This is a genomic window from Streptomyces sp. NPDC006384, from assembly GCF_042870695.1.
In the GTDB taxonomy this organism is placed as follows: domain Bacteria; phylum Actinomycetota; class Actinomycetes; order Streptomycetales; family Streptomycetaceae; genus Streptomyces.
In genome coordinates this window covers 250006-305971 of record NZ_JBIAHR010000003.1, presented here as the reverse complement: position 1 = coordinate 305971, position 55966 = coordinate 250006, and the positions used below count along the sequence as shown (strand labels likewise).

At 74.1% G+C, this 55966-nt stretch carries 51 protein-coding genes and 1 pseudogene (1 of these 52 cut by a window edge); 30 read left to right on the top strand and 22 right to left on the bottom strand.

Annotated elements, in window-relative coordinates; genetic code table 11:
- Positions 1–326, top strand: partial view of a WD40 repeat domain-containing protein gene (locus ACFYOJ_RS05535; protein WP_356553409.1) — the end only. The gene continues 655 nt to the left of window position 1, outside the view; the window shows 326 of its 981 coding nt (coding positions 656–981); its start codon lies beyond the left edge, outside the window; the stop codon is at positions 324–326.
- Here the strand turns inward: ACFYOJ_RS05535 and ACFYOJ_RS05530 are convergent.
- Entirely contained in the window at positions 294–1160 is an 867-nt protein-coding gene (locus tag ACFYOJ_RS05530) for a TetR/AcrR family transcriptional regulator (protein ID WP_356553410.1), read from the bottom strand. The two genes, ACFYOJ_RS05535 and ACFYOJ_RS05530, sit on opposite strands and share 33 nt — an antisense overlap.
- Before the next feature lie 92 nt (positions 1161–1252).
- Here ACFYOJ_RS05530 and ACFYOJ_RS05525 point away from each other — a divergent pair, with 92 nt between their 5' ends.
- Together ACFYOJ_RS05525 and ACFYOJ_RS05520 are read left to right on the top strand one after the other, a co-directional pair.
- Positions 1253–2266 (top strand): ATP-binding cassette domain-containing protein, encoded by a 1014-nt coding sequence (locus ACFYOJ_RS05525; RefSeq protein ID WP_356553412.1) that lies wholly within the window; start codon positions 1253–1255, stop codon positions 2264–2266.
- Positions 2263–3087 (top strand): ABC transporter permease, encoded by an 825-nt coding sequence (locus tag ACFYOJ_RS05520; protein WP_356553414.1) that lies wholly within the window; start codon positions 2263–2265, stop codon positions 3085–3087. The genes ACFYOJ_RS05525 and ACFYOJ_RS05520 overlap by 4 nt, the downstream gene beginning before the upstream one ends.
- 69 nt (positions 3088–3156) lie before the next feature.
- On the opposite strand, the gene serC is transcribed toward ACFYOJ_RS05520, so the two are convergent.
- From serC to ACFYOJ_RS05505, 3 genes and pseudogenes are all read right to left on the bottom strand, one after another.
- Positions 3157–4275: a phosphoserine transaminase gene (gene serC / locus ACFYOJ_RS05515; protein ID WP_356553415.1), complete on the bottom strand. Its 1119-nt coding sequence runs from the start codon at positions 4273–4275 to the stop codon at positions 3157–3159.
- A 138-nt stretch (positions 4276–4413) separates the two neighbouring features.
- Entirely contained in the window at positions 4414–5700 is a 1287-nt protein-coding gene (locus ACFYOJ_RS05510) for a cytochrome P450 (RefSeq protein ID WP_356553417.1), read from the bottom strand.
- A pseudogene (locus ACFYOJ_RS05505) lies at positions 5697–6035 on the bottom strand (cytochrome P450); the annotation flags it as partial. The pseudogene ACFYOJ_RS05505 and the gene ACFYOJ_RS05510, both read right to left, overlap by 4 nt.
- A 368-nt stretch (positions 6036–6403) precedes the next feature.
- Here ACFYOJ_RS05505 and ACFYOJ_RS05500 point away from each other — a divergent pair.
- Complete coding sequence (locus ACFYOJ_RS05500) at positions 6404–9268, top strand: FAD-binding and (Fe-S)-binding domain-containing protein (RefSeq protein WP_356553419.1); 2865 nt, start codon at positions 6404–6406, stop codon at positions 9266–9268.
- Between the two features lie 39 nt (positions 9269–9307).
- Here the strand turns inward: ACFYOJ_RS05500 and ACFYOJ_RS05495 are convergent, their stop codons facing one another.
- The 4 genes from ACFYOJ_RS05495 to ACFYOJ_RS05480 all read right to left on the bottom strand — a co-directional run bounded on the left by ACFYOJ_RS05495 (position 9308) and on the right by ACFYOJ_RS05480 (position 11241).
- Complete coding sequence (locus ACFYOJ_RS05495) at positions 9308–9592, bottom strand: hypothetical protein (RefSeq protein ID WP_356553420.1); 285 nt, start codon at positions 9590–9592, stop codon at positions 9308–9310.
- Positions 9589–9840: a hypothetical protein gene (locus ACFYOJ_RS05490; protein WP_356553422.1), complete on the bottom strand. Its 252-nt coding sequence runs from the start codon at positions 9838–9840 to the stop codon at positions 9589–9591. Before ACFYOJ_RS05490 ends, ACFYOJ_RS05495 begins: the two co-directional genes overlap by 4 nt.
- 292 nt (positions 9841–10132) lie before the next feature.
- Entirely contained in the window at positions 10133–10423 is a 291-nt protein-coding gene (locus ACFYOJ_RS05485; RefSeq protein WP_356553423.1) for a hypothetical protein, read from the bottom strand.
- Between the two features lie 98 nt (positions 10424–10521).
- Positions 10522–11241, bottom strand: coding sequence for a GntR family transcriptional regulator (locus ACFYOJ_RS05480; protein WP_356553424.1), 720 nt, complete (start codon positions 11239–11241; stop codon positions 10522–10524).
- A 76-nt stretch (positions 11242–11317) separates the two neighbouring features.
- Here ACFYOJ_RS05480 and ACFYOJ_RS05475 point away from each other — a divergent pair, with 76 nt between their 5' ends.
- The 3 genes from ACFYOJ_RS05475 (at position 11318) to ACFYOJ_RS05465 (ending at position 13991) form a co-directional block, all read left to right on the top strand.
- Positions 11318–12133: a methyltransferase domain-containing protein gene (locus ACFYOJ_RS05475; RefSeq protein WP_356553425.1), complete on the top strand. Its 816-nt coding sequence runs from the start codon at positions 11318–11320 to the stop codon at positions 12131–12133.
- Positions 12134–12391: 258 nt separating this feature from the next.
- The gene (locus ACFYOJ_RS05470; RefSeq protein WP_356553427.1) at positions 12392–13225 is read left to right on the top strand and encodes an NAD(P)H-binding protein; all 834 of its coding nucleotides are present in this window, start codon (positions 12392–12394) and stop codon (positions 13223–13225) included.
- 193 nt (positions 13226–13418) lie between these two features.
- On the top strand, positions 13419–13991 hold the full coding sequence (locus ACFYOJ_RS05465) for a DinB family protein (RefSeq protein WP_356553429.1): 573 nt from the start codon (positions 13419–13421) through the stop codon (positions 13989–13991).
- A gap of 108 nt (positions 13992–14099) precedes the next feature.
- Here the strand turns inward: ACFYOJ_RS05465 and ACFYOJ_RS05460 are convergent, their stop codons facing one another.
- Positions 14100–14552, bottom strand: coding sequence for an NUDIX domain-containing protein (locus ACFYOJ_RS05460; RefSeq protein ID WP_356553431.1), 453 nt, complete (start codon positions 14550–14552; stop codon positions 14100–14102).
- Positions 14553–14882: 330 nt separating this feature from the next.
- Between ACFYOJ_RS05460 and ACFYOJ_RS05455 the strand changes: the two genes are divergently transcribed.
- Positions 14883–15815, top strand: coding sequence for an EamA family transporter (locus ACFYOJ_RS05455; protein WP_356553546.1), 933 nt, complete (start codon positions 14883–14885; stop codon positions 15813–15815).
- 73 nt (positions 15816–15888) lie between these two features.
- Here ACFYOJ_RS05455 and ACFYOJ_RS05450 read toward each other — a convergent pair whose 3' ends face one another.
- Positions 15889–16578, bottom strand: a complete 690-nt coding sequence (locus ACFYOJ_RS05450) for a DUF4097 family beta strand repeat-containing protein (RefSeq protein ID WP_356553433.1) — start codon at positions 16576–16578, stop codon at positions 15889–15891.
- Positions 16579–16809: 231 nt separating this feature from the next.
- Here ACFYOJ_RS05450 and ACFYOJ_RS05445 point away from each other — a divergent pair, with 231 nt between their 5' ends.
- The 8 genes from ACFYOJ_RS05445 (at position 16810) to ACFYOJ_RS05410 (ending at position 26453) form a co-directional block, all read left to right on the top strand.
- A complete protein-coding gene (locus tag ACFYOJ_RS05445) occupies positions 16810–17634 on the top strand; it encodes a helix-turn-helix domain-containing protein (RefSeq protein WP_356553435.1) in 825 nt (274 codons plus the stop codon).
- A gap of 168 nt (positions 17635–17802) precedes the next feature.
- Complete coding sequence (locus ACFYOJ_RS05440; RefSeq protein ID WP_356553436.1) at positions 17803–18693, top strand: TIGR03084 family metal-binding protein; 891 nt, start codon at positions 17803–17805, stop codon at positions 18691–18693.
- A complete protein-coding gene (locus ACFYOJ_RS05435; RefSeq protein WP_356553438.1) occupies positions 18690–20360 on the top strand; it encodes an acyclic terpene utilization AtuA family protein in 1671 nt (556 codons plus the stop codon). Before ACFYOJ_RS05440 ends, ACFYOJ_RS05435 begins: the two co-directional genes overlap by 4 nt.
- Positions 20357–21955, top strand: a complete 1599-nt coding sequence (locus tag ACFYOJ_RS05430) for a carboxyl transferase domain-containing protein (protein WP_356553440.1) — start codon at positions 20357–20359, stop codon at positions 21953–21955. The genes ACFYOJ_RS05435 and ACFYOJ_RS05430 overlap by 4 nt, the downstream gene beginning before the upstream one ends.
- A gap of 10 nt (positions 21956–21965) precedes the next feature.
- On the top strand, positions 21966–23810 hold the full coding sequence (locus ACFYOJ_RS05425; protein ID WP_356553441.1) for a biotin carboxylase N-terminal domain-containing protein: 1845 nt from the start codon (positions 21966–21968) through the stop codon (positions 23808–23810).
- Positions 23811–23893: 83 nt separating this feature from the next.
- Complete coding sequence (locus ACFYOJ_RS05420; RefSeq protein ID WP_356553443.1) at positions 23894–25030, top strand: acyl-CoA dehydrogenase family protein; 1137 nt, start codon at positions 23894–23896, stop codon at positions 25028–25030.
- Positions 25031–25110: 80 nt separating this feature from the next.
- Complete coding sequence (locus ACFYOJ_RS05415) at positions 25111–25845, top strand: enoyl-CoA hydratase family protein (RefSeq protein ID WP_356553445.1); 735 nt, start codon at positions 25111–25113, stop codon at positions 25843–25845.
- The gene (locus ACFYOJ_RS05410) at positions 25833–26453 is read left to right on the top strand and encodes a TetR/AcrR family transcriptional regulator (protein WP_356553447.1); all 621 of its coding nucleotides are present in this window, start codon (positions 25833–25835) and stop codon (positions 26451–26453) included. Before ACFYOJ_RS05415 ends, ACFYOJ_RS05410 begins: the two co-directional genes overlap by 13 nt.
- A 28-nt stretch (positions 26454–26481) precedes the next feature.
- Here ACFYOJ_RS05410 and pdxH read toward each other — a convergent pair whose 3' ends face one another.
- Positions 26482–27159: a pyridoxamine 5'-phosphate oxidase gene (gene pdxH, locus ACFYOJ_RS05405; protein ID WP_356553448.1), complete on the bottom strand. Its 678-nt coding sequence runs from the start codon at positions 27157–27159 to the stop codon at positions 26482–26484.
- Between the two features lie 255 nt (positions 27160–27414).
- Here pdxH and ACFYOJ_RS05400 point away from each other — a divergent pair, with 255 nt between their 5' ends.
- Together ACFYOJ_RS05400 and ACFYOJ_RS05395 are read left to right on the top strand one after the other, a co-directional pair.
- Positions 27415–28524 (top strand): citrate synthase 2, encoded by a 1110-nt coding sequence (locus ACFYOJ_RS05400; protein WP_356553450.1) that lies wholly within the window; start codon positions 27415–27417, stop codon positions 28522–28524.
- A gap of 425 nt (positions 28525–28949) precedes the next feature.
- On the top strand, positions 28950–30368 hold the full coding sequence (locus ACFYOJ_RS05395; RefSeq protein ID WP_356553451.1) for a PAS domain-containing protein: 1419 nt from the start codon (positions 28950–28952) through the stop codon (positions 30366–30368).
- Positions 30369–30415: 47 nt separating this feature from the next.
- Here ACFYOJ_RS05395 and ACFYOJ_RS05390 read toward each other — a convergent pair whose 3' ends face one another.
- On the bottom strand, positions 30416–31171 hold the full coding sequence (locus ACFYOJ_RS05390; protein ID WP_356553452.1) for an SIS domain-containing protein: 756 nt from the start codon (positions 31169–31171) through the stop codon (positions 30416–30418).
- A gap of 300 nt (positions 31172–31471) precedes the next feature.
- On the opposite strand from ACFYOJ_RS05390, the gene ACFYOJ_RS05385 reads away from it, so the two are divergent.
- A complete protein-coding gene (locus ACFYOJ_RS05385) occupies positions 31472–32164 on the top strand; it encodes a metal-dependent transcriptional regulator (RefSeq protein WP_356553454.1) in 693 nt (230 codons plus the stop codon).
- Between the two features lie 399 nt (positions 32165–32563).
- Here ACFYOJ_RS05385 and ACFYOJ_RS05380 read toward each other — a convergent pair whose 3' ends face one another.
- Positions 32564–33217, bottom strand: a complete 654-nt coding sequence (locus tag ACFYOJ_RS05380; protein WP_356553456.1) for a bifunctional DNA primase/polymerase — start codon at positions 33215–33217, stop codon at positions 32564–32566.
- A gap of 297 nt (positions 33218–33514) precedes the next feature.
- Between ACFYOJ_RS05380 and ACFYOJ_RS05375 the strand changes: the two genes are divergently transcribed.
- Positions 33515–34900, top strand: a complete 1386-nt coding sequence (locus tag ACFYOJ_RS05375; RefSeq protein ID WP_356553457.1) for a transcriptional regulator — start codon at positions 33515–33517, stop codon at positions 34898–34900.
- A gap of 201 nt (positions 34901–35101) precedes the next feature.
- On the top strand, positions 35102–36694 hold the full coding sequence (locus ACFYOJ_RS05370; RefSeq protein WP_356553459.1) for a hypothetical protein: 1593 nt from the start codon (positions 35102–35104) through the stop codon (positions 36692–36694).
- A gap of 35 nt (positions 36695–36729) precedes the next feature.
- Here ACFYOJ_RS05370 and ACFYOJ_RS05365 read toward each other — a convergent pair whose 3' ends face one another.
- Entirely contained in the window at positions 36730–38061 is a 1332-nt protein-coding gene (locus tag ACFYOJ_RS05365; protein ID WP_356553460.1) for an ABC transporter substrate-binding protein, read from the bottom strand.
- A 117-nt stretch (positions 38062–38178) separates the two neighbouring features.
- Between ACFYOJ_RS05365 and ACFYOJ_RS05360 the strand changes: the two genes are divergently transcribed.
- Together ACFYOJ_RS05360 and purU are read left to right on the top strand one after the other, a co-directional pair.
- Positions 38179–38679 (top strand): hypothetical protein, encoded by a 501-nt coding sequence (locus ACFYOJ_RS05360; RefSeq protein ID WP_356553462.1) that lies wholly within the window; start codon positions 38179–38181, stop codon positions 38677–38679.
- A gap of 46 nt (positions 38680–38725) precedes the next feature.
- Entirely contained in the window at positions 38726–39607 is an 882-nt protein-coding gene (gene purU, locus ACFYOJ_RS05355; protein WP_356553464.1) for a formyltetrahydrofolate deformylase, read from the top strand.
- Between the two features lie 46 nt (positions 39608–39653).
- Here purU and ACFYOJ_RS05350 read toward each other — a convergent pair whose 3' ends face one another.
- Both ACFYOJ_RS05350 and ACFYOJ_RS05345 read right to left on the bottom strand, forming a co-directional pair.
- Positions 39654–40937 carry a zf-HC2 domain-containing protein gene (locus ACFYOJ_RS05350; protein ID WP_356553465.1) on the bottom strand — a complete coding sequence of 428 codons (1284 nt, stop codon included), beginning with the start codon at positions 40935–40937 and terminating at the stop codon, positions 39654–39656.
- Positions 40934–41512 (bottom strand): sigma-70 family RNA polymerase sigma factor, encoded by a 579-nt coding sequence (locus ACFYOJ_RS05345; protein ID WP_356553467.1) that lies wholly within the window; start codon positions 41510–41512, stop codon positions 40934–40936. Before ACFYOJ_RS05345 ends, ACFYOJ_RS05350 begins: the two co-directional genes overlap by 4 nt.
- 361 nt (positions 41513–41873) lie before the next feature.
- Between ACFYOJ_RS05345 and ACFYOJ_RS05340 the strand changes: the two genes are divergently transcribed.
- From ACFYOJ_RS05340 to ACFYOJ_RS05330, 3 genes are all read left to right on the top strand, one after another.
- Complete coding sequence (locus ACFYOJ_RS05340) at positions 41874–42263, top strand: STAS domain-containing protein (protein ID WP_356553468.1); 390 nt, start codon at positions 41874–41876, stop codon at positions 42261–42263.
- A 158-nt stretch (positions 42264–42421) separates the two neighbouring features.
- Positions 42422–42934, top strand: a complete 513-nt coding sequence (locus tag ACFYOJ_RS05335) for an EF-hand domain-containing protein (RefSeq protein ID WP_356553470.1) — start codon at positions 42422–42424, stop codon at positions 42932–42934.
- A 504-nt stretch (positions 42935–43438) separates the two neighbouring features.
- Positions 43439–43897, top strand: a complete 459-nt coding sequence (locus tag ACFYOJ_RS05330) for an ATP-binding protein (protein WP_356553548.1) — start codon at positions 43439–43441, stop codon at positions 43895–43897.
- A gap of 343 nt (positions 43898–44240) precedes the next feature.
- Here ACFYOJ_RS05330 and ACFYOJ_RS05325 read toward each other — a convergent pair whose 3' ends face one another.
- Positions 44241–45248 carry a helix-turn-helix domain-containing protein gene (locus ACFYOJ_RS05325; RefSeq protein ID WP_356553472.1) on the bottom strand — a complete coding sequence of 336 codons (1008 nt, stop codon included), beginning with the start codon at positions 45246–45248 and terminating at the stop codon, positions 44241–44243.
- A gap of 71 nt (positions 45249–45319) precedes the next feature.
- Between ACFYOJ_RS05325 and ACFYOJ_RS05320 the strand changes: the two genes are divergently transcribed.
- Positions 45320–46633, top strand: coding sequence for an MFS transporter (locus ACFYOJ_RS05320; protein WP_356553474.1), 1314 nt, complete (start codon positions 45320–45322; stop codon positions 46631–46633).
- Positions 46634–46690: 57 nt separating this feature from the next.
- On the opposite strand, the gene ACFYOJ_RS05315 is transcribed toward ACFYOJ_RS05320, so the two are convergent.
- Both ACFYOJ_RS05315 and ACFYOJ_RS05310 read right to left on the bottom strand, forming a co-directional pair.
- Positions 46691–47356: a pyridoxal 5'-phosphate synthase gene (locus tag ACFYOJ_RS05315; protein WP_356553476.1), complete on the bottom strand. Its 666-nt coding sequence runs from the start codon at positions 47354–47356 to the stop codon at positions 46691–46693.
- Between the two features lie 309 nt (positions 47357–47665).
- On the bottom strand, positions 47666–48301 hold the full coding sequence (locus ACFYOJ_RS05310) for a TetR family transcriptional regulator (RefSeq protein ID WP_356553549.1): 636 nt from the start codon (positions 48299–48301) through the stop codon (positions 47666–47668).
- A 134-nt stretch (positions 48302–48435) separates the two neighbouring features.
- Between ACFYOJ_RS05310 and ACFYOJ_RS05305 the strand changes: the two genes are divergently transcribed.
- From ACFYOJ_RS05305 to ACFYOJ_RS05295, 3 genes are all read left to right on the top strand, one after another.
- Complete coding sequence (locus ACFYOJ_RS05305) at positions 48436–49194, top strand: VOC family protein (protein WP_356553477.1); 759 nt, start codon at positions 48436–48438, stop codon at positions 49192–49194.
- Positions 49195–49393: 199 nt separating this feature from the next.
- Positions 49394–51793, top strand: a complete 2400-nt coding sequence (locus ACFYOJ_RS05300) for a serine/threonine-protein kinase (RefSeq protein ID WP_356553478.1) — start codon at positions 49394–49396, stop codon at positions 51791–51793.
- Positions 51794–51866: 73 nt separating this feature from the next.
- Entirely contained in the window at positions 51867–52478 is a 612-nt protein-coding gene (locus ACFYOJ_RS05295) for a hypothetical protein (RefSeq protein WP_356553479.1), read from the top strand.
- 18 nt (positions 52479–52496) lie between these two features.
- Here ACFYOJ_RS05295 and ACFYOJ_RS05290 read toward each other — a convergent pair whose 3' ends face one another.
- The 3 genes from ACFYOJ_RS05290 to ACFYOJ_RS05280 are packed head-to-tail and all read right to left on the bottom strand — an operon-like array spanning position 52497 to position 55751.
- Positions 52497–53897: an FAD-dependent monooxygenase gene (locus ACFYOJ_RS05290; protein ID WP_356553481.1), complete on the bottom strand. Its 1401-nt coding sequence runs from the start codon at positions 53895–53897 to the stop codon at positions 52497–52499.
- Entirely contained in the window at positions 53890–55137 is a 1248-nt protein-coding gene (locus ACFYOJ_RS05285; protein WP_356553483.1) for an MAB_1171c family putative transporter, read from the bottom strand. Before ACFYOJ_RS05285 ends, ACFYOJ_RS05290 begins: the two co-directional genes overlap by 8 nt.
- Positions 55137–55751, bottom strand: coding sequence for a toxin (locus ACFYOJ_RS05280; protein ID WP_356553484.1), 615 nt, complete (start codon positions 55749–55751; stop codon positions 55137–55139). Before ACFYOJ_RS05280 ends, ACFYOJ_RS05285 begins: the two co-directional genes overlap by 1 nt.
- Positions 55752–55966 lie beyond the last annotated feature (215 nt).

Here is a 55966-nt window from a genome sequence, read left to right as displayed (position 1 = left end):
TCTGGTACGCCTGGAACGGCGGGAAGCTCCGGCGCGAGGGGCGGATCAGCGTGCCCCTGGGGCAGGGGGAGTCCGCCACCTACACCACCGACGGCAAGAAGCTGCTGCTCGGGATGGAGGGGGCGAACAGCCCGGTCAGGGCCGTGGACGTGCCCGGGGCCGGCGGCGGGGGCGGGGAAGACGCGGACGCCCCGGGGGGCGGCGCGTCGTCCGCTTCCGGCGAGGGCGCCGGCCGGGACACGCTCACGGTCGGCGGGGGCGTCCTGGTCGCCGCCTGCGCCGCCCTGTTCGCGCTACGGCTGCGGCGGCGGGCCCGCGGCCGCTGAGCCGTCCGCCGCGCGCCGCGCGGCCACCAGCACCTCCAGCCCGTCCAGGATGCGCCGCAGCCCGAACTCGAAGTGGTCGAAGCCGGGGCCGAAGGCGTCGTCGGACAGGGAGGCCAGGACCGGGTAGCGGCCGCTGCCCATGGCCTTCTCCAGGACCGGCCGCTGTGCCTCCCAGAACTCCGCGTCCGTCAGCCCCGAGGTGCGCTCGGCCTCCTCCTGGTACACCCGCGTCCGGGCGGCCCCGACGACGTACCCGTCGATCAGGATGATGGCGGAGACCAGCTCGGGGTCGGGCAGTCCCATCGGTCTGATCAGGGCGAGCACCTTCTCCATGCCGTCCAGCGCGCTCGGGCCGAGGACCGGGCGGGACTGGTTGACCTGCAGCAGCCAGGGGTGGCGCCGGTAGAGGGCCAGCGCGCTGTGGGCCAGGCCCTCCAGCGCCGCGCGCCAGCCGACGTCACCGGAGTCACCGACGTCACCGGAGTCACCGGCGTCACCGGAGCCGGCGGTCCCAGAGGTCCCCGCGGGTCCCGAGGGGGCCACCGGCTCCGGTGAGAGGCGCTGGACGCGGTCCAGCATCAGGTCCAGCAGCTCGCCCTTGCCGGGGACGTAGCGGTACAGGGACATCGTGCCGGTGCCGAGTTCGGTGGCGATCCGGCGCATCGAGACGGCGCCGAGCCCGTCCCGGTCGGCGATGTCGACGGCCGCCTCCACGATCCGCTCCAGCGTCAGCCCCGGCTTGGGGCCTCGGCCGGGCCGCCGGCCGGTGTCCCACAACAGCTCGAGGGTCCGGGCGATGTCGCCGCTGCCGCTCGTCTCCGTACCGCTCGTCATGGGGGCAGTTTAGTTCCGCGGCCAAAAAACTGGGTACGCCGTACGCGCAATCGGGTACGGTGTACCCAGTTTGGGGATCGAGAGGGGAACCCATGAGCGACGGTTTCGCCGTGCTGGCCGAGGGCCTGGAGAAGCACTACGGCGGGAAACGGGCCCTGGACGGCTTCGACCTGGCCGTGCGCGAGGGCACCGTGCACGGCCTGCTCGGGCCGAACGGGGCGGGCAAGACCACCGCGGTGCGCATCCTGTCCACGCTGACCCGCCCGGCCGGCGGCCGGGCGCGGGTCGCCGGGACCGACGTCGCCCGCCGGCCGCGCGAGGTGCGGGCGAGGATCGGCCTGACCGGCCAGTACGCGGCGGTGGACGAGGTGCTCACCGGCCGGCAGAACCTGGAGATGTTCGGCCGCCTGTTCCACCTGGGCGGCCGGCGGGCCCGCGCCCGGGCCGCCGAGCTGCTGGAGCAGTTCGATCTGACGGAGGCCGCCGACCGGGGCGCCGGCACCTACAGCGGCGGCATGCGGCGCCGGCTCGACCTCGCCGCGTCGATGATCCTCCGCCCGTCCGTCCTGTTCCTGGACGAGCCGACGACGGGCCTGGACCCGCGCAGCCGCGGCGAGGTCTGGGACAGCGTCCGGGCGCTGGTGGCGGGCGGCACGACCGTGCTGCTGACCACGCAGTACCTGGAGGAGGCGGACAGGCTGGCCTCCCGCATCACCGTCATCGACCAGGGCCGGGCCATCGCCGACGACACCCCGGGCGGGCTGAAGGACCTGGTCGGCGGTGACCGGATCGAGGTCGTGCTCGCCGAACGGGCCGACCTGGCGCGGGCGGTGAAGGTCGTCGCCCGCGTCTGCGAGGGCGAACCGGAGACGGACGAGGAGACGCCGCGCGTGCACGCCCCGGTCACCGACCGGGTGGCCGCGCTGACCGAGGTGGCCCGCACCCTGCAGGACGAGGGCGTCCGGGTGGAGGACATCGGCCTGCGCAGGCCGAGCCTCGACGACGTGTTCCTGCGCCTGACCGGACACCGCACGAGCACGAGCACCAGTGCCCGTACGAGTACGAGTACGGGCGGGGCGACGGAGAAGGAGGCGGTGGCGGCATGAGCGCCCTCGACCTGACGGCCGGCGCGAGCGGCCACGGCCGCCTGTACTGGCTGCTCGCCGACTGCGGCAACATCGTCCGCCGCGGCCTGACCCACTACCGCCGCCAGCCCGTCAACATCGCCTGGCAGCTCGGCTTCCCGCTCGTCTCCGTCCTGCTGTACGGCTATGTCTTCGGCAGCGCGATGAAGGTGCCGGGCGGCGGGGACTACCGGGACTTCCTGATGCCGGGCATGTTCGTGATGACCATGGCGTTCGGCTTCGTCAACACCGCGACCCTCGTCGTCCACGACTCGACCAAGGGCGTCATCGACCGGTTCCGCTCGATGCCGATGGCCTCCTCGGCGGTGGTGGCCGGCCGGGGCGTGACCGATCTCGTCGTCGCCTGCGCGGAGTTGGCCATCATGATGCTCACCGCGCTGGCCATGGGCTGGCGCCCGGACGGCGGCTGGGGCTTTCTCGCCGCCTTCGGACTGCTGCTGTGGCTGCGTTTCGCGCTCATCTGGGCCGGGGTGTGGCTGGGGCTGCTGGTGCCCAACCCGGAGGCGGCGGGCGGCCTGTTCGCGGTGGCGATGCCGCTGACGATGATCTCCAGCATCATGGTCGCCCCGCAGCTCATGCCCGACTGGCTGGGGTGGCTGGCCGCCTGGAACCCCGTCTCCTCCACGGCGGCCGCGGCCCGCGAGCTGTTCGGCACGCCGGCGGGCGGCGGCGACTCGTGGGTGGAGCAGCACGCGCTGCTGATGGCGGGCGTGTGGCCGGCGGTGCTGACGGCGGTCTTCCTGCCGCTGGCGGTACGCCGCTACCAGCGGCTCGGCCGGTAGGAGCGGGGAACGGCGAGGGCGCCCGGCGGTGTGCCGGGCGCCCTCGCCGCCGCATGTGAGCGGTGCTCGTCAGAGCTTCTCGATCACGTAGTCGACGCACTTGGTCAGCGCCTCGACGTCCGCCGGGTCGATCGCCGGGAACATGGCGACGCGCAGCTGGTTGCGGCCCAGCTTGCGGTACGGCTCGGTGTCGACGATGCCGTTGGCGCGCAGCACCTTGGCGACGGCGGCGGCGTCGATGTCGTCGGAGAAGTCGATGGTGCCGATGACCTGCGAGCGCTTGGCCGGGTCGGAGACGAACGGGGTGGCGTACTTGGCGCCCTCCGCCCAGGCGTACAGGCGGGACGAGGAGTCCTTGGTCCGCGCGGTGGTGAAGTCCAGGCCGCCCTGGCCGTTCATCCACTCCAGCTGCTCGTTGAGGAGGAACAGGGTGGCGAGCGCCGGGGTGTTGTACGTCTGGTTCTTGCGGGAGTTGTCGATCGCGGTCGGCAGGGAGAAGAACTCCGGGATGTGCCGGCCGCTCGCGTGGATCCGCTCGGCGCGCTCGATGGCGGCCGGGGAGAAAATGCCGATCCACAGGCCGCCGTCGGAGGCGAAGGACTTCTGCGGGGCGAAGTAGTAGACGTCGGTCTCGGCGATGTCGACGGGCAGGCCGCCGGCGCCGGAGGTGGCGTCGACCAGCACGAGGGCGCCTTCGTCGGCACCGGCCACGCGCTTGATCGGCATGGCGACGCCGGTGGAGGTCTCGTTGTGGGTGAACGCGTACACGTCCACGCCGGCCTCGGCGTGCGCCTCGGGGTGGGTGCCCGGGTCGGCGGAGACGACGGCCGGCTCGGCCAGCCAGGGCGCCAGCTTGGCGGCCTTGGCGAACTTGGAGGAGAACTCGCCGAAGGTGAGGTGCTGCGACCTGTTCTCGATCAGGCCGTGCGTCGCGACGTCCCAGAACGCGGTGGAGCCGCCGTTGCCGAGGACCACCTCGTAGCCGTCGGGGAGCCGGAACAGCTCGGAGATGCCCTCGCGCACCTTGCCGACCAGGTTCTTGACCGGGGCCTGGCGGTGGGAGGTGCCCATGAGGGACGTACCGGTGGCGGCCAGGGCGTCCAGCGCCTCCACCCGCACCTTGGAGGGACCCGCGCCGAATCGACCGTCCGCGGGCTTGATGTCAGCAGGAATCTGGATCTCAGCCACGAGCGGGAGCCTATCGGCTGAGGGAAACCCGGGCGAAACCTCGTCCGTCCGCTGAGACACCCGGTGGGCGGGCTGTGGACGGACGGTGAGCGGTGGGCGGGCGGTGGGGGACGCGGGTCCGTCCACCGCCCGGGCGGTTCAGCCGCCGAGTCGCACCGGGAGTTCGTACAGGTCGTTCTGGGTGACCACCGGCTTGTTGCGCAGTTCGTCCGCCGGGACCGCCAGATCGAGCCGCGGGAAGCGGGCGTACAGGGCGGGGAGGGCCACGCCGGCCTCCAGGCGGGACAGGGCCGCGCCGGGGCAGACGTGCGGGCCGTGCCCGAAGGAGATGTGCCGGTCGGCGCTCTCGCGGGTGATGTCGAAGACGCCGGCCGTCGGGCCGTGCGCCCGCTCGTCCCGGCCGATCGCCGCGTACGACACGATCAGCGCGTCCCCCGCCGGGAGGACCTTGTCGCCGACCGGTACGTCCTCCGTCGCGAACCGGATCAGCACGTGCGAGGTGGGCGTGGAGTGGCGCAGGGTCTCCTCGATGACCGCCGACCACTCCGCCTCGCCGGACAGCACCAGTTCGCGCTGCTCGGGGTGGAGGGAGAGGTTGACCACCGCGTTGACGATGAGGGAGATCGTCGTCTCGTGGCCGGCCGCCACCATCAGCTGGAGGGTGGAGACGATCTCCTCGTCGGTGAGGCGGTCGCCGTCCTCCGAGGCCTGGACGAGCGCGGAGGTCAGGTCGTCGCCCGGGTTCTCGCGCTTGCTCGCGACCGTCCCGGCCATGATCGCGGCCAGTTCGGTCAGCGTCGCGATGACCTCCTCGGGCGGGGTCTGGGTGGAGAAGAACTTCTCGAAGAGCACCTTCAGGCGTGGCAGCCGTTCCTCCTCCAGCCCCATCAGGTCGGCGATGACGTACATCGGCAGCGGGTAGGCGAACGCCGCCTTCAGGTCGACGGTGTCGCCGGGCAGGGCGGCCACCTGGTCCAGCAGGCCCTCGGTCAGCTCCGTGACGCGTTCCCGCATCCGCTCCACCCGGCGCGGGGTGAGAGCCTGCGCGACCAGGGTGCGCAGCCGGCGGTGGTCGGCGCCGTCCACGGTGAGCATGGAGCGGGGCGGGTTCGCCAGTCCGATCAGCGGCCAGTCGGGGGCTATCTCGCCGCGCTGCCAGGCGCCCCAGACGTTGATGTCCTTCACCAGACGCGGGTCGGTGAGCAGCTTCTTCGCCTCGGCGTGGTGGGTGACCGCCCACACCGGTACGCCGCCCGGCAGCGTCACGGCGGCCAGCGGCCCGGCGGCCCGCAGCGCGGCGCTCTCCCCGTCCAGGTCGGTGACGAAGGGGTCGAGGGCGATACGGGGCTGTGCGGCGTCCGCGGGTGTGCCTGTGCCGTTCGCGGGTGTGCCGTCCGTCGTCGTGGTGTCCGTGCCGGTCGTCATGTGAGCGTGCCTCCAAGGGCGGGAGTGGGTGTGAAGGTGACCGGGAGCGCGGACAGTCCGCGCAGCCACGGCGACGGGCGGCGGGTCAGCCCGGCGGCGGGTACCGCGAGGTCGATGTCCGGCAGCCGGTCCAGGACGACCTCGATGCCGGTCCGGGCGATGACCTCGGCGATCTCCTGCGCCGGGAACGGGCAGCGGTGCTCCCCGTGGCCGAAGGAGAAGTGGGCGCTGTTGTTGCCGGTCAGCGCCGAGCCGTCGGTCCGCACCCGGGGGTCGGAGTTGGCGCCCTGCAGGCCGAGCAGCAGCATGTCGCCGGCGCGGCCGCGGAGAGTGCCGCGGTGAGCAGGGGGACGGGCAGCACGCCGCGGAGGGCGGGGCGGTCGCCGGGGAGCAGGGGAGAGGTCATCTGTCAGGGTCCTCGGTCGGTCCTCGGCCGGTCCGCGGGCGGGCACCGTCGTGTCCGCGCGGACCTCGGGCGGGTCCACTGCGCTGCCGGTCCGGATGAGAGGGTCGTTTTTTGAGCGTGGTCCGTCAACTGCGCACAACTGGCGGTCACTATATGAGAGTTAGTGATCAGCTTGGGAAGATTCCGGTTCGGTTATCGGTATGTGACGCGTCCGGCGTGTGATGCGGGCCTTCCGTGACACCGCGCGACGTGCAGGGCGTAGCCGGTGACCGGATCCCGGCGGGGCATCCTGGCGGCATGACGGATCACCGGGACCTGCTGGGCGGACTGCGCGCGGCCGTGCGCGGCGAGGTCGACTTCGGCACGACCGCACGGGCGTTGACCACCATGGACGCCTCCAACTACCGCCGGGTGCCGCTCGGCGTGGTGGCGCCGTGGGACGCCGACGACGTGGCCGCGGTGCTGTCGGTGTGCCGGGCGCACGGCGTCCCCGTGGTGCCGCGCGGCGGCGGCACGTCGATCGCCGGGCAGGCGACCGGCACGGGCGTCGTCCTGGACTTCACCCGGCACATGAACCGGCTGGTCTCCCTCGATCCGCAGGCGCGTACGGCGGTCGTCCAGCCGGGTCTGGTCCTCGACCGTCTCCAGGAGGCCGCCGCCCCGCACGGCCTGCGCTTCGGCCCCGATCCCTCCACCCACAGCCGCTGCACGCTCGGCGGCATGATCGGCAACAACGCGTGCGGCTCCCACTCGGTGGCCTGGGGCACGACGGCGGACAGCGTGCGGGAGCTGTCGGTGCTCACCGCGCGGGGACGTTCCCTGCGGCTCGGCCGGGACTGGGCCGGGGCACCGGAGGGCCTGCGCGAGCTGGTCACCGGCGACCTGGCGCGGCTGCGCACCGGCTTCCCCGACCTGCCCCGCCGCATCTCCGGGTACGCGCTGGACGCGCTGCTGCCGGAGAGGGGCGCCGACGTGGCCCGTTCCTTCTGCGGCTCGGAGGGCACGCTGGGCGTGCTGACGGAGGCGGTGGTCCGGCTGGTGGAGGCGCCGCGGGCACGTGTGCTGGCGGTGCTGGGCTACGCCGACGAGGCCGGGGCGGCTCAGGCCGCGGCCGGGCTGCTGCCGCTCGGGCCGCTGACGGTGGAGGGCATGGCGGCGGACCTGGTGCCGTCCACGGCGGGGCTGCCGCGGGGCGGGGCGTGGCTGTTCGTGGAGACGGGCGGTGACGCGGAGGCACAGGCGCGGGCGCGCGCGGAGGCGGTGGTGCGGGCGGCCGACGCGGTGGACGCGCTGGTGGTGACCGACCCGGCCGGGCAGCGGGCGCTGTGGCGGATCCGGGAGGACGCGAGCGGCACGGCGACCAGGACGGCGGACGGCGCGGAGGCGTGGCCCGGCTGGGAGGACTGCGCGGTGCCGCCGGCGCGGCTGGGCGCCTACCTGCGGGACTTCCGCGCGCTGCTGTCGGCCCACGGCCTGCGCGGCACCCCGTACGGGCACTTCGGCGACGGCTGCATCCACGTACGCATCGACTTCGACCTGCTGACGGACGCCGGGGTCGCCCGCTTCCGCCGCTTCTCGCAGGAGCTGGCGGACGTGGTCGTCGCGCACGGCGGTTCGCTGTCCGGGGAGCACGGGGACGGGCAGGCGCGGGCGGAGCTGCTGCCGAGGATGTACGGCGAGGAGACGGTCGCCCTCTTCGAACGCGCCAAGGGGATCTGGGACCCGGACGACCTCCTCAACCCGGGCATGCTGGTCCGCCCGGCCCCGCTCGACGCGAACCTGCGCTTCGCCGTCCTGCCGCGCGAGCCGGTGGACGTGGAGTTCGGTTACCCCGGCGACGGGGGCGACTTCTCGGCGGCGGTGCGCCGCTGCGTGGGGGTCGCCAAGTGCCGTACGACGACGGTGACCGGTTCCGGGGTGATGTGCCCGTCCTTCCGCGCGACCGGCGAGGAGGAGCACTCCACGCGCGGACGCGCCCGGCTGCTGCACGAGATGCTCGCCGGCGAGCTGGTGACCGACGGCTGGCGGTCCACGGAGGTCCGGGACGCCCTGGACCTGTGCCTGTCCTGCAAGGGCTGCCGCTCCGACTGCCCGGTCGGGGTCGACATGGCCACGTACAAGGCGGAGTTCCTGCACCACCACTACGCCGGCCGCCGTCGCCCGGTCGCGCACTACTCCATGGGCCGGCTGCCGGAGTGGCTGCGCTGGGCGGCCCGGACCCGTACGGCCCCGGCCGTCAACGCGCTGGCGTCCGTACGCCCGTTGGCCTCGGTGGCGAAGCGGCTCGGCGGCATCGCGGAGGAGCGGGAGCTGCCGCGGCTGGCGGGGCGGACGTTCAGCCGGTGGTGGCGCAGGCGCGGGGGACCGCTCGGCGGGGGCGAGCTGGTGGTGCTGTGGCCCGACACCTTCACCGAGCACTTCTCGCCCTCCGTGGGCCGGGCGGCCGTACGGGTGCTGGAGGCGGCGGGGCTGCGGGTGGTGCTGCCGCCGACCCTGCGGGGGCGGGCGGTGATCGGGGACGGTGCGTCGAGGTCGGCCCTGGCGCTGCCGACCGCCCGCCGGGGCCGGGTCTGCTGCGGCCTGACGTACGTCTCCACGGGCCAGCTCGACCGCGCCCGTGCGGTGATGCGCCGCACGCTGGATCTGATGGCCCCGGTGCTGGAGACGTCCGCGCCGGTCGTCGTCCTGGAACCGAGCTGCGCCGCCGCCCTGCGCACGGACCTGCCCGAGCTGCTCCACGACGACCCGCGCGCGGCCCGCCTCGCCGCCCGCGTCCTGACCTTCGCCGAGACCCTGGAACGCCACGCCCCCGACTGGACCCCGCCCGCCCTGGACCGCCCGGTCACCGGCCAGACCCACTGCCACCAGCACGCGGTCCTGGGCGACGCGGCCGACCGACGGCTGCGTGCCGCCGCCGGGCTCACCGGCGAGCTGACCGGCGGCTGCTGCGGACTCGCGGGCAACTTCGGCTTCGAGAAGGGGCATTACGAGGTGTCCGTCGCCTGCGCCGAGGACCGGTTGCTGCCGGCGGTGCGCCGGGCACCGGACGGCGCGGTGATCCTGGCGGACGGCTTCTCGTGCCGCACCCAGCTGGAGCAACTGGCGGGAGTGCGAGGCCGCCACCTGGCGGAGGTGCTGGCTGAGGGGCTGGGGAGGTCCTGAAAACCGAGGACAGAAGTGCCCTGGGTGTCATCGGGCCGCTCAATTGAGCTTGCGCAATCTTCGTCCTCGGCTCTCGGCGATCCGCAGCGCGTCGGCGAGGGCTTCGGTGAGCCGCTCGGCGAGGTAGCGGAGTTCGCCGTGCGGGGTGCCGGGGAGGAGGACCCGGGCGTGGGCGAGGAGTTCGGTGCCCATGCCGAGCTGGGTGGACTCGGTGGCGTCGGCCAGGCGCGTGACGGGACCGCCGTCGTCGTCGGTGATCAGGTAGCAGGGCTTGCCCTCGGGACCGGTCCAGGGGAGCAGGCGGGGCTCGCGGGGCTTCGTCATGCGGCTGCCTCCAGCTTGTACGGAGCGGGCGCGAGGACATAGGGGCGTACGGCCGCGGTCTCGGTGCCGTCAAGGACGGTGGGCAGGCCGTAGGGGCTGCGGTGGGAGGGAAGAGCCGCGTCGTCCGGTATCGGCGGGTTGCCTGCTGCGGTGGCGACGGTCGGACGGAAGCCGGTGCGCCGGTGAGTGCCGCCGGGGCGGAGCAGCGGGCTCAGCCACATGAAAAAGCGGCAGAGAGCACCGGTCATGACATCAGCTCCGTTCGAAGTCGGCTGGTGGCCATGCCCCGGGGCCGGCCGGACGGTCGCCGGGGTCTCACTGTCGTGTCTCTCCGACGTGTCGCGTAGCGGCAGGGCATTCGCGGCATCGCCGGGCATGCACACAGATTGGACCGGTGGACCGGTCCAGTCAAGCGAAACGTCAACGATCGAGGCTGACGGGTCACTTCTCGCGGAACTCGTTGACGCGAAGCCCGGTCGAGGTCTCACCGCTGTCGCGGTGGCCAACGCCTGACGGAGCGAACAGATGATTACTCAGGCTTCATTCGAGATCGATGTCCAGGATTTCCGCAAGGCGGGAAAGCCCCTCAAGGGACCGCTCCATGTGTACGGGGATGATTCGCTCTCGCGCTGCGTCGGGCAGATGCTGGTCCGCCTCTTGCATGAGCCTTGCGTACTCCCTGAAGACCTGCATGCACAGGTTGGCGAGCTGCGCAGCTCGCCGACGAGCCGGATCGTCCGCGTCGAGGTCCGCCTCGAACAATGCCAGAGCGTCTTCGAGGTAGGAGTGACGGTGGGGTGCGAGGGCACCGGGCGTCGGTCGGTTGTCCACGATCGCAGTCTGCCGGAGCATGTGCGCCACGGTGAAGGGGCGCGGTTCCACTGGACCCCGATCACTGCCTGTGCTGCTTCGTTGGGAGAGGCCCGCCTTTAACCCATGGGGTAGTTGTCGGTCTGCTCGAAGACGTGGGACGGGGTGACGCCCTCCTCGCACACCAGCGCGTGATGCCGTTCGTCGAACGCCGTGTGCAGGACGACGGCCACTGCTGCGGGCCGTTCCACCCCCAGTTGCCGCGCCTCCTCCTCCGTGGCCAGCCGTACCGTGGTGACGTCGACGCCTTCCACGGGGAAGCGGCCCGTCTCGCGGCGGACGTAATGTGTCGTGCCCTCGGTGATCGGCCCCTTCGCGGACAGCCGTGGCGCGGCGTCCGCGACCGAGGGCGGGAACCAGGCGGTCACCAGACTGTGCGGGGAACCGTCGTCGAGGAGCATGAGCCGAACGCGCCGCAGGGCCTCCTCGCCATGGGCCAGCCCCAGGGCCTCGGCGACGCGAGCGGGCGGCACCGTGCGGTCCGGTGTGCCGAGGCGGCGGTACGGCGCCCCTCCCGCGAGGCGGGTGGATCCCGCGCGACGTCCGCCGGCGGGACGGGCGACGGGCGTCCGGGTCACGAGGAAGCCGGACCCCTGCCGGGCGACGACGACACCGTCGTGGCGCAGGATGTCGTACGCCTTGACCACGGTGGCCCGCGACACGCTCCACTGTTCGGCCAGGTCACGGCCCGACGGCAGGAGATCACCCGGCCCGAACTCGCCGTTCGCGATGCGGGTGCGCAGATCGTCGGCGATCTGCTCGTACTTCAGCAGCGGCATGGCACTCCTTCCCCGATCACCGGAGATCACCGGAGATCACTGGACCGGTCCACCGGTTCGACATAAGAATGTACGGATGACGAGCCCTGAGGTGACGCCGGAGATCGTGAGGTTCTACAGCGAGACCGTCGACGAGGCGGACCGGCTGGTCAGTACCGCCGACGGGCGTCTGGAGATGGTACGTACGCAGGAGTTGTTGCGCCGCCACCTCCCCTCGCCGCCGGCGCGGGTGCTCGACGTCGGCGGCGGCCCCGGCACACATGCGCGGTGGCTCGTCGAGGACGGGTACGAGGTGCATCTCGTCGACCCCGTTCCCCGCCACGTGGAACAGGCGGCGTCCACCGGGGCGACCGTCGAGCTGGGCGATGCCCGGCACCTCACGGCCGAGGACGGTGCCTACGACGTCGTCCTCATGCTGGGCCCGATGTACCACCTGCCGGAGCGGGCGGGCCGGGACCGCGCGCTGGCGGAGGCGCGCCGGGTGCTCGGGCCCGGTGGGCTGCTGGCGGTCGCCGGCATCAACCGGTTCGCGTCCCTCTTCGAGCACGCCGCCTATGCCCACCTGCACAAGGAGTCGATGCGGGACAGCATCGGAACCATCCTCGCGACCCAGATCCACGACGGGAGGAAGGCCTTCACCACGGCGTACTTCCACAGCGGGGAGCAACTGCGCGACGAGGTGGCGGCGGCGGGGTTCGAGGACGCCGAGGTCTTCGGGATCGAGGGGCCCGCCTGGTCCCTGCTGGCGGCGGCGGAGCGGAACACCGGCCGGTCGTTCCGCGAGTCGAGCCTGTTCGAGTCGGTCCTCACCGCGGCCCGTATGGCCGAGCCCTACCCGGAGCTGCTGGCGGCGAGTTCGCACCTGCTGGCCGTGGGCCACCGGCGGGTGTGAACAGCGGCGCGGTCTCCTTGACGGGCGCCGGGGCCGACCGCTCGTTCACGCGTCGGCACGGCGAAGCCGCTCGGAGGCTTGGTCGTGCGGGGCTCGGTGCCTGGCGGAGGGGCTGGGGAGGTCCTGAGAATCGAGGGCAGAAGCGCCCTGGGTGTCATCGGGCCGCTCGGTCGAGCCCGTCCGGCTCGTTGACGTCAAGTTTGGTCGAGGTTCTAGCGTCGCCGTACGGATCGGCAACCGACGGCGGGAGACACGCACATGATCCTCGTGACCGGCGCAACCGGAAACACAGGGAGCGCACTGGTGGAAGAACTCCGGGGCCTGGGCGTCGGTCCGTTGAGAGGTCTCACCCGCGACGTCGCGCGGGCCGCGCTTCCGGCGGGCGTCGAGGCCGTCGAGGGCGACCCGGGGCGCCCCGCCTCGCTCGGGCCCGCGCTCGAAGGGGTGCGCTCGCTCTTCCTGCTGTCCCGTATGGGCCCGGACGCCGAGATCCTCGACGCCGCCCGGCGAGCAGGCGTCGAGCATGTGGTGCTGGTGTCGTCCATCACCGTCCAGAGCCACCCGCATCTGGGCCCTGCCAGGGAGAACCTGGCTGTCGAGCGTCTGCTCAAGGACAGCGGAACGGCGTGGACGATCCTGCGGCCCACCCAGTTCGCGTCCAACGCGCTGTGGTGGGCGGGGGCGATACGCGGCCGGCAGGCGGTCCGACTGCCCTACGCCGACACCGGCCTGCCCACCGTCCACCCCGCGGACATCGCGTCGGTGGCCCGCGTCGCACTGACCGAACCCGGCCACGACGGCATGACCTACGCCCTGACCGGGCCGGAGCGGATCACGCCCCGGCAGCAGCTCGAAGCCATCGCGGAAGCGGTGGGAAGGGACATACCGTTCGCCGAGACCGGGCGGGAGGAGGCCTTCCGGGACATGGCGGCGTTCCTGGGCGACGAGGCCGCGGCCGCGATCCTCGACATCACGGGCGGCGACGTCAACGAGGAACTGCTCACCGTGCGGGACACCGTCCCCCAGGTCACCGGCGCCCCGGCCAGGACGTTCGGACAATGGGCCACCGAGAACGCCGATGCCTTCCGCTGAACCGGCTCGCCCGAGGCGAACCGGCTCGGCGGGGGCAGGGGCCAGGGGCCAGGGGCCAGGGGGCAGAGGCAGGCAAAGGACAGGGGACAGGGAGTTTCGGCTCCTGGGCGCGTCGTCTAGGACCTGTTCTGACCTAGATGGTTCCTAACGTGGTCCTCGACCGGCGGAACAGCCCCATCGGAAGGCGGAGACCATGACCTACGACGAGTCCACCACCCGTGACCTGACCACCGACGGCCAGGGAGAGGCCCCGGCCGTCACCGGGGAGCGTGCCGATCTGCTGGAGACGCTGGCCAAGCACCGGCACTTCCTGCGCTTCACGACCCGTGACCTCACCGACGAGCAGGCCGGGCTCCGGCCCACCGCCAGTGAGCTCTGCCTGGGCGGCCTGATCAAGCACGTGGCCTCGGTGGAGCGGGGCTGGGTGGACTTCATCCTGGACGGCCCGTCGGCGATGCCGGACTTCACGGCCATGACCGAGGAGGACTGGGCCCGGCGGGCCGACGAGTTCCGGATGCTGCCCGGCGAGACGCTGGCCGACGTCCTCGCCGACTACGCCGAGGTGGCCCGCCGTACCGACGATCTGATCGCCACGCTGCCCGACCTGGACGCCGCGCACCCGCTGCCGAAGGCCCCGTGGTTCGAGGGCGACGTGCGGTGGTCGGCCCGCAGGGTGCTGCTGCACGTCATCGCCGAGACCGCCCAGCACGCCGGCCACGCCGACATCATCCGCGAGTCCCTGGACGGCGCGAAGAGCATGGGCTGACCGGCGGCGTCCGGGCGGGAGGGACGGGTGGGAGGAACGGGAGGGAGGAACGGGAGGGAGGAACGGGAGGGGCCGGGGCTCGCGGGGGCGTCCGGTCCCGCCCGCCGTTCAGGGCGTCGTCTCGCCGCGGATCAGCGGGCCGCACACCGGCTGGACGTCCTCGGGCAGGCCGTCCGGGGCGCACCAGCGGGCCTCGAGGATCTCGAAGGGGTCCAGACGCAGCTCGCCGCCCAGCAGCCGGGCCTCGTAGGCCACCTCGAGGCGGGTGCGCAGGCCGCTGTTCAGCATGACCAGCCGGCCCACCTCCACGTCGAGGCCGGTCTCCTCCTTGACCTCGCGGACCACGGTGGCCCGGAAGTCCTCGCCCTTGTGCGCGAAACCGCTGGGGAGCCCCCACCGGCGGCCCGGCGGCCACATCCGGTGTTTCAGCAGCAGGACGCGTCCCTCGTCGTCGCGCACGACACCGGTCACGCCGACGACGAACTTGGCGTTCAGGAGCCACATGATGCGGCTCTGCAGCGGGCGCAGGAGCCGCCAGAGGCGGGTAAGGAGACGTCTCACGTCGCGGACGCTACCTTCCCGGAGACCGGTCCGGCCCGGCCGGACCTGGCGGGACCCGGCGAGGCCCGGTGAGACCTGGCGGGACCCGGCGAGGCCCGGTCCGGCCGGCGGATCTCCGTTGACAGCCGCGCGCCCCGCCGACGACAGTCGCATGGCACGGTTACGTACCTGACCGATTCCCCTACCCTGGACCGTGCCGTGCCGTGCGGATCCGTACGGCGCGATGCACGCCGCCGACCGATCCGCAGACCGTCCGGAGTCCTCGTGAGCACCTCCCGCGCCGCTTCCGGCGCCCCCGGCACTTCCGGCACCCCTTCCCCGGCCGTCGCCATGGCCGGCCCGGAGGCGGCCCGGGCCGCTTCGGGGCCCGGTCCCGCGCCCGCGCCGCACGGCGGTTCCGGCCGGTGGGGGGCTCTCGGCCCGGTCGGGCTGGTCCTCGCCGGCGGTCTGTCCGTGCAGTTCGGCGCCGCGCTGGCGGTGAGCCTGATGCCCCGGGCCGGTGCGCTCGGGGTGGTGACGCTGCGGCTGGTCGTGGCGGCCGTCGTACTGCTGCTGGTCTGCCGTCCCCGGCTGCGCGGCCACTCCCGCGCCGACTGGGGCACGGTCGTCGTCTTCGGTCTCGCCATGGCCGGTATGAACGGCCTCTTCTACCAGGCCGTCGACCGCATCCCGCTCGGCCCCGCCGTCACCCTGGAGGTGCTCGGCCCGCTCGCCCTGTCCGTCGTCGCCTCCCGGCGTGCGATCAACCTGGTGTGGGCCGCGCTCGCCCTGGCCGGCGTCTTCCTGCTCAGCGGCGGCGGCTTCGACAGCCTCGACCCGGCGGGTGCCGCCTTCGCGCTCGGGGCGGGGGTCATGTGGGCGACGTACATCGTCTTCAGCGCGCGTACGGGCCGGCGCTTCCCGCAGGCCGACGGGCTGGCGCTCGCCATGGCGGTCGGCGCGGTGCTGTTCCTGCCGCTGGGCATCGCCGAGTCGGGGGCGAAGCTCGTGGAGCCGGTGACGCTCGCCCTGGGCGCCGGAGTCGCCCTGCTCTCCTCCGTCCTGCCGTACACCCTCGAACTCCTCGCCCTGCGCCGCCTGCCCGCGGCGACCTTCGCCATCCTCATGAGCCTGGAGCCCGCGATCGCCGCGGCGGCCGGTTTCCTCGTCCTCGACCAGGCCCTGTCCGCCGCCCAGTCCGCGGCCATCGCCCTGGTGATCGTGGCGAGCATGGGTGCGGTGCGGACCCAGGTGGGGCGCCGCCGGACCGAGGCCTCGTCCTAGGGCCGGCCCGGCGGGCGCCTCCGTCCGCCGTCGTGCTTCCGCGTCCGTCACCGGGCCTCCGGCAGAGGCTGCGTCAGAGGCTGCGGGCGGTGATGTCGCCGTGGGAGGTGGTCGCGCGGATCGCCAGAAGGGCGCCGTCGCCGCTGTTCGCCAGGGCGTTGTCGATCCGGCCGTAGGAGGTGCCGGCGTCCAGCGAGGCGGAGACGCCGCGGGAGACGCCCACCGTGATGTCACCGGACTCGGTGCGCAGCTCGACCGGGCCGCTCATGGCCTCGGTCACGCGCAGGCCGCCCTGCTGCGTGCTGATCCGGGCCGGGCCGCCCAGCCGGCCGACCGTGATGTCCCCCGCCATGAGCGAGAGGTGCGCCTCCCCGGTCTCGTCGAGCTTGACCGTGCCCTGCGCGCTCTCCAGGGTGACGTCGCCGAGGCGTCCGACCCCGCGGAACTCGGCGGCGGACGTCCTCGCCTCGACGTGGGAGCCGGCGGGGAGCTGGACGGTCACCTCCACGGCCCCGGGGGTGCCCAGCAGCCGGTTCTTCGCCGGCGCGGCCGCGATCCGCAGGACCCCGTCGCCGTAGGTGACCGTGGTGTGCTCCGCCGCGGCCAGGTCGCGGCTCTTGGCGGCGTCCGCGGGCAGGACCTCGACGGTGGTGTCGGTCCGGTCGGCGGCGATGAACCGGATGCGTCCCGCGGGAATGTCCAGGACGGCCGAGACCGGGGCGGGGGTGTCGAACTTCTGCGTGGTGCTCGGGTTCTGCTGCATGGTGTGTCCCCTCGATTGCCGTGCGCTTGTTTCCGACGAGAGAAACGCTACGTTGCGTTTAGAGGGCTGGCAATGAGCTTGTTGCGATGACTATGGGAAATGGCAGCTCAGGGGGCGTAATTCATTGCAACGGGGCTGCCGATAACGCAACGGGAGGGATGATGGTCGTTGCAATGGCATGAAGGCGAACGCTATGGTGGCGTCGTCCGGAACCCCGTGAAGGAGGCCGTCGTGCCGGGAGGCAGACTCACCCAGTCCGAACGCCGGCAGATCGCGCTGGGCCTGGCCGACGGCCTCGCCTACGCGGAGATCGCCAGGCGCCTCGACCGCCCGACCTCCACGGTCACGCGCGAGGTGATGCGCAACGGCGGCCCCACCGCCTACCGCGCCGACCTCGCCCACCGCGCCGCCGAACACCGTGCCCGGCGGCGCGGGCGGACCGCGCCGGCCCGGGGCCGGGGGGAGCGGGCGCAGCCCCACGGCAGGGACGAGGAGGCGGTGCGCGAGTACGAGGAGGTGTTCACGACCGTCCTCATGTCGTCCGGCATGCCCAGGATGATGTCCCGGGTGTGGGCCGGCCTCACCCTCGCCGACTCCGGCAGCCTCACCGCGGCCGAGCTGGTCCAGCGGCTGGGGGTCAGCCCGGCGTCGGTCTCCAAGGCGATCGCGTACCTGGAGGAGCAGGGCATGGTCCGCCGGGAGCGCGACGAACGCCGCCGGGAGCGGTACGTCGTCGACAACGACATCTGGTACCAGTCGATGATGTCCAGCGCCCGCTCCACCGCCCATCTCGTGGAGACCGCGCGGCAGGGCGTGGACGTCCTCGGCCCCCGCACCCCGGCCGCCGTCCGGCTGGAGAACATCGCCCGCTTCCTCGACTTCGTCTCCGAGAGCCTCGCCCGTGCCGCGGAACAGGCCCGCGACATCCTCAACGCCACACCGGCGGAGCCGGCGGGCCCCGACGGCGCGGCACCGGACTCCGGTGGGGCGCCGGACCCCGACGGGGCGCCGCGGGGCGCGGGCGGGGTGTCACCGGCCGGGACCCGGGTGGACTGACCACGGGTCCGGGGTCTGCCCGGGACGCGCGCGGGCAGGCCCCGGGGGCCTCCACGCCCCCGGATAAAATCATGCAAGCATGCTTGATTGTTATCTCCACCCCTGCCATGCTCCTCCCCACGCCGCGCCACGCCGCGCCGCACGCCGCCGTGCCCGAGGGGAGCGACCGTGTCCGACCCGACGCCCGTGCTCGACGACCTGCGCGAGGAGAGCGAGGAACTCGACGCGCTGGTCGCCCGGTTGAGTCCCGAGGAGTGGCGGCTGGCCACCCCGGCGCCCGGCTGGACGATCGCCCACCAGATCGCTCACCTGGCCTGGACCGACCGTTGCGCCCTGCTGGCCGTCACCGACGAGGACGGTTTCCGTGTCCTCGTGGAGAAGGCCCTCGCCGCACCCGGCACGTTCGTCGACGAAGCCGCCGAGGAAGGCGCCCGGCAGGCCCCGGCCGAGCTGCTGGCCCGCTGGCGGGAGGGCAGGGCCGCGCTCGACGAGGCGTTGCGCGAGGCGGACCCCGGCGCCCGCTTCCCCTGGTACGGCCCGCCCATGGCCGCCGCCTCCCTGGCCACCGCCCGCCTGATGGAGACCTGGGCCCACGGCCTCGACATCGCCGACGCGACCGGCGCCGTACGGCCGCCCACCGACCGCCTGCGGCACGTCGCCCGCATCGGTGTCCGCGCCCGGGACTTCGCCCACGCCGCCCACGGACTCACCCCGCCCGCCGGACCCTTCCGCGTCGAACTCACCGGCCCGCACGGCGACCTGTGGACCTACGGCCCCGAGGACGCCGCCCAGCGCGTCACCGGCCCCGCGCTCGACTTCTGCCTGCTCGTCACCCAGCGCGCCCACCGCGCCGACCTCGCCCTCACCGCCGAGGGTCCGGACGCCGACCGCTGGCTGGACATCGCCCAGGCCTTCGCCGGACCGCCCGGAGCCGGACGCCCGCCGCGAGCAGCCGGACCCCGGGAAGCCGCACGCCCGGCAACCGGGCATCAGGAAGCCGGACACCAGGAAGCCGCACCCCCGGCAGCCGGACGCCCGCCGAAGGGAGCCGCGCGGTGAGCGTGCTCCGCGTCGGCAACGCCTCCGGCTTCTACGGCGACCGCTTCGACGCCGTGCGCGAGATGCTCACCGGCGGCCCCCTGGACGTCCTCACCGGCGACTACCTCGCCGAACTGACCATGCTGATCCTCGGCCGCGACCGGCTGAGGAACCCGGACGCCGGATACGCCCGCACCTTCCTGCGGCAGCTGGAGGAGTGCCTCGGCCTCGCCCACGAACGCGGCGTCCGCATCGTCGCCAACGCCGGCGGCCTCAACCCCGCCGGACTCGCCGACGCCGTACGCGCGCTGGCCGACCGGCTCGGCGTCCCCGTCCGCGTCGCCCACGTCGAGGGCGACGACCTCACCGCCGCCCACCCGGGCGCGCTGGCCGCGCACGCCTACCTCGGCGGCTTCGGCATCGCCGCGTGCCTGCGCGCCAGCGCCGACGTCGTCGTCACCGGGCGGGTCACCGACGCCGCGCTGGTCACCGGGCCCGCCGCCGCGCACTTCGGCTGGGCGCCGACGGAGTACGACCGGCTCGCGGGCGCGGTCGTCGCCGGTCACCTGCTGGAGTGCGGGGCGCAGGTGACCGGCGGCAACTACGCCTTCTTCCGGGACGGCGACGTACGGCGCCCCGGCTTCCCGCTCGCCGAACTGCACGCCGACGGCACCTCGGTCGTCACCAAGCACGACGGCACCGGCGGCTTCGTCGACGTCGGCACGGTGACGGCCCAGCTGCTGTACGAGACGGGCGGCGCCCGGTACGCCGGACCCGACGTCACCGCCCGGCTCGACACCGTACGGCTCACCCAGGACGGGCCCGACCGCGTCCGCGTCGAGGGCGTGCGGGGCGAGGCGCCGCCGCCCACGCTCAAGGTCGGCGTCAACCGGCTCGGCGGCTTCCGGGGCGAGGTCGTCTTCGTCCTGACCGGCCTCGACATCGAGGCCAAGGCCGCGCTGGTCCGCGCGCAGATGGAGCCCGCCCTCGGCGAGATCGCCGACGTCCGCTGGGAGCTGGTCCGCACCGACCGGCCCGACGCCCCCACCGAGGAGACGGCGAGCGCACTGCTGCGCCTCGTCGTCCGGGACGCCGACCAGCGGGCCGTCGGGCGGACGCTGAGCGGCGCCGCGATCGAGCTGGCCCTCGCCAGCCACCCCGGCTTCCATGTGCTCGCACCACCGGGAAAGGGCGCCCCCTACGGTGTCTTCGAGGACGTGTACGTCCCCCATGGCGCCGTCGGCCATGTGGCCGTCCTCCACGACGGGCGCCGGATACCCGTGGCGCCGCCCCAGGACACCGCCGTACTCGCCCCCGTACCGGAGCCGCTCCCGCCGCGGCCGCTTCCGCCGGGGCCCACGCGCCGGGCCCCCCTCGGCCTCGTCGCCGGCGCCCGCAGCGGCGACAAGGGCGGCGACGCCAACGTCGGCGTGTGGGCGAGGACCGACGAGGCCTGGCGCTGGCTCGCGCACGAACTGACCGCCGACCGCTTTTGCGAGCTGATCCCCGAGGCCCGCGACCTGCCCGTCACCCGGCACGTACTGCCGAACCTGCGCGCCCTGAACTTCGTCGTCGAGGGCATCCTCGGCGAGGGCGTCGCGGCCCGGCACCGCTTCGACCCGCAGGCCAAGGCGCTCGGCGAATGGCTGCGCGCCCGGCACACGGACATCCCGGAGGTCCTCCTGTGACGGTCCTGCCCACCGCCGTCGACCCGGCCGCCCCCGACCACCGGGCCAACCGCGAGGCCATGCTCGCCAGGCTCGCCGCCCTGGACGCCGAGCACGCCAAGGCCCTCGCGGGCGGCGGCGAGAAGTACGTCGCCCGGCACCGGAAACGCGGCAAGCTCCTCGCCCGCGAGCGCGTCGAGCTGCTCCTCGACCCGGACACGCCCTTCCTGGAACTGTCCCCGCTCGCCGGCTGGGGCAGCGAGTACACCGTCGGCGCCTCCCTCGTCACCGGCATCGGCGTCGTCGAGGGCGTCGAGTGCCTGATCACCGCCAACGACCCGACCGTGCGCGGCGGCGCCACCAACCCGTGGGGACTCAGAAAGGCCCTGCGCGCCGACGACATCGCCCTCGCCAACCGGCTGCCCGTGATCAGCCTCGTCGAGTCCGGCGGCGCCGACCTGCCCTCGCAGAAGGAGATCTTCATCCCCGGCGGCGCCGTCTTCCGGGACCTCACCCGGCTGTCGGCCGCCGGCATCCCCACGATCGCCGTCGTCTTCGGCAACTCCACGGCCGGCGGCGCCTACATCCCCGGCATGTCCGACCACGTGATCATGGTCAGGGAGCGCGCCAAGGTGTTCCTCGGCGGGCCGCCGCTGGTGAAGATGGCCACCGGCGAGGAGAGCGACGACGAGTCGCTCGGCGGCGCCGAGATGCACGCCCGCATCTCCGGCCTCGCCGACCACTTCGCCGTGGACGAGCCGGACGCGATCCGCCAGGCCCGCCGCGTCGTCGCCCGCCTCAACCACCGCAAGGCGTACGCCGACCCGCCGGCCGCCGAACCGCCCAGGTACGACCCGGAGGAACTCCTCGGCATCGTCCCCGGCGACCTCAGAACCCCCTTCGACCCGCGCGAGGTCATCGCCCGCATCGTCGACGCCTCCGACTTCGACGAGTTCAAACCGCTCTACGGGACCAGCCTCACCACCGGCTGGGCGAGCCTGCACGGCTACCCGGTCGGCATCCTCGCCAACGCCCGGGGGGTCCTCTTCAGCGAGGAGTCCCAGAAGGCCGCCCAGTTCATCCAGCTCGCCAACCAGCGCGACATCCCGCTCCTCTTCCTCCACAACACCACCGGCTACATGGTCGGCAGGGAGTACGAGCAGGGCGGCATCATCAAGCACGGCGCGATGATGATCAACGCGGTCTCGAACTCGCGGGTCCCCCACCTCACCGTCCTCCTCGGCGCCTCCTACGGCGCCGGCCACTACGGCATGTGCGGCCGCGCCTACGACCCCCGCTTCCTCTTCGCCTGGCCCAGCGCCAAGTCCGCCGTCATGGGCCCGCAGCAGCTCGCCGGCGTCCTCTCCCTCGTCGCCCGCCAGGCGGCCGCCGCCAAGGGACAGCCCTACGACGACGAGGCCGACGCCGCGCTGCGCGCCATGGTGGAGCAGCAGATCGAGGCCGAGTCCCTGCCCCTGTTCCTGTCCGGGCGGCTCTACGACGACGGCGTCATCGACCCCCGCGACACCCGCACCGTCCTCGGCCTGTGCCTGTCCGCCGTCCACAACGCCCCCTACCAGGGCGCGCGCGGTGGCTTCGGCGTCTTCCGGATGTGAGGGAATGCCCGTGATCAGCACCGTCCTCGTCGCCAACCGGGGCGAGATCGCCTGCCGCGTCTTCCGCACCTGCCGCGAACTGGGCGTCCGCACGGTCGCCGTGCACTCGGACGCCGACGCCGGCGCCCTCCACACCCGCCTGGCCGACGCGGCCGTACGGCTGCCCGGGGCGGCGTCCGCCGACACCTATCTGCGCGGCGACCTGATCGTGAAGGCCGCCCTCGCCGCCGGCGCCGACGCCGTCCACCCCGGCTACGGCTTCCTCTCCGAGAACGCCGGCTTCGCCCGCGCCGTCACCGACGCGGGCCTGACCTGGATCGGGCCGCCACCCGGTGCCATCGAGGCGATGGCGTCCAAGACCCGCGCCAAGGAACTCCTGGGCATCGCCCCCCTCGGCGAGATCACCGAGGCCGACCTGCCGGTGCTGGTCAAGGCCGCGGCGGGCGGCGGCGGACGCGGCATGCGCGTCGTCCGGCACCTGGCCGACCTCGACGCCGCGCTCGCCGCCGCCCGCGCGGAGGCGGCGAGCGCCTTCGGCGACGGCGAGGTGTTCACCGAGCCCTACGTCGAGAACGGCCGCCACGTCGAGGTGCAGATCCTCGCCGACACCCACGGCACCGTGTGGGCGCTCGGCACCCGCGACTGCTCCCTCCAGCGCCGCCACCAGAAGGTCGTCGAGGAGGCCCCGGCACCCGGCCTGAGCGCCTCGCTCGTCCGGGAGCTGCACGAGCAGGCCGTACGCGCCGCCCGCGCCGTCGACTACACCGGAGCCGGCACCGTCGAGTTCCTCGTCGCCCCCGACGGCAGAGCCCACTTCCTGGAGATGAACACCCGCCTCCAGGTCGAACACCCCGTCACCGAAGCCGTCTTCGGCATCGACCTCGTCGCCCTCCAGCTCCGGATCGCCGAGGGCCACCGCCTCGACCCCGAGCCGCCGAGCCCGCGCGGCCACGCCGTCGAGGCCCGCCTGTACGCCGAGGACCCGGCGAACGGCTGGGCTCCGCAGACCGGCCGCCTGCACCGCCTCGCCGTCCCCGACGGCATCCGCCTGGACACCGGCTGCGCCGACGGCGACGACATCGGCGTCCACTACGACCCGATGCTCGCCAAGGCCGTCGCCCACGCGCCCACCCGCGCCGAGGCGATCCGCAAGCTCGCCGGCGCCCTGGAACGGGCGGCGATCCACGGCCCGGTCACCAACCGCGACCTCCTCGTCCGCTCCCTGCGCCACGAGGAGTTCACCTCCGCCCGCATGGACACCGGCTTCTACGACCGCCACCTGCCCGCCCTCACCGAACCCGCCCCCGACCCCCTCGCCCCGCTGGCCGCCGCCCTCGCCGACGCCCACGGCCGCTCCCGCTTCGGCGGCTGGCGCAACCTCCCCTCCCAGCCGCAGGTCAAGCGGTACGCCCTGGCCGGCGAGGAACACGAGGTCCGCTACCACCACACCCGCGCCGGACTCACCGCCGACGGCGTCCACGTCGTCCACGCCGACGCCCGCCTGGTCGTCCTCGAGACCGACGGCGTCCGGCGCCGCTACGAGATCGCCCGCCACGGCGACCGGGTCCACGTGAACACCACCGCCCTCACCGCCCTGCCCCGCTTCCCCGACCCCACCACCCAGCACGCCCCGGGATCGCTTCTCGCCCCCATGCCGGGCACGGTCGTCCGCGTCGCGGAGGGCCTGACCGAGGGCGCCGCGGTCGAGGCCGGCCAGCCCCTCCTGTGGCTGGAGGCGATGAAGATGGAACACAAGATCACCGCCCCGGTCACGGGAATCCTGACGGCGCTGCACGCCGTACCCGGCCGGCAGGTGACGGTGGGCTCTCTCCTGGCGGTGGTCCGAGAGACCTAGGGGCGCGGGGCTGCATTGAATATGCGGCTCCCGCCGCGTGGGCGCGACAAGCCACGACGAAACCCGCAGCCTGAAGGAGACGCATGACCACCCTCATCGAATCCGAAGAGCACAAAGCCCTCCGCGCAGCGGTGTCCTCCTTCGCCCGGAGCCACACCACGGGCGACACCAGGGACTTCTGGCAAGAGGCCGCCAAGCTCGGCTACATCGGCGTCAACCTGCCGGAGGCATACGGCGGAGGCGGCGGCGGAATCGCCGAACTCTCCCTCGTCCTCGAGGAGATGGGCGCCGCCGGCAACCCCCTGCTGATGATGATCGTCTCCCCGGCGATCTGCGGCACCGTCATCGCCCGCTTCGGCACCGACGCCCAGAAACAGGACTGGCTCCCGTCCCTCGCCGACGGCAGCCGCCTGATGGCCTTCGGCATCACCGAACCCGACGCCGGCTCCAACAGCCACCGCATCACCACCACCGCCCGCCGCGACCGCGACACCGGCGACTGGATCCTCACCGGTCGCAAGGTGTTCGTCAGCGGCGTCGACATCGCGGACGCCACCCTCATCATCGGCCGCACCGAGGACGCCCGCACAGGCAGGCTCAAGCCCTGCCTGTTCATCGTCCCCCGCGACACCCCCGGCTTCGAGCGCCGCCCCATCGCCATGGAACTCGACGCCGCCGAGAAGCAGTTCGAGCTGACCCTCGACGACGTACGGCTCCCCGCCGACGCCCTCGTCGGCGACGAGGACGCCGGCCTCCTCCAGCTCTTCGCCGGCCTCAACCCCGAACGCGTCATGACCGCCGCCTTCGCGATCGGCATGGGCCGCCACGCCCTCGCCCGCGCCGTCGAGTACGCCCGCGAACGCACCGTCTGGAAGACCCCCATCGGCGCCCACCAGGCCATCGCCCACCCCCTCGCCCAGGCCCACATCGACCTCGAACTGGCCCGCCTGATGATGCAGAAGGCCGCCCGCCTCTACGACGCCGGCGACGACATCGGCGCCGGCGAGGCCGCCAACATGGCCAAGTACGCGGCCGGCGAGGCCTGCGTGAAGGCCGTCGACCAGGCCGTGCACACCCTCGGCGGCAACGGCCTCACCCGCGAGTTCGGCCTCGCCCGGCTGATCACGGCCGCGCGCGTGGCCCGCATCGCCCCGGTCAGCCGGGAGATGATCCTCAACTACGTCTCCCACCAGACCCTCGGCCTGCCCAAGTCGTACTGACCCGGCGGCACCGCGCCCCACGCGCCCCACGCGCCCCACGCGCTCCTCCGCATCCTCCGCCCCGCACCGAGGAACCGCCCGTGACCCCGATCGCCCGCACCCGCACGCGGGGAGTCGAGACCCTCGCCCTCGACTCCCCGCACCACCGCAACGCCCTGTCCGCCGGCCTCGTCACCGCCCTCGCCGACGCCCTCGCCGAGGCCGGCGAGGACACCGGCGTCCGCGCCGTCCTGCTCACCCACACCGGCACCGTCTTCAGCGCCGGCGCCGACCTGCGCGACCCGCCCGACCCGGACGCGCTCGTCGCCCTGCTGAGGCAGATCGTGGAGCTGCCCAAACCCGTCGTCGCCCGCGTCGCCGGACACGTCCGCGCCGGCGGCCTCGGCCTGCTCGCCGCCTGCGACGTCGCGGCCGCCTCCACCGCGTCGACGTTCGCCTTCACCGAGGTCCGCATCGGCGTGGCCCCCGCCCTCGTCAGCCTCACCGTGCTGCCCCGCGCCGACCCCCGCGCCCTCGCCCGCCACTACCTCACCGGCGAACGCTTCGACGCCGCGGAGGCCGCCCGCACCGGCCTGATCACCGCCGCGGGCGACGACGTCGACGCCGTACTCGCACCCGTCCTCGACGGTGTGCGCCGCGCCTCACCCCAGGCACTGGCCGAGACGAAACGGCTGCTCACGGCTAGGGTGCTGGAGAACTTCGACCGGGACGCGGCACACCTCACCGCGCTCTCGGCCCGGCTGTTCGCCTCCCCGCAGGCCCGCGAGGGGATGACGGCCTTCCTCGAACGACGGGACCCGGAATGGACGGTGTGAGCGGCGCCGTGAACACGGCCGGCCGAGCGGAGCGCGTACCCAAGCAGGACCGCAGCCGGGCCACCCGGCAGCGGCTCCTGGAAGCCGCCGTGGCCTGCCTCGCCGAACACGGCTGGGCCGGCTCCACGGTCTCCGTCGTCGCCGAACGCGCCGGCGTCTCCCGCGGCGCCGCCCAGCACCACTTCCCGACCCGCGAGGACCTCTTCACGGCCGCCGTCGAATACGTCGCCGAGGAACGCTCCGTCGCCCTGCGCGCCCTCTTCCCCGAGGGCGCCGGCGACCGCCGGGCGGCCGTGACGGCCCTCGTCGACCTCTACACCGGCCCCCTCTTCCGCGCCGCCCTCCACCTGTGGGTCGCCGCCTCCAAGGAGGAGCAGCTGCGCGGCCGGGTCACCGAACTGGAGGCCCGCGTCGGCCGCGAGACCCACCGCATCGCCGTCGACCTCCTCGGCGCCGACGAGACCCGCCCCGGCGTCCGCGAGACCGTCCAGGGCCTCCTGGACATGGCCCGCGGCCTCGGCCTCGCCCACCTCCTCACCGACGACACCGCCCGCCGGCAACGCGTCGTGGAACAGTGGGCACGGCTGCTGGACGAGGCCCTGGGCTGACCCGCCCCGTCCGCCGGCGCCCGCCGGTTCAGGGCCCGAGCCGCTCCACCCGCCAGCCCCCGTCCGCCCGCGCCACGTACCGCAACCGGTCGTGCAGCCGGTTCTCCCGGCCCTGCCAGAACTCCACCGCCGTCGGCACCACCCGGAACCCGCCCCAGTGCGGCGGCACCGGCACCTGCTCGCCCTCCGGATAGCGGGCCGCCAGCCCGGCGTACGCGGAGTCCAGGGCCTCCCGGTCCGCCACCACCGCCGACTGGGCACTGGCCCACGCGCCCAGCTGCGAGCCGTGCGGCCGGGTCCGGAAGTACGCCGCCGTCTCGTCCCGGCCGGTCCGCCGCGCCACACCCGTCACGATCACCTGCCGGGCCATCGGATGCCACGGGAACAGCAGCGACACGTGCGGGTTCTCGCCCAGCTCACGGCCCTTGCGGGAGTCGTAGTTGGTGTAGAAGACGAAGCCCCGCTCGTCGAAGTGCTTCAGCAGCACCGTGCGGGAGCTGGGCCGGCCCCCGGCGTCCGCCGTGGAGACGACCATGGCGTTCGGCTCGAACAGACCGCCCTCCGTCGCGGCCTGCGCGAACCAGCGCGCGAACTGCTCCACGGGCGTCGCGGCCAGCTCGGACTCGGAGAGCCCCTCGGCCCGGTACTGCTTGCGCATCGAGGCGAGATCGAAGGGCACGGCATCGCGGTCGGTCACACCGGCCATCCTGCCGTATCGGCGTACCCTCCCGGCGCGGTGACCTTCCTCACGTGTGGCACTGAGTGCCGCATCCCCTCCCCAAAGGTGGCACTCGGGGATATCGTGCTGGTTCCGCCCCGGCCGGATGAGCACCGGCCGGACGGGGCATCACAGGGGTGACCGCAGGGACCGCGAGCCGGGGAACGGCCGTGGATCCATGGGGACGACCGCACACCGCCCCCGCACAGGTCGCCACAGATCACGACCACGAGGAGCCGCCTGATGTCCGACTTCGTACCCGGGCTCGAAGGAGTCGTCGCGTTCGAGACGGAGATCGCCGAACCCGACAAGGAGGGCGGCGCCCTGCGCTACCGCGGCGTCGACATCGAGGACCTCGTCGGGCACGTCTCCTTCGGCAACGTCTGGGGCCTGCTCGTCGACGGTGCCTTCAACCCCGGCCTGCCGCCCGCCGAGCCCTTCCCCATCCCCGTCCACTCCGGCGACATCCGCGTCGACGTCCAGTCCGCCCTCGCCATGCTCGCCCCCGCCTGGGGCCTCAAGCCCCTCCTGGACATCGACGCCGAGCAGGCCCGCGACGACCTCGCCCGCGCCGCCGTCATGGCCCTGTCCTACGTCGCCCAGTCCGCCCGCGGCCAGAGCCTGCCCATGGTTCCGCAGCGCGAGATCGACAAGGCGCAGTCCGTCGTCGAACGCTTCATGATCCGCTGGCGCGGCGAGCCCGACCCCAAGCACGTCGCCGCCGTCGACGCCTACTGGACCTCCGCCGCCGAGCACGGCATGAACGCCTCCACCTTCACCGCCCGCGTCATCGCCTCCACCGGCGCCGACGTGGCCGCCGCCCTCTCCGGAGCCGTCGGCGCCATGTCCGGCCCGCTGCACGGCGGCGCCCCCTCCCGCGTCCTCGGCATGATCGAGGAGATCGAGCGCACCGGGGACGCCGAGGCGTACGTCAGGAAGACCCTCGACGCCGGCGAACGCCTCATGGGCTTCGGCCACCGCGTCTACCGCGCCGAGGACCCCCGCGCCCGCGTCCTGCGCCGCACCGCCCGCGAACTGGGCGCCCCGCGCTTCGAGGTCGCCGAGGCCCTGGAGAAGGCGGCCCTCGCCGAGCTCCACGCCCGCCGCCCCGACCGCGTCCTGGCCACCAACGTCGAGTTCTGGGCGGCCATCGTCCTGGACTTCGCCGAGGTCCCGGCGCACATGTTCACGTCCATGTTCACCTGCGCCCGTACGGCCGGCTGGTCGGCCCACATCCTCGAACAGAAGCGCACCGGCCGCCTGGTCCGCCCCTCCGCCCGCTACACCGGCCCGGGCTCCCGCGACCCGCGCGAGATCGAGGGCTACGCGGACATCGCGGACATCGCGGGCTGATCCCCGCCGGGTCCCGCGGAACGCGAACGACCCGCGAGTCCGGTTCCTCCGTGGAGGAGCCGGCCGGACGTACCGGCGACTCGCGGGTCGGGTGACTGCTGGGAATCGGGCCGGCTGCACGCTTCTCTCACGCGCTGGTCCGGCACCGCACTCCGTGGGGTGCCGGACCGCTAGCCCGCAGCCACCTCACGCGTCCGGATCTCATACATCTGCCGAACCACCTCCCTTCTCGTGTGCCTCCACACTAGGAACCGGCCGGCCGCCGGAGCAACCGTTTTTTCTCCCGCCCTTCCCCTTCTGCTCTCCTCTGCTTTCTTCTGCGCTCTTACGGGAACTCCCTGTGCGCTGCGTCACGTTCGAGTTGAATGAAGGCCAGTGGACGAACCGGCGTACGGTACGGCGGACGCAGCCTGCAGGGGGTTCGGGTGAGTGCTTCCCGGAGTGGTGGGACCACCGACGACACCGGCGAGCGGGGGCCGGAGGGGGCGGAGCGCCCCGAGCGGGACGGCGCGGATCTGCTGGCCGCGCTGCTGGACGGGATGGACGCGGCGCTGTGCGCCTTCGACGCGGAGGGCGTCGTCACCCACTGGAACCGTGAGGCGGAGCGGATCCTGGGCTGGAGCGCGGCCGAGGCCGTGGGCCGGCGGGGATTCGCGGGCTGGGCGGTGCGCAGCGCGGACGCCGGGGAGGTCGAGGAGCGGCTGCTGTCCGCGATGCGGGCGCCGGGGCGGCAGGTGCACGAGTTCGCGCTGCTGACGAAGGACGGCGGGCGGGTGCTGGTGCGCACCCAGTCGGCGGCCGTGCACGGCCCTGACGGCAGGCCGGCGGGCGTGTACTGCGCGTTCAGCGAGGTGCACACGCAGATCGACCTGGAGCGGTCCATCGCGCTGAGCGAGGCGCTGCTGGAGGACGCGAACTGGGGTGTGGTGCTGGTCGACGTCGATCTGCGCCCGGCCGTGGTCAACGCGCACGCGGCCCGTGCGCTGGGCGCCGGCCGCGCGTCGGTGCTGGGCCGGCCGCTGGGCGATCTGCTCTGTCGGGGCGCGGAGGAGCTGGAGAGCGCGCTGACGCATGTGCTGGCGGAGGGCGCGCCGCCCGCGCCCGCCGAGATCTGGGTGAGTGTGCGCGCCCCGGAGGGGGAGCGGCGCCGGTGCTGGCGCAGCGGGTTCGTACGGCTGGCCTCGCCGCTGGCGGAGGAGCCGGTGCCGCTGGGCGTCGGGTGGCTGTTCCAGGACGTCACCGAGGCCAGGCAGGCCGAGCAGGAGGCGGCCGCGCTGCGGTTCCGCGCCCACCAGCTGCACCGGGCGGCGCGGGCGGCGGGGGAGTGCGAGGACCCGGCGGAGGCGGCCGTCGTGCATCTGGAGTTCGCGCTGGCCGGGTTCGCCGACCACGCGCTGATCGACCGGGTGGCGGGCGGGGCGCTCGCGGATCCCGCGGCGGCGGGCCCGGTCCGGCTGGTCCGGGTGGCGTCGGCGCCCTCGGGCGCACCGGGGCAGGGCCTGCCGTCGGGGGCGGCCGGGCTGCCGGTGCGTTACGCGGAGGGGCATCCGGCGCTGCAGTGCGTGGAGCGGGCGGGCTCGGTGCGCGCCGGCGCCGGCGCGGACGCGGGGCCGGTGGCGCCGGAGCGGGCGCGCCGGTGGGCCGAGACACGGCAGTGGCCGCCGGACACGGTGCACGCGCTGTGCGCGGTGCTGCGCAGCCGGGGGCGGACACTGGGTGTCGTGACGTTCCTGCGCGGCGCGGGCCGCAGCGCCTTCGCCCGCCCCGACGCGATGTACGCCGAGGACGTGGCGGTACGGATCGCGGCGTCGCTGGACCTGGCGGGCGCGGTGGCCGGGGAGTAGCGGGACGCGCCGGGGCGGCGGCCGGGGGTGCCGCCCGGGGCGCGGGTTCAGTGCCGGTAGAAGATCCGGTCGCCGTACTGCTCCAGGACGCGGCCGTTCCATTCGTGGCCGCCGTCCACGTTGCCGGAGCGCAGCAGGGGCGGTTCGATGCCGTGCTCGGCGAGGGCGGCGGCCGCCGTGGCCGTCACGGCCTGCATCAGGGCGGTGGTGACGACGGTGGAGGCGGGGGCGAAGGGCGCCGGGACGGTGTCGAGGGTGAGTTCCGCGTCCCCGACGGCGATCTTGGAGTCGAGGACGATGTCGCAGTGGTCCTTCAGGAAGGTGCCGGAGGCGTGCCGGGACCTGGTCTCGGAGGCGTACGCCACCGAGGTCACGCCGATGACCTTCACACCGAGGGCGCGGGCGTTCATGGCCATCTCCACGGGGAGCGCGTTGCGTCCGGACAGGGAGATGATCACCAGGGCGTCGCCCGCGCGGAGCGGCGAGGAGTCCAGGACGGCGCTCGCGAGGCCGTCGACGCGCTCGAGGGCGGAGCCGAGGGTGGCCGGCATGACGTCGACGCCGACGACGCCGGGCACGGCGAGCAGGTTCATGAGGGCGAGTCCGCCCGCGCGGTAGACGACGTCCTGGGCGGCGAGGGAGGAATGTCCGGCGCCGAAGGCGAAGAGGCGGCCGCCGTCGCGTACGGTGTCGGCCAGCAGGGTGCCGGCCGCCTCGATGGCGTCGGCCTCCTCGTCGCGGACGCGTCGCAGCAGGTCGATCGCCGCGTCGAGGAACTGGCCGGCCGGCTTGCGGTCGCTCATGCGGGGCCCCTTCGGTGTGGCTGCGTCGCGGATCACGGTGCGGTCTGGACCAGTGCGGTGTCAATACGGCCCGCGCGGGCGGCGCCGGCCGGCCGCGTGACCGGCCGGTAGACCGGTTGGGAGGCCGGCCGCGCGACCGGTGGCGGCGGTGCCCGGTGGTGCGGCGGGGGTGCCGGCCGGGGCCGGGGCCCGGCTTTCCGCGGCGCGGAACGGTTGTCGGTGGTATGCGTCAGAATTGGGGCAGGGCCACGCACGCGCCGGTGGGCCTCGGCCTCCGGCAGATCTCATCGAGGGGCACGTATGTCCGGACTGATCGACACCACGGAGATGTATCTCCGCACCATCCTCGAGCTCGAGGAGGAAGGCGTGGTCCCGATGCGCGCCCGGATCGCCGAGCGGCTCGACCAGAGCGGCCCGACGGTCAGTCAGACGGTGGCGCGGATGGAGCGCGACGGACTGGTGTCCGTGGCGGCCGACCGGCACCTGGAGCTGACCGACGAGGGGCGCCGGCTCGCCACGCGCGTGATGCGCAAGCACCGGCTCGCCGAGTGTCTCCTCGTCGACGTGATCGGTCTGGAGTGGGAGCAGGTGCACGCCGAGGCGTGCCGCTGGGAGCACGTGATGAGCGAGGCCGTCGAGCGCCGCGTGCTTGAGCTGCTGCGGCACCCGACCGAGTCGCCGTACGGCAACCCGATCCCGGGTCTGGAGGAGCTGGGCGAGCCGGACGGCGCCGACCCGTTCCTGGACGAGGGCATGGTGTCGCTCGCCGACCTGGATCCGGGGGCCGAGGGCAAGACGGTCGTCGTGCGCCGCATCGGCGAGCCGATCCAGACGGACGCGCAGCTGATGTACACGCTGCGCCGGGCGGGCGTGCAGCCCGGCTCGGTGGTGAGCGTGACGGAGTCGGCGGGCGGTGTGCTGGTGGGCAGCGGGGGCGAGGCGGCGGAGCTGGAGTCGGACGTCGCGTCCCACGTGTTCGTCGCCAAGCCCTGAGACGAGACCGGAGACCGCGGTCCCGGTACCGGCCCGGCCGGGGAGACGGAGAGGGCCCCGGCGCTGAGCGGCGCCGGGGCCTGTCCTCCCCTGTGCTGACCCGGAGCCCCGAGCTCTCAGGGTCAGCCCCCTTCGGACCGATTTCCCCGAGCGGTCCGCCCCCCGCTGAAGATCTCCCCCGGGCTGCGGCGATCAATCCCTGAGAGGTGTCACTCGAACGAGGGGTGTTGCGCGCCAGAACGGCCTCTTCGCGTACTTGTTCGACGCTTTTCGTCGCGCTGCGATCGCCGGGCGCGACCGGACGCGACCGGACCCGGACGGCCCACGGTCCACGGCCCAGGCATGGGCATAGGCACAAGCACAGGCGCGGCGTGGCACCGCCGGCCCCGCGTCGCGTCGCTAACGCTCCCTGCCGCACGCGTACGCCAGCGGCGAGATCAGCTCCTCCACGTCCGGCAGCCACCGGTTCGCCGGCGTCGGCCGGCACACCCACTGCACGGCCCCCCGCGTCCCGTACCGCGTGGGCGGCGCGGCGACGAACCCGCCCTCCCCGAGCGCGGCCAGGCCGAGCGTGCGGGGTGACCACCCCAGTGCCCGTACGAGCCCCGGAACCTTCGCCGCGGCACCCGGCAGGACGAAGAACCGCATCCGCCGGTCCGGCGCCAGCGTCACCGGACCGAGCGTCAGCTCCATCCGTTCCATCCGGGCGAGCGCGAGGAACCCCGCGGTCTCCGGCACGTCGATCGCGTCGAACGTCCGCCCCGTGGGCAGCAGGACCGACGCCGTCGGCCGCTGCTGCCACATCCGGCGGACGACGGTCGCGCTGCCCGTCGCCTGCGCCGCCCAGTCCTCGTCCGCCGGGTGCGCGCCCGGGGCGGCGCACGCCGCGTCGCCGCAGGAGCAGCGCTGCACCCCGCCCGCCGCTTCCAGCCAGGTCCCGGGAAACACGTCCCAGTGACGCTCCTCGGCATAGCGAACGGCGGTCTCCAGCAGCGATGTTCCGCGCTGCTGCGGGATCTGAGCGGTTTCGGTGCCCTGGATGGTCTCTTCCACGTGGAACTCAACTCCCGCACCCGGCACGGGTTACGGCCCCGCCGCGCGCGGGGGAGGAGCACCGGCCCCGCACCCGGGGCGCATGGATGCACGTACGGGGGCGCGCGGGAGGATCCGCGGCCGGTGCTGGGTAGCCACGCCCGGGGGCCGGCACGGGGCGTTCACGGGACGCCACGGACCGTCACCCCGGCAAACCTCGCAAGCCTCGCATTGTCGGCACATTCGCTGGGCATTGATCTTCACGGCCGGAAACTCCCGTTCCGCCGAGACAGCATCGAGACCGCATGGGGGTACGCCATGGCCGCAAGGCCTCTCGTGGCGCGGCAGCCGAACGAACGGCTGCAGGCGCTCATTCAGGAAGCGGGCTGCTCGAACGCGGGCCTCGCCCGCCGGGTGAACATGTGCGGCGCCGAGCACGGCCTCGACCTGAGGTACGACAAGACGTCGGTGGCCCGCTGGCTGCGCGGACAGCAGCCGCGCGGCCGGGCCCCGGCGATCATCGCGGAGGCCCTGGGCCGCAAGCTCGGCCGTACGGTCACGATCGACGAGATCGGCATGGCCAACGGCAAGAACCTGGCGTCGGGCGTCGGCCTCCAGTTCTCGCCGACGGTACTGGGGGCCATCGAGCAGGTCTGTGAGCTGTGGCGCAGCGACGTGGGGCGGCGGGACTTCCTGTCCGGTTCCTCCGTCGCCGCCTCCGCGCTGGTCGAGCCCAGCCGGGACTGGCTGATCTCCACCCCCGATCCGCAGGTGGCGCGCTCGACGGGGCCCCGGGTGGGCCCGTCCGACGTGGCGGCCGTGCGGGCGATGACGCGGGCGCTGGTCGACCTGGACCACCAGTACGGCAGCGGGCATGTGCGCCCGGTCGTCGTCCACTACCTCAACAGTGTCGTCTCCGGGCTGCTCGCCGGCTCCTACCGGGAGGCGGTGGGACGGGAGTTGTTCGCCACCGTCGCCCGACTCACCGAGCTGGCCGGATACATGGCCGTCGACACGGGCCAACCGGGCCTGGCCCAGCGGTACTACATCCAGGCACTGCGGCTCGCCCAGGCCGCCGGGGACCGGGGCTACGGCGGCTACATCCTCGCCGCGTCGATGAGCCACCTGGCCGCGCAGCTCGGAAACCCGCGGGAGATCGCGCAGTTGGCGCGCGCGGCGCGGGAGGGTGCGCGTGGGCGGGTCACCCCGCGGGCGGAGTCGATGTTCCACGCCGCCGAGGCGCGCGGTCACGCCCTGCTCGGTGACGTGCGGGCGGCGCACGAGGCGGCCGGCCGGGCGGTCGGGGCGATGGAGTCGGCCGACTCGGCGTCCGGGGACGACCCGGACTGGATCGCGCACTTCGACCAGGCCTACCTGGCCGACGAGTTGGCGCACTGTCACCGCGATCTCGGCCAGGCCGACGCGGCGGCGCGCTACGCACGGCAGTCGCTGGACGGGCACCCCGGTTCACGGGTCCGCAGGCGGGCCATCGGTCATGTGCTGCTCGCGACGGCGCAGGTGCAGCAGCGCGAGATCGAACAGGCCTGCCACACGGCCCTGAAGGCCGTGGAGCTGCTGGGATCCCTGCGTTCCCACCGGGGCGCGGAGTACCTGGAGGACTTCCAGCAGCGGCTGGAGCCCTACCGGGAGGAGACGGTGGTGAGGGAGTTCGGGGCGCGGCTCGACCTGCCCGCAGCCGCGTGAGGGGCCGGGCCGGCGGCGCGCGCACGCGCGCGGGGACACCGCGCGGAACGCGAGAAGGGACATGAACAGCGTGCCGCGGCCCGGTTCTGTTACAGCGGTCACAGGGGAGGAGGTCACGCCCCATGCGGCGTGGCAGGGGACTTCGGGGACCCGGTAGCGTGAGCCGACGATTCCGAAGGTCCCCCATTCGTAGGAGTCCCGGTGACGCAGAGTGGACAGGGCGAGGAGCCCTCGGCGCGGCAAGCGCACGAAGGCATCGTGCTGCCCTCGGACGGTGGCGCGCCCGTGCCGCCGGGCCCGGCGGGCGGTCCCGCCGGCCCGCAGGACGCCCAGAGCTGGGACCAGCAGTGGGCGTCCGGTCCGCAGCACGGCCCGTCCCAGGGGGGTTCCTGGCCTGCTCCGCCTGCCCATCAGGGCCCGGCCCGGGGCCCCGGCCCGCTGCCCCCGGAGAACCCACTGCCCCCGGCCGGCCCCGGTGCCGCCCACGAGGCACGACCGCCGTACGGGCAGCAGCAGGAGCAGCCGTACGGGCAACAGGCGTACGGTCAGCCGCAGTCGTACGAGCCGCAGTCGTACGGGCAGCAGGCGTACGGCCGGCACGCGCACGGCCATCAGCCGTACGGGCAGTCCGCGGGTGCCGCTGCGCCGCTGCCGCCGGACGAGGGCGCGACGCAGTACATACCGCCGGTCGGCGCACCCGTCGACGAGGGCGTCACCCAGTACCTCCCGCCGGTCGGCGTGCCCGTCGACGAGGGCGCGACGCAGTACATACCGCCCGTGAACCCGGGGGCGCTGCCCCCCGAGAGACCCGCCGGGACGGCCGGCTTCCCCGGCCACGCACCGCAGCGGCCCGCGCCCGCCGCGCCGCCGGCCCACCACCCCGACGCCGAGGCCACGCAGTACATCGCGCCCGTCCCCGCCGGACCCGCCGCGGCACCCCACGGCGGTGCCCCCGGCGCCGACGACGGCAGGCAGCCGCCCCCCGAGTTCGACAGTCTCTTCCGCAGCGCGCCGCCCGCCGACTCCCCGGCCTCCGCGACCCAGCAGCTGCCCCGCATCGACGAGCCGGACCCCGTGCGCCCCGGCGGCCCGGCCGGCTACGGCCCGCAGGGCCCCGGCGGCGGCCGGCGGGGCGGCGGTCACGGCGGGCGGACCGGTTCGCGGCTGCCGGTGCTGGTGGCCGTCGGTGTCGGCATCGCCGTCGTCGGGGTCGGTGCCGGCGCGATGATGGCCGGCGGGGAGGGCGGCGACAAGGGCGCCGGCCAGAACGTGTCGGCCACGGCCCCCGCCGCGGCAGCCCCGTCCGCGCCGGTCCCGTCGGCCTCCGCGTCGCCGTCCGCCGACCCGGCCCGGCAGCAGGCCGTCGAGCTGGACAAGCTGCTCGCCCACAGCGGCAACAGCCGGACCACCGTGATCAACGCCGTGGCCGACGTGCGGTCCTGCGACAACCTGCCCCAGGCCGCCAAGGACCTGCGCGAGGCCGCTAAGCAGCGCACCGGGCTGGTCACCAGCCTCTCCCGGCTGTCCGTGGACAAGCTGCCCCGGCACACCGAGCTGACCACCGCGCTCACCAAGGCGTGGCAGGCCTCCGCCTCGGCCGACAACCACTACGCGGCCTGGGCGGACCGCACGGCCGGCAAGAAGGGCTGCAAGAAGGGCAAGGCCGCCACCCAGCCCAGCGAGGCCAACCGGGCGAGCGGCACGGCCACCAAGGAGAAGGCCAAGGCCGCCAAGCTCTGGAACGCCATCGCCGAGCGGTACGGCCTGACCGAGCGCCAGCCGACCCAGCTGTGACCGCTCGGGGCGGGCTCTGCGGTCCGCCCCGAGCGTCACAGGACGTCGGCGTCGCGCAGGGTCCGCGTGGTGTCGACGGCGCCCTTGCGGGCCGACACCAGCCGGCCCTGCCGGACCACCTGCAGGGTGACCTCGGCGTTGACCAGGCGGGGGAAGCCGACCGAGGCCAGTTTGTCCTGGAACTCCCACCGCAGCGTCGGCGTGAGGCCGCCCGTGCCGACCTCGAGACCGCCGTCCAGGGCCCGGGTGACGGAGTCCGCGCTCACCTCGCCGTCGCCGAGCGACTCGACGACCTCCTTGAACACGGTGTAGGCGATCCAGGTCGTCTGCACCCCGGCGTCCAGGGCGTCGACGCTGTTGTCGCCGAACGCCTCCTCCTCGATCACCTTCTTCATCCCGTCCCAGGCCGGATCGTCCGCCCCCGGGTACCAGCCGGTGACGTAGGCGCCCTCGTAGGGGCCCGAGGCGCCGCCGGTCGCGTTGACGGCCGACTGGTCGACGCTGCCCAGCACGGTCGCCGTCCGCACCCGCGGATAGTCCTCGCGGGCCCGCCGGAAGGAGTCCATGAAGGTGCCGGTGCGGTCGCCGAGGACCGGCACCACGCAGCCCGTCCGCCCGGGCTCGGCGGTCGCCTGCCGCAGCGCCCGCCCGGACTGGCCGTCGTACTCGGTGGCGTCCTCCGGCGCCCGCTGGTCGTGGGCCCGGTCGTGTCCGCCCGAGGTCAGCCCGGAGTCGAGCAGGGCGGGCAGCTGGTCGCCGGCGATGGTGTCGGGACGGATCAGCGTGACGGGCCCGCACGCGTCGGCGAGCGCGGTGCCCAGACCGGCGAGCAGCGCGGGCTGCCCGCCGTTGACCGGGTAGGACAGGGGGCTGGTGAACTCGGCGTTCGTGATGCCGTAGCCGCCGATGTAGGGGATGCCGGCGCCCTCCAGGATGGGGAAGAAGGAGTCGGCGTGCTGGCTGTAGGAGCCGACGACGGCGACGGCCTTCTCCTTGACGGCGAGGCGGGCGCATTTCGCGGCGGCCACGCTGTCGTTGTGGTCGTTGCAGGTCAGCACCTTCAGGGTGCGTCCGCCGAGGCCGCCGTCGGCGTTGACCCAGCGGGCGTAGGCGCGGGCGAAGGCGGGCATGCCGGGCTTGTTGGTGGCGCCCGTGTCCGCGGGCGCCCAGGTCATGACGGTGATCGGGTCGTCCCCGGAACTCCCCGTGACACCGGGGACGACCCCGCAGCCGGCGACGAGCGACGCGCACGCCGCCAGCGCACCCGCGGTCAGCGCGCCCGCGGCCGGCCCGCCGGTCCGGGCGGGCCGGGAACGGCCGCGGAGGCCGCGGAGGAGGGTGCTGCGGTTGCGTCGCCTGCCGGTCATGGACACGCACGATTCCGCCACACGGATAACCTGGAAGTGATCTCCGGTCAACGCGGGGTGACACCGAGGTGAATTGCGGGGGCCGGCACGGCACGGACGGAGGGGAACGTACGATCGATGACCGTGCAAGGTTCGGAGAACACTTCCCGTCGCGGCCGCCGCTCCTCCACCATGGGGGGCATGCCGCTCAACGACATGCCGTGGTGGCGCTGGCGCAGCAATGTGCGCTCCGCGCTGCACATGCTCTCCGCCCCCGCCTTCCAGCGGGACGTCTGGCTGGCCGGCACGCCCGGCTACGGCGACGTCACGGACGCGGTGTACCGGCTGGTGGAGGACACCTGGCTGGACCACTGGTCCGCAGAGAAGTACGTCGGCACCATCTTCCGGGACTCCCAGGAGGCGGCCCTCGTCGACACCGCCGTGCTGCGGGTGCTGCGGATCATGCACCAGGTGGGGCCGGACGCGCCGGTGTCCGCCTACCTCGGCCACCCGGACTGGCCGGAGGCGGTGCGGGCGGCCCGGGACGCGCACGTCCGGCTGGCCACCAGCGACGGCGACGACCCGGAGGCCGCGCCGCGCAGCCTCGATCTCCTGCGGCTCATGACCCGGTCCGCCTGACGGGACGGCCGCCGGTCACCGGACCGGATATGGGACCCTTTCCCGCATGAACGAGCAGCCCAGCACCGCCGCCGCACCGGCCGAACAGTACGTCCTCACCCTCTCCTGCCCCGACAAACAGGGCATCGTGCACGCCGTGTCGAGCTACCTGTTCATGACCGGCTGCAACATCGAGGACAGCCAGCAGTTCGGTGACCACGACACCGGACTGTTCTTCATGCGGGTCCACTTCTCGGCCGAGGCACCGGTGACGGTGGAGAAGCTGCGGGCGAGCTTCGCGGCGATCGGCGACTCCTTCCACATGGACTGGCAGATCAACCGGGCCGACGAGAAGATGCGCATCGTCCTCATGGTGAGCAGGTTCGGGCACTGCCTGAACGACCTGCTCTTCCGGGCCCGGATCGGGGCACTGCCGGTGGAGATCGCCGCCGTGGTGTCCAACCACACCGACTTCGCGGAGCTGGTGGGCTCCTACGACATCCCCTTCCACCACATCCCCGTGACGAAGGACACCAAGGCGGACGCCGAGGCGCGGCTGCTGGAGATCGTGCGCGAGGAGAACGTCGAGCTGGTCGTCCTCGCCCGCTACATGCAGGTGCTCTCCGACGACCTGTGCAAGCGGCTCAGCGGCCGGATCATCAACATCCACCACTCCTTCCTGCCGAGCTTCAAGGGCGCCAAGCCGTACCACCAGGCGCACGCCCGGGGCGTGAAGCTGATCGGGGCGACCGCGCACTACGTGACGGCCGACCTCGACGAGGGGCCGATCATCGAGCAGGAGGTCGAGCGGGTCGGCCACGACGTCACGCCGGACCAGCTGGTCGCGATCGGGCGGGACGTGGAGTGCCAGGCGCTGGCGCGCGCCGTGAAGTGGCACGCGGAGCGGCGCATCCTGCTGAACGGGCGCCGCACGGTGGTCTTCGCCTAGGAGACGGGGGCCTGCCCCGAGGCCGCCCGCGAAGCCGCCGCCACCCCTACATCCGGCTCAGGCTCGCCGCCGCGAACAGCACGTCCCGGATCGCCTCGCGGTCCCCGACCTGCCCCGCCGCGGCCTCCGCCGGAGGCACGTGGCCCGCGGCCAGGCGGCAGAACTCGACGTCGTCCAGGGCGATGTGGGCCACCTCGTGCTCGGCGGAGCCCACCGCTCCGGGCGAGTCCAGGGAGATGAACCACTCGCCGCCGCCCGAGCCCTCGATCTCCAGCCGCAGGCTGCGCCCCGGCCCGCCCGCCGCGACCAGGTGGCGGCGGTCGCCGGGGGCGGCGAGTCCGGCCCTGCGGCGTGCGGCCAGGGCGTTCGGCAGCAGCCGGGCGGCGAGGTCGATCATGCGGTGCAGATGCTCCGGCGCGGGCTTCCTGTACGGGTAGTCCACCGCCGCGGCGATGTCCTCCGCGTGCACCCAGCACTCGAACGCCCGGTCCAGCATGGCGTCGTGCAGCGGCAGCGCGAAGTCGCCGTAGGAGACCGGCATCCGGCCGGCCCCGCCCGCACCGTCCGAGCCGCCGGTGAACGCCACCGTCCTGACGAGGGCGTGGCTCTGCTCGCGCCAGGGCGCCCGCACCGTGCGCGTGGGCGGGTAGTGCGAGGCGCGCCAGTACGCCTCGGTGCGGCTCACCGGTGTCGGCGCCCGCGGGGTGATCTCACCGAGCGGGTCGGGCAGGCCCAGTGCGACGCCGACCAGCCCGTCGACCGCCAGCAGGTGCGCGATGACCCCGGCGACGGTGGTGCGCCGGCTCGTCGTGTCCTCCTCCTCGAACCAGCGCAGCCGGACCGGCGCGTGCCACTCGGCGTCCCCGAAGTCCTGCAGCAGCGCGTCCAGCCGCGCCGTCTCGGCGTCGTACGGCGCGGCCCACCCGGGGACCGGGATGCGGGGCGGGCGGCGTTCCAGGCAGCCCTCCAGGACGCGGGTGCGCAGGGCGGGTTTCAGATCGAGGGCGTCGGGACGCTGGAGCAGTCCGACGGCGTCGCGCAGGCGCAGCGCCTCCTCGGCACAGCCGCCGCACTCACCCAGGTGGTCCTCGACGGCCGCGGCCTCCTCGGGGGAACAGGCGGCCAGCGCCCAGGCGCCGAGGAGGGAGGTCAGCACGTGGTGCTCCAGTACGAGGGGGCCGGCCGGCCGGGCCGCGGGCAGGAGGAGCCCGCGGTCCTCCACGGAGGCGCGCGGCACCGGGATGCGCGCCGCAGGGCCGGCCGCGCCGCCGGGCACGTCGTTCCGGTCGTTCCCCTCGTTCCTGCCGTGCTCGTCGTACGCCCCGCTCATGCGGCACCTCCGTACCCGGGCGGCGCCCCCGGCGATCCGGCGTCGTGGGCGGTGGCCAGCAACTGCAGGCCCAGGCGCAGGCGGCGGCGGGCCTCGTCCTCCGTCACGCCGAGGTCGGCGGCGGCCTGACGGTAGTCGCGGCGCTGGAAGTAGGCGAGCTCCAGGGCCGCGCGCAGCGGGGCCGGCATGGACTGGACGATGTAGTCGGCGCGGGCGGCGACCGAGGCGTCGCGCACCTTGAGCTCCAGCTCCTCGACGGTGCCGGCGCCGCGCGCGAGGGCGGCCGTCTCGGTGGCCCGCAGCCGCTGCACGGCCAGGCGGCGGGTCAGCTCGGCGACCCAGGTGCGCAGCGGGCCCTGGCCGGGGTCGTAGGTGTCCGGGTGTTCCCAGACGTGCGCGAACACGTCGCGGGTGACGCGGTCGGCGGCCCCCTCGTCGTCCAGCACACGGTGCGCGAGGCCGTGGACGAGCGAGGCGTACCGGTCGTAGAACTCGCCGAGGGCGGCGGCCTCGCCCCGGGCGAGCCGTTGCTGCATCTTGCGGTCCCAGCGCAGCGGCAGGTCCTTCTTCGCCATCCGGCTCCTCCACCCCCCTGCTCGGGCCCGACGGCCGGGCCGGTCCCGGGCCGGTATCCACTCTGTGGCCACCGTCTCCCCGAATGTAGTCGGCAGGTCCGACACCGCACGCCCCTTTGTGCCAATGCACGCCCCGGGCGGCCCGCAGGTGGTAGGGCGCTTGCGCACCCTCCGGGGGGACCGCCTACCCTCCTGTGTGCGACCGAATTCGATCGAACCGGATCGAAACCGTTTGAAACAAGCCTTTTTTGATCGAGGTCTGTTTCTGGCCGGGCGTTTGCGGGAACGGCCGGTGGGCAGGCGCGCGCCCAGGAAGCGTAGGCATGACGTCCGCTTCGGGCGGAACCCGACGTACCGACGGATGAAGGGCACGGTGGTGACGCTCAAGGTGACCGGCGGCGAGCGGGGCGACTGGGCCGTGCTCCGGGTGTCGGGCGAACTGGATCTGGTGACGTCCCCGGTGCTGCGGCAGCGGGTGCACGACGAAGTGGCCGAGGGACGGCACAGCCTCGTCCTGGACCTCTCCGAGGTCCTGTTCTGCGACTCCAGCGGGGTCGGCGTGCTCATCGCCGCCCGGCGGCTGATCCGCTCCTGCCAGGGGCGGCTGCGTCTGATACTGCCCGCCCAGGGCGCCGTCGACGGCTCCCACGTCAACCGGGTCCTCGGCGCGCTCGGCGTGCGCCGGCTCTTCGACGTCCACCCCGACCTCGCCTCCGCGACCGGCGACCGCCCGCGCCCGCTCACCGCGTAGACCGCCCGGACGGACACCTCCTCGCGCGGCGGGCCTCCCCGGACCGCACCCCGGGGAGGGACGGACCCCGGTTCCCCCTGCGGGCGGGGTGCGGGCGACGTACCCTCCGTGCCAGACGCACCCACCGACGTGACGCAGCAAAGGCGGTCGGAGAAGACATGGTCAACAGCGAGTACGAGCGCAGGATCGCGGCGCGGTTCGCCACCTTCGACCAGGACGGCAACGGCTACATCGACCGGCAGGACTTCAACGCGGCGGCCAAGGCGCTGCTCGCCGAGTTCGCCGTCGCCGCCCGTTCCGACAGGGGCCAGGCCCTGTACGCCGGCGCGGAGGCGCTCTGGCAGGGCATGGCCGGCATCGCGGACCGGGACGGCGACCAGCGCATCACCCGCGACGAGTTCGTCACCGCGGCGGTCAAGAGGCTGCGGGACAACCCGGAGGGGTTCGCCGAGATCGCCCGTCCCTTCCTGCACGCGGTCCTGGCCGTGGCCGACGCGGACGGCGACGGCGCCGTCACCGTGGCCGACACCGCGCGCGTGCTCACCGCGCTCGGCGTCCCCGCGGACGCGGCCCGCGCGGTCGCCGGCGAACTCGACGCGGACGGCGACGGCAGGGTCGGGGAGGCGGAGGCCGTCCCGGCCTTCGCCCGCTGGTTCACCGTCCCCGAGTGACCCGTCGACCCGCGCGGGGACGGCGCGTCCCGCGCGGTGTCACGCTCCGTGGCGGGAAAGGCTCCCGGAAGGTGAGCGGCGGGCCGGTTCCCGTGGGCGCCACGTCACGGTCCGGAGCCGGCGCTCGCCCTCCGGCGCCCTGCGCGGGGAGCGCACACCCCGGGGCGCCGGGTGTCCCGGCACTGCTTCCGGCGCGCCCTGACGAGCGACGTACGCGCCTTGCCCCCGGGGCGGAACGGCCTTGAGCCGCCCCCCTGTTCGACTCCCCGGGACGGGCGTCGCACAGTATGCCGCACGAGTACTCCTTCGCGCGGGAATATGCCCGAAGCGCTTGTTGACGTGACGGAACGTCAACCATGCTGTCCCGTACGGGAATCACGTTCCGTGATGCCCGACCCGGCCGTTGTTCTGGTCATGCAGGAAATGGCTACGATCGTGGCCCTCATGAGGCGCGAGCCTTTGTGTCCGCCGGTTCGGATGGTGTGAGCGGTGCAGGTGCTTCAAGTGCAGCTGGAGATCCGGCCCGACCCCGCAGAGGTCGGGCGAGCCCGCCGGTGGGCGCGCTCACGGCTCGCCGGATCCGGGATACAGGCCGACGAACCCCTGGCCGAGACGCTGGTCCTGCTCGTCTCCGAGCTCGTCACCAACGCCGTGGTGCACACCGGCCGTCCGGCCGTGGTGCGGCTGCTCCTGCCCGGTACGGCGGACGGAGAGGCCACGGTCCGTCTCGAGGTGGACGACAACAGCGGCAACGCCCCGGCGCCCCGCTGCGTGGACGGCGACGCGACGGGCGGCCGGGGCCTCGCCCTCGTCGACGGCCTCGCCGACCGCTGGGGCTGGAGCCTCGAGGGCAGCGGCAAGCGCATCTGGTGCGAACTCGACCGCGGTACCGGCCCCGCCGGCCCGACGGCCTGCGCGGACGGCTCGGCGCCACGCGAAGGGCTGACCTACGAGGCGGTGTAGGCGAACGGGACGCACCGGCACCGCCCGTCCGGACGCCGGTGCGGTGGTGCGCCGGGTGTGCTTCCGTGCGCGTCCCCGTGAGAACGGGAGATACGGGATGAATCTCCCGCCAGTGGTTGACGGTGAGTCACCGCTTCTTCACGCTGGCAGTCAGCGATTCGCCGCGAGGGGACGGCGAGGACTCGGTGACGGAGCCCTCGGCGAGTGCGGGTCGTGATGCGGCGGCGGTTCCTCAGGGGGCGACGGGAGCCGGGCGGGAGCGCCGGAGTCGGGCGGCGGCGCGCGGTGCCATGCTCGGGGCGACCGGCACAGCGCCGCCGGCCGGCACTTTCCGGAGGCGCCCTCACCCGCCACGGGCCGTGGACGACCCGGCCCGGAACGTCCGCCGGTACGCGGTCGGTGTGACCCCGAGCACCGCCTGCAGATGCTGCCGCATCGACTGGGCCGTCCCGAAGCCCGCCTCGTGCGCCACCTGGTCGACGGAGAGCGCGGTGGACTCCAGCAGATGCCGGGCCCGTTCCACGCGCTGCAGGGTCAGCCACTGGCCCGGGCTGAGGCCCGCCTCCTCCCGGAACCGGCGGGTGAAGGTCCGCACCGACATGGCCTCCTGCTCGGCCATGTCCCGCAGCCGGATCGGCTCCTGCAGCCGGGCGAGCGCCCAGGCGCGGGCCCTGGTCGTGGACGACTGCTGCGGATCGGGCACCGGCCGCGCGATGTACTGCGCCTGCCCGCCGTCGCGGTGCGGCGGCACGACGGTCCGCCGGGCCACGTCGTTGGCGACGGCGGTGCCGTGGTCCCGGCGCACGAGGTGCACGCACAGGTCGATCCCCGCCGCGACCCCGGCCGAGGTGAGCACGTCGCCGTCGTCGACGAACAGCACGCCGGCGTCGACCCGGACCTTCGGGAACAGGCGCTGGAAGTGCTCGGCGGAGGCCCAGTGCGTGGTCGCGGGACGCCCGTCGAGGAACCCGGCGGCGGCGAGCACGTAGCCCCCCGTGCAGATGGCCACCAGCCGGGTGCCGGGCCGGATCCGGGCCAGCGCCGAGGCCAGCTCCCCGGTCGGCCTGCCCTCCTCGAACACCGGCCCCAGCTCGTACGACGCCGGGACGACGACCGTGTCCGCCGTGGCCAGCGCCTCGGGGCCGTTCTCGACCAGGATCGCGAAGTCGGCGTCCGTCCGCACCGGCCCCGGCGGCCGTACCGAGCAGGTGACGACCTCGTACAGTCCGCGCCCGTGCTCGTCCCGGGCCCGCCCGAAGATCCGCTGCGGAATGCCCAGTTCGAAGGGGATCGCGCCGTCGAGGGCGAGCACGACGACGCGGTGCGGGCGGTGCGTACGGACGGGAGTCATGGCCCGATCCTAGTGAACAGTGGCCTTCGGGCCACTCGATCGGGAAGGGCGGGTACCCGAAGCTCGATGACGTGACCCAGACAACCGACGCCACAGCAGCAGCCCGGCGGCCCGGGCCCGTCCGGCCGCGCCGCGGCACCCGGGTGCACCGTGCCTGGTGGGTGGCCGCCGTCACCTTCGTGACGATCGTCGGCGCCGCCGCCTTCCGCTCCCTGCCCGGCATCCTCATCGACCCGCTCCAGGACGACTTCGGCTGGTCGCGCGGCACCATCGGCGCCGCCGTCTCCGTCAACCTCGCGCTCTACGGCCTGACCGCGCCCTTCGCCGCCGCGCTGATGGACCGCTTCGGCATCCGCCGCGTGGTCGCCGTCGCCCTCACCGTCATCGCGCTCGGCTCGGGCCTGACCGTGTGGATGGACTCCGCCTGGCAACTCATCCTGTGCTGGGGGCTGTTGGTCGGCCTCGGCTCCGGCTCGATGGCGCTGGCCTTCGCCGCCACCGTCACCGACCGGTGGTTCACCGAACGGCGCGGACTGGTCACCGGCCTCCTCACCGCCGCCTCCGCCTCCGGACAGCTGGTCTTCCTGCCGCTGCTGTCCTGGATCGTGGAGACGTACCAGTGGCGCCCCGCGGCCGTCACCGTCGCCCTGGCCGCCCTCGCCGTGGTTCCCTTCGTCTGGCTCCTCCTGCACGACCATCCCGCCGACGTCGGCCTGAAGCCGTACGGCGCCGAGGAGTTCGTGCCCAAGCCCGCTCCCGTCCCCGGCGCCGCCCGCCGCGCCCTGAAGGTCCTGTTCTCCGCCGTGCGCACCGGCCCGTTCTGGCTGCTGGCCGGCACCTTCGCGATCTGCGGCGCCTCCACCAACGGCCTGATCCAGACTCATTTCGTGCCCGCCGCCCACGACCACGGCATGCCGCTGACCACCGCCGCCTCGCTGCTCGCCGTCATCGGCGTCTTCGACGTGATCGGCACGATCGCCTCCGGCTGGTTCACCGACCGCTTCGAACCCCGCCGCCTGCTCGCCGTCTACTACGCCCTGCGCGGCGTCTCCCTCCTCTTCCTCCCCCTCCTGCTGGCGCCCGGCGTCCACCCGCCGATGGTCTTCTTCATCGTCTTCTACGGCCTCGACTGGGTCGCCACCGTCCCGCCCACCCTCGCCCTGTGCCGCGAGCAGTACGGCGAGGACAGCGCGATCGTCTTCGGCTGGGTCCTCGCCTCCCACCAGGTCGGCGCCGCCCTCGTCGCCTTCCTCGGCGGCGTCGCCCGCGACACCTTCGGCTCCTACGACGTCGTCTGGTACGCCTCCGGAGCCCTGTGCGCGGTGGCGGCCCTGATGGCCCTGGTGATCCGGCGCCGCACCACCGCGCCGCTCGCGGCGTCCTGAACGGGGCCGCTCAGGGCCGGCCCGCTCCCGTGTCCCCGGCCGGCGCGACGCGCCGGCTCACGGCCACAGCAGCTGCGTGCGCCAGGCTCCCTCCGCCCGCCGGTAGGCGAGGCGTACGTGGCGGCGGCGGGCGTCGCCCTGGAAGAACTCCACCTCGTCCGGCCGCAGCCGGTACAGCGTCCAGGACGGCACGGGCGCGTCCGGGTCCCGCTCGGCCTGCTCCCAGGCCGCGTCCGAGGCGCGCGCCAGTTCCTCCGGGGAGCTCAGCGGGGCGCTCTGCCTGCCGGTGAGGGCGGCGGCCAGGGCGCCGGTCGACCGGACGCGCAGGTCGGCCCGGGCCTCCTCGGCCGGGGCCACGGTGACCGGGCCGCGCACCCGCACCTGGCGGCCCAGCACCGGCCAGTAGAAGACGAGCGCGGCGTAGGGGCGGGCGACGAGGTGCAGGCCCTTGCGGCTGTCGGCGTGCGTGGCGAAGGACCAGCCGTCCGCGTCCGCGCCGTGCAGCATCACGATCCGTACGTCCGGCCAGCCCTCCGCGTCGGCCGTCGCCAGCGACACGGTGTGCGGCTCGTTCTGCCCGGCCGCCACCGCCTCGGCGAACCACCGGACGAACAGCGGCAGCGGGTCGCCGGGCGCGGTGGCCGGGTCGAAGGGTGGCAGCTCGGTGACGGCCGGGTCCCACACCCGCAGCGACCTCAGCAGCTCGTGAAGATCGGTTTCCATGTCCCGATTGTCACGTGGCCGGGGGCCGGGCGCGGGGCGATCACCGTACGGTTCACCCCTGGCCGGGGGCGGAGGGGCGGCGCTCGGGCCGTACGGGGGCGAGGAGCTGCTCGCCGTGTTCTTCCCGGGCGTCCGGCGGCCCGCGTGCCTGCGCGGGGAGCGAAGTCCGGTCGGCCGGGCGGCCGTTGCGGGGCGGGCCGGTGCCGAAAAAAGGGGGGCGCGGCCGGCGGAGCGTCTGCGGGAGAAGAGGAGAGGCGCGGAGCGGAGCTCGGGCGGGGATGACAGGCCGGCGCGTGACGGTCGGCGGTGTTACTTCGCGGGCTTCTTGCCGGTGATGCCCAGGTACATCAACAGGGCGAGGGCGGGCTTGAGTTCGGCCTGCTTGACGCCCCAGGAGGTGAAGGCCTTCTGGTGCGAGGCGACGCCCGACAGCATCGTGACCAGCGCACCGGCGATCGCCGCCGGGTTCACGTCCTTGTCGGCCCTGCCCTTGGCCTGCAGGTCGGCGACGGAGTCGGCGAGGGCCGAGTTCACCGAGTTGAGGATCTTCATCCGGAGCTTGGAGAACCGCTTGTCGCCCTCCGCGGCACCCAGGTCGACGACCCGGAGGATCGCGTCGTTCTTCCGCCAGAACTCCAGGAATCCGTCGACGAGTTCCTGCGCCGTCTGCCAGCCGGACTTCCCGGTCCAGGAGCGGCCCGCCGCCAGGTCGGCCAGGACGGAGCTCTCGGCGACCGTCTGCTCGGCGATCTCCAGGACGGCTCCCTCGACGTCCGGGAAGTACTGGTAGAAGGTCGCGGGCGAAGTGCCTGCCTTCCGGGCGACATCGATGACCTTGACGTCCCGGTAGGGAGAGGAGCTGAGCATGTCGTCCAGGCAGTCGAGCAGTTTCTGCCGGGTCGCCTGCCCGCGTCGACCGGCCACGCGGCCGTCCACGGTGCGCACTTGTCCTGTCATGCCGTCAGCTTACCGACGGGCGTTCACCGCGCGATTCGGCCGACTGCAAATGGGGTGAGCGGGTGACAAGTGGCTGGAGTGCCTGGTCTGCGCGGTACGCGGGACGCGGTTACGTTGGCGGCATGGCCGAAAACAGCCCCTCCGCCTCCCGTGCGTCCGCGTACGCGGAAGGCGTCCCCTGCTGGGTGGACGCACACCTCTCCGACGTGGAGGCGGGCAAGCGCTTCTACGGCGAGCTGTTCGGATGGACCTTCGGGACGGCCGGGCACGGCGCTTTCGCGCGGGCCCGGCTGGACGGCGAGCCCGTCGCCGCGCTGGTGCCCAAGACGGACGGCCGGATGCCCAGCGTGTGGACGGTGTACTTCGCCACCCGTGACGCCCGTGCGCTGGCCGGACGGATCCGGGAGGCGGGCGGGCAGGTCGTCACCCCGCCGGAGCCCGTCGCGGACCTGGGCACGACCGCCCTCGTCACCGACCCGCAGGGCGCGGTCTTCGCCCTGTGGCAGCGGGACCCCGGCGCCGGGGAGGGCGCCTTCACCGGCTTCGGCGTACGGCACCGGCCGGGCGCGTTCGCCTGGGCCGAGCTGTACACCCGCGACACCGAGGCCGCCGACGCCTTCTACGGCGACCTGTTCCACGACGCCCTCTTCGGCCCGGACGCCGCACCCGACTTCGGCCGCGCCGCGGTGACCGACGTCTTCCCCGCCGAGATGCCGCCGCACTTCCTCGTCCACTTCCGGGTGGAGGACTGCGAGGCGGCGCTCGGCACGGTGGCCCGGCTCGGCGGACGGGTGCAGGTGCCTGCGTTCGAGACGTCGTACGGAAGGGTGGCCGTGGTGACCGACGGGCAGGGGGCGTCGTTCGCGCTGCTGCAGCGCTGAGAGCCGCCCGGCGCCCGGACCGGGCGGATGTTCGCCCTGTATTGCGGTAGGACATCCCGATTGTCCCGGGGTTCGCCACCAGCGCTCCGGACAGGAAGAATCGGGGTGTGTGCCGCCGCGGCGGTGCGGTGGTGAGACGCTGCACTTCGGCCGCGTACATATGTGGGTGGCGCGGTGCGTACGGGGAGGTGGCAGGCAAGTGGTGGATCAGCTGACGCAGCACGATCCGCGGCGGATCGGGCCGTTCGAGGTGCTGGGGCGGCTCGGCGCCGGCGGCATGGGGCTGGTCTATCTCGCACGCTCGGCGTCGGGCCGGCGGGTGGCGATCAAGACGGTCCGCACGGAGCTCGCCGAGGACCAGCTGTTCCGCGTCCGCTTCACGCGCGAGGTGGAGGCCGCCCGCGCGGTCTCCGGCTTCTACACGGCGGCCGTGGTCGACGCCGACCCCCGGGCCGCCGTGCCGTGGCTGGCCACCGCCTACGTCCCCGCGCCCTCCCTCGAGGAGATAGTCAACGAGTGCGGGCCGCTGCCGGCCCAGGCCGTGCGCTGGCTGGCGGCGGGCGTCGCGGAGGCCCTCCAGTCCATCCACGGCGCCGGACTGGTCCACCGCGACCTCAAGCCCTCCAACGTCCTCGTCGTCGAGGACGGCCCCCGGGTGATCGACTTCGGTATCGCCTCCGGCGTCTCCAACACCCGCCTGACCATGACGAACGTCGCCGTCGGCACCCCCGCCTACATGTCGCCGGAGCAGGCGAAGGACTCCCGCAGCGTCACCGGCGCCAGCGACGTGTTCTCGCTCGGCTCCATGCTGGTCTTCGCCGCCACCGGGCACCCGCCCTTCCACGGCGCCAACCCGGTCGAGACGGTCTTCATGCTGCTGCGCGAGGGCCCCGACCTGGAGGGCCTCCCGGAGGAGCTGCGGCCGCTCATCGAGTCCTGCATGCAGATGGACGCCGCCGCCCGCCCCAATCCGGCCGATCTGCAGGCCCAGCTCGCCCCGCACCTGTTCGGCTCCGGCTCCGACGACAGCGGCACGGCGTCGGCGTGGCTGCCCGAGCGGGCGGTGAGCCTGATCGAGAGCCGCCGGGGCGGCCGTACCTCCGCCCGGCCCGCCGCGCCGACGGGCGGCCGCAGCGCCGGCGCGGCCGGTGCCCGCCCGGGCGTGCCCGCGCCCCCGCTGCCGCCCCCGCCCTCGCACGACCCGGTCGTCCCGGCGCCGTCCGTGCACGGGCCCCCGGTGTCCGCGCCCGTCGGCGCACCCGACACCGGCCCCGTCCGGCTGGCCGGCGCCGCGGTGCCCATCGGCCCCGGCCCGCGCGTCGCCGACATGCGCGCCGCCGCGGTCGCCCCGCCGCCGCCGGAGTCCGCGCTCGCCGCCTCCTGGTCCCGGCCGCGCCCCGGCGTGGCCGGCGCCGACCCGGCCGTCCCCGCGCCGCCCGCCCCCGCGCCCCCCGCCGAGACGTCCCCGGCCGGCTGGCGTCCCTGGCGGTTCCGCATGTCCAACGACGTGTGGGGCACCCCGGCCGTCGACGGGGACCTCGTCTACGTCACCTCCTTCGAGGTGCACGCCCTGGACGTGGCCACCGGACGCCGCCGCTTCAAGACCCGGGACGTGGCCTGGTCGATGGCGGTCGCGGACGGACGCGTCCACGCCTCCGACGGCCCGACGCTCTTCGCCCTGGACGCCCGCGAGGGCACCGACCTCTGGCGCGTCCAGACCGACGCCTGGGTCTACTCCCTCCAGGCCGACCGGGGCACCGTCGTCACCGCCACGCGAGGCGGCGGCGTCCAGGCGTGGGAGGCCTCCGGCGGCCAGAAGCTGTGGGAGATCACCGGCTGCCAGACCGACTTCGAGTCCCCGGAGGCGGGCGCCGCCGTCCACGACGGCACGGTGTACGTCTGGCAGAACGCCCGGCTGCGCGCCCTGGACGCCCGCACCGGCGACGAGCGCTGGTCGTACCCGGTCGGCGACGCGGCGTCCTGCGGCGGCGTACCGGTCCGTCTCGCCCAGGCATCCGACGGCTACGTGTACGTCGCGGCCGGCACCCGCGTCCTCGCCCTGGAGGTCACCTCCGGGCACGTCCGCTGGCACTTCGAGGCCCCCGCGGTCTTCCTCTCCCCGCCGGTCTTCGTACCGGGCCCCGCGGTGACCGGCGGCGGCGTGTACCTGGCCGACTACCTCGGCACGGTGTACGCCCTCGACGCCACCGACGGCCGCGACCGCTGGCGCATCGCCACCGAGGCCCGCTCCGCCACCGACCCGGTGCTGGTGGCCGCGGGCCACGTGCACGTGGGCAGCGGCAAGGGCCTCTACACCCTGGACGCCGTCACCGGCACGCCCAAGTGGCGCTTCCAGGCGGGCGGCGAGATCGTCGGCGCGCCCGCGGTGGCCGAGGGCCGCATCCACTTCGGCTCGACGGACCACCTGCTCTACACGCTCAAGGCCGACGACGGCCGGCTGCGCTGGAAGCTGGCGACGGGCGGCGAGATCACCGGCTCCCCGGTCGTACGGGACGGCATCGTGTACGCCTGCAGCAAGGACCGGTGCGTGTACGCGCTGGACGCGGAGAAGGGCACGGGGACGGCCCGCACGACGTGAGACACCACCGCGCGGTCACGTGACGTGGCGGGGCGGTGACACGACTGTGACGGAAGTTCACTAGCGTGGGGGCATGACGACACGGGGACGGGCACTCAGGTACACGGCGGTCTCGGCACTGGTGGTCCTCTGCCTGACCGGCTTCTCGACGGGACGCCACGGCGGCGGGGACGGGGGAGGCGGCGGGGGCGGCTGCAGCAGCAGCGGCCAGGACCACGACAGCTCCTCGTCGTCCTCGGGCGGCGACACGTCCTCGGACGGCGACGTGTACAAGTACGACGACGACAGCTCCTACGGCGGCGGCACGAGCGGCTCCTACGGGAGCGGCGGCAGCAGCGCGGACTCCGGCAGCGGCGGGAGCGGCAGCGCGGACTCCGGCAGCGGCAACGGGAGCAGCGGCAGCGGCGGCAGCGGTGTGCAGGCCGCGACCGTGGAGCTGGTGAGCTGCGCCACCGCGGACGCCCCCTACGCCACCGTCGAGATCACCAACCCCAACGGCCGCGAGTACTCCTTCGCCGTCACCGTGCTCTTCAAGGACGGCGCCGACGACACGCTCGAGGAGGTCCGCCGGGAGACGGCCGTCCCCGCCCGGGGCACGAGCCGCCTGCGCGTCCCGTTCGACACCGGGGGCGCGGAGGCGGACCACTGCGAACTGCGCGACGACCGGTCCGCGCCGCTGACGTGACGCGGCCCCGGGCGGACGTCAGGAGCGGGCCGCCCGGCGCTCCGCCTCGGTGATCGGCGGGCCGTCCAGGTGCGGCTTCCTCGGGCCGAACAGCATGGGCACCAGCATGTCCGGCGAGAACAGCCGCGCCGGCGGCCGCTCCATGCTCATCACGTCGAGCAGGGCCCCCATGGCACGCGGGTTGCGCGCGCCGGTGGCGACGGCCCGGTCGACGTAGCGGGCGAGGAGCCGCTCCACCACGGTCGGCGGCGTGTCCGCGGCGCCCGGGTAGAAGGCGTCCTGCCCGACGGCCAGCCCCCAGGCGCCGGCGACCGGGCGGGCCGCGGCCCGCTGCAGGGCCCGGGCCGTGCCGGGCGCCGTGAGCGGGGTGCGGCGCAGCACGTCGCTCACGGCGAGGGCGCCCTGCGCGGCGACGGTCAGACCGTGCCCGTAGACCGGGTTGTAGCCGGCGACGGCGTCGCCGAGGACGGTGAAGCCGTCGGGCCAGGGCGTGAGCTTCTCGTAGTAGCGGCGCCGGTTGGCGGTGCTGCGGGTGACGGTGACGTCGCCGAGCGGTTCGGCGTCGCGCAGCAGCTCGCCGATGACCGGGTCGGCGAGGCCGAGCGCGTACGGCACGAAGGCGTCCGGGTCGGCGGTGGGCTCACCGCCGCGGGTGCCGCCGAGGGTGACGATCCACCGGTCGCCCTCCACGGGCAGGACGATGCCGCCCCGCCCCGGCGGATCGGCCGGGTTGGCCTGCACGTTGACCAGCGGGAAGGCGCCGTCGGCGGTGGTGCCGGGGGCGCGGTACACGCGGGTGGCGTAGGTGAGGCCGGCGTCGACCTCCCGCTCGGCGACCGGGGGCAGGCCCAGGGCGGCGAGCCACTGCGGGGCGCGGGAGCCGCGTCCGCTCGCGTCCACGACGAGGTCGGCGTCCAGCACCCGCTCGCCGTCGCCGCCCGCGACCCGTACGCCCCTCACCCGGCGGGCGTCGCCCTCCAGGGCCAGGGCGGAGGTGCCCTGGCACAGGGTGATCCGCCCGTCCTTGAGGACGTGGTCGCGGACGACGGAGTCCAGCAGGTCGCGCGAGCAGACCAGGTTCCGGTGCCGGGTCGCCAGGAACCTGCGGAACCAGACCTCGTTCGGGGCCCGGGAGACCATGTCGCCCATGATGTGGACCAGGCGCCCGCCCCGGCACACCACGTCGTCGACGAGCCCGGGCAGCAGCTCGCCCAGGGCCCGCACACCGCCGCTCCACACCAGGTGCGCGTGCCGGGCCTGCGGAACGCCCCGGCGCGGCTCGGGCCCCTCGGGCAGGACGTCGCGCTCGACGAGGGTGACGTCCGCGTGCTCGGCGAGCGCGGCGGCGGCGAACAGGCCCGCCGCGCTCGCGCCGATGACGACGGCGCGCGGCCGGGGGGTGACGGGATTGTCAGACATGGGCGTCGAGGCCGCTTTCTGTGCTGGTCGCCCGGCGGCCGAGGTCGGCGAGGGCACGCCGTCGGTACAGGGCGAGGGAGATGGTGCCGATGTGGTCGCTGATGTCGGTGCCGATGCCCGGCGGGCGCCCGGACGCGGAGGCGGGCGCCGGGACACCGGCGGTGTAGGCGTCGATGGCGTCGCGCAGGGCGATCGCGCCGGCGAGGCCGCGGGCCCGCGCCTCGTCGTGGGCGGCGGCCCGCGCCGCGGCGAGGGCCCGTTCGTGGACGTCGTGGCGGTAGTACGGGGCCAGCAGCCGCAGCGCGTCGTGGATGCGCTGCCGGCGCTGCATGACCCGCAGGTCCAACGGCACCCACAGCCCGAAGCGGGCCTGTGCCGCCGCCGGGGCGAGCACCCGCAGCGCCCGCCACAGCGGCCGCAGCCGCAGGTGCTCCCGCTGGTCGCGGACCGCGTTGCGCAGCGCGGGCCCGGCCTGCGGGACGATGAACCCGACGGCGACCAGCGACGCCTGCAGCAGCGCGAACGGCGGCGCGACCCGCGTGCTGAGGACGTCCCAGTCCGCGCCGCACCAACGGGCCGCCACGGCGGTCAGTTTCGCCGCGTCGAAGACCAGTCCGGAGGCGAAGCCGGCCAGCAGGAGGACGACCCCCGACCGCACCCAGGGATCGGTCACGGCCGGCGACCACTGCCGCAGCATCCGCGTGGCGACGACGCCGGTCACCGCGTGCGCGCCCAGGTAGAGCAGGATGTGCTCGCGCATCCACGGGGTGCCGGCGTAGTAGGTGTCCAGGTCGTAGATGCGCGGCTCCGGCACGCTGGCGAGCAGGAAGGTCACCCAGAGCCCGGCCACCACCCCGCCGTACGCCAGGTGGATGCGGCGGATGCCGCGCCTGCGCCGCTCCGACGGCGGCTGACGCCACCGGGTGATCATCGCCAGGCCGGTCGCGCCGGACGCGGTCAGGAACGAGTACGCGAAGGGCGAGGCGAAGTTGGGGACGCCCGTCCAGGCGTTCAGCCGCTCGATGTTGACGGGCGTGATGACGACCAGCACGCAGGCCGCGCAGGCCAGCAGCACGGTCGTCGCCCGCACCTCGGGGTTGCGCCACGCCCGCACGAACGTCGGCAGCTTGAGGAGGACGGCGAGGACGAGCAGCGCGGTGGGCAGGGCGTAGGGGATGTGGAAGTGCTGGAGGTACTGGGATGACTGGAGGTACTGGTGAGACGAAGCCGTCGGACCCATCAGAGCAGGCGCCCGCCGCGGTTGGTCAGCGACAGGTTCATCCGGCCCTCCACGGTCGCCGGGGTCACCGGGCCCTCGGCGTACCGGCCGTGCATCCAGGTGCGCGCCTCGCGGGCGAACAGCAACCCGAAGGTCTCGGCGGCGACTTCGTGCTCGTCGGGCGACTCGGCCCGCGCCGCGACGGCCCGCAGCGCGTCGCGCTCCACCTCGGTCTCGGCGAGGATCCGCTCCGCCGCCCGCCGCGCCGCGTCGGACACCTGCCGCGACGGGGCCCCGGCCCGGGCGGAGACGGCGGCGGGCCCGGCGGTGCGGTGTCCGCAGCCGCCCTGCTCCTCGTGCCACAGTTCGTGCCCGAGGATCACCAACTGCGCCTCCGGAACGGTGCGTTCCTCGACCACGATGACGGACCGGTCCCCCAGGTCCAGCCGCAGCCCCGACACCGGGACCTCCGCGGGGAACACCCGGAACAGCAGCTCCACCGGCCGCCCCGCGCGCACGCCCATCGCCCGGCAGAAGGCGCGCATGACGGCCTCCGGCTCCGCGGGCCGGTCCAGGTCCTGGGCGGCCTCCCTGCCGAGCGCACGGAGCAGCGCCTTCATCGCTCGCGGACTCACAGGCCGGTTTCCTCCCTCCCCGGGGCATCACCGACGTACACCGGTACGACGGAGAGACCTTAGTGACCCCCGGCCCTTCCTTCGACCCCTCCGAACGACTCCGGCCACGTCTTGGCCGGATCCGGCCGGCGCGGGGGCCGATGGACGCGGGTGCTCAGAGTGCCCGGCACCCGTCCACGAACGCCTGCCAGGCGCGGGGTCGGAAGAGCAGGACG

Coding starts and splice junctions, on each gene's coding strand:
- ACFYOJ_RS05530 (WP_356553410.1), bottom strand. CDS start 1,160: ATGACGAGCGGTACGGAGACGAGCGGCAGCGGCGACATCGCCCGGACC.
- ACFYOJ_RS05525 (WP_356553412.1), top strand. CDS start 1,253: ATGAGCGACGGTTTCGCCGTGCTGGCCGAGGGCCTGGAGAAGCACTAC.
- ACFYOJ_RS05520 (WP_356553414.1), top strand. CDS start 2,263: ATGAGCGCCCTCGACCTGACGGCCGGCGCGAGCGGCCACGGCCGCCTG.
- ACFYOJ_RS05510 (WP_356553417.1), bottom strand. CDS start 5,700: ATGACGACCGGCACGGACACCACGACGACGGACGGCACACCCGCGAAC.
- ACFYOJ_RS05500 (WP_356553419.1), top strand. CDS start 6,404: ATGACGGATCACCGGGACCTGCTGGGCGGACTGCGCGCGGCCGTGCGC.
- ACFYOJ_RS05495 (WP_356553420.1), bottom strand. CDS start 9,592: ATGACGAAGCCCCGCGAGCCCCGCCTGCTCCCCTGGACCGGTCCCGAG.
- ACFYOJ_RS05490 (WP_356553422.1), bottom strand. CDS start 9,840: ATGACCGGTGCTCTCTGCCGCTTTTTCATGTGGCTGAGCCCGCTGCTC.
- ACFYOJ_RS05480 (WP_356553424.1), bottom strand. CDS start 11,241: ATGCCGCTGCTGAAGTACGAGCAGATCGCCGACGATCTGCGCACCCGC.
- ACFYOJ_RS05475 (WP_356553425.1), top strand. CDS start 11,318: ATGACGAGCCCTGAGGTGACGCCGGAGATCGTGAGGTTCTACAGCGAG.
- ACFYOJ_RS05470 (WP_356553427.1), top strand. CDS start 12,392: ATGATCCTCGTGACCGGCGCAACCGGAAACACAGGGAGCGCACTGGTG.
- ACFYOJ_RS05465 (WP_356553429.1), top strand. CDS start 13,419: ATGACCTACGACGAGTCCACCACCCGTGACCTGACCACCGACGGCCAG.
- ACFYOJ_RS05455 (WP_356553546.1), top strand. CDS start 14,883: ATGGCCGGCCCGGAGGCGGCCCGGGCCGCTTCGGGGCCCGGTCCCGCG.
- ACFYOJ_RS05450 (WP_356553433.1), bottom strand. CDS start 16,578: ATGCAGCAGAACCCGAGCACCACGCAGAAGTTCGACACCCCCGCCCCG.
- ACFYOJ_RS05420 (WP_356553443.1), top strand. CDS start 23,894: ATGACCACCCTCATCGAATCCGAAGAGCACAAAGCCCTCCGCGCAGCG.
- ACFYOJ_RS05410 (WP_356553447.1), top strand. CDS start 25,833: ATGGACGGTGTGAGCGGCGCCGTGAACACGGCCGGCCGAGCGGAGCGC.
- pdxH (WP_356553448.1), bottom strand. CDS start 27,159: ATGGCCGGTGTGACCGACCGCGATGCCGTGCCCTTCGATCTCGCCTCG.
- ACFYOJ_RS05400 (WP_356553450.1), top strand. CDS start 27,415: ATGTCCGACTTCGTACCCGGGCTCGAAGGAGTCGTCGCGTTCGAGACG.
- ACFYOJ_RS05390 (WP_356553452.1), bottom strand. CDS start 31,171: ATGAGCGACCGCAAGCCGGCCGGCCAGTTCCTCGACGCGGCGATCGAC.
- ACFYOJ_RS05385 (WP_356553454.1), top strand. CDS start 31,472: ATGTCCGGACTGATCGACACCACGGAGATGTATCTCCGCACCATCCTC.
- ACFYOJ_RS05375 (WP_356553457.1), top strand. CDS start 33,515: ATGGCCGCAAGGCCTCTCGTGGCGCGGCAGCCGAACGAACGGCTGCAG.
- ACFYOJ_RS05365 (WP_356553460.1), bottom strand. CDS start 38,061: ATGACCGGCAGGCGACGCAACCGCAGCACCCTCCTCCGCGGCCTCCGC.
- ACFYOJ_RS05360 (WP_356553462.1), top strand. CDS start 38,179: ATGACCGTGCAAGGTTCGGAGAACACTTCCCGTCGCGGCCGCCGCTCC.
- purU (WP_356553464.1), top strand. CDS start 38,726: ATGAACGAGCAGCCCAGCACCGCCGCCGCACCGGCCGAACAGTACGTC.
- ACFYOJ_RS05350 (WP_356553465.1), bottom strand. CDS start 40,937: ATGAGCGGGGCGTACGACGAGCACGGCAGGAACGAGGGGAACGACCGG.
- ACFYOJ_RS05345 (WP_356553467.1), bottom strand. CDS start 41,512: ATGGCGAAGAAGGACCTGCCGCTGCGCTGGGACCGCAAGATGCAGCAA.
- ACFYOJ_RS05340 (WP_356553468.1), top strand. CDS start 41,874: ATGAAGGGCACGGTGGTGACGCTCAAGGTGACCGGCGGCGAGCGGGGC.
- ACFYOJ_RS05335 (WP_356553470.1), top strand. CDS start 42,422: ATGGTCAACAGCGAGTACGAGCGCAGGATCGCGGCGCGGTTCGCCACC.
- ACFYOJ_RS05325 (WP_356553472.1), bottom strand. CDS start 45,248: ATGACTCCCGTCCGTACGCACCGCCCGCACCGCGTCGTCGTGCTCGCC.
- ACFYOJ_RS05315 (WP_356553476.1), bottom strand. CDS start 47,356: ATGGAAACCGATCTTCACGAGCTGCTGAGGTCGCTGCGGGTGTGGGAC.
- ACFYOJ_RS05305 (WP_356553477.1), top strand. CDS start 48,436: ATGGCCGAAAACAGCCCCTCCGCCTCCCGTGCGTCCGCGTACGCGGAA.
- ACFYOJ_RS05295 (WP_356553479.1), top strand. CDS start 51,867: ATGACGACACGGGGACGGGCACTCAGGTACACGGCGGTCTCGGCACTG.
- ACFYOJ_RS05290 (WP_356553481.1), bottom strand. CDS start 53,897: ATGTCTGACAATCCCGTCACCCCCCGGCCGCGCGCCGTCGTCATCGGC.
- ACFYOJ_RS05285 (WP_356553483.1), bottom strand. CDS start 55,137: ATGGGTCCGACGGCTTCGTCTCACCAGTACCTCCAGTCATCCCAGTAC.